At 68.5% G+C, this 55,431-nt stretch carries 50 protein-coding genes (1 of these 50 only partly in view); 35 read left to right on the top strand and 15 right to left on the bottom strand.

Annotated elements, in window-relative coordinates:
* The 3 genes in view from AC07PV_RS23485 to AC07PV_RS23475 are tightly spaced (at most 22 nt apart) and all read left to right on the top strand, a layout consistent with a single transcriptional unit that may run on beyond the window.
* A protein-coding gene (locus tag AC07PV_RS23485) for a nucleotidyltransferase family protein (protein WP_218341806.1) crosses the window boundary here: on the top strand, positions 1–526 show its 3' portion. It extends 221 nt beyond the left edge of the window; 526 of the gene's 747 nt are visible here — the last part of the coding sequence; its start codon lies beyond the left edge, outside the window; it ends in the stop codon at positions 524–526.
* Positions 523–1,920, top strand: coding sequence for an aminopeptidase P N-terminal domain-containing protein (locus AC07PV_RS23480; protein WP_218297888.1), 1,398 nt, complete (start codon positions 523–525; stop codon positions 1,918–1,920). The genes AC07PV_RS23485 and AC07PV_RS23480 overlap by 4 nt, the downstream gene beginning before the upstream one ends.
* 22 nt (positions 1,921–1,942) lie before the next feature.
* Entirely contained in the window at positions 1,943–2,731 is a 789-nt protein-coding gene (locus tag AC07PV_RS23475) for a CPBP family glutamic-type intramembrane protease (RefSeq protein WP_255591901.1), read from the top strand.
* 30 nt (positions 2,732–2,761) lie between these two features.
* Here AC07PV_RS23475 and AC07PV_RS23470 read toward each other — a convergent pair whose 3' ends face one another.
* Positions 2,762–3,658 (bottom strand): LysR family transcriptional regulator, encoded by an 897-nt coding sequence (locus AC07PV_RS23470; protein WP_494631465.1) that lies wholly within the window; start codon positions 3,656–3,658, stop codon positions 2,762–2,764.
* A gap of 168 nt (positions 3,659–3,826) precedes the next feature.
* Between AC07PV_RS23470 and AC07PV_RS23465 the strand changes: the two genes are divergently transcribed.
* Together AC07PV_RS23465 and pyk are read left to right on the top strand one after the other, a co-directional pair.
* Positions 3,827–5,314 carry an MFS transporter gene (locus AC07PV_RS23465; protein ID WP_494631464.1) on the top strand — a complete coding sequence of 496 codons (1,488 nt, stop codon included), beginning with the start codon at positions 3,827–3,829 and terminating at the stop codon, positions 5,312–5,314.
* Positions 5,315–5,393: 79 nt separating this feature from the next.
* Positions 5,394–6,830, top strand: coding sequence for a pyruvate kinase (gene pyk / locus AC07PV_RS23460; protein ID WP_218297886.1), 1,437 nt, complete (start codon positions 5,394–5,396; stop codon positions 6,828–6,830).
* A 45-nt stretch (positions 6,831–6,875) separates the two neighbouring features.
* On the opposite strand, the gene AC07PV_RS23455 is transcribed toward pyk, so the two are convergent.
* Positions 6,876–7,628: a phosphatase PAP2 family protein gene (locus AC07PV_RS23455; RefSeq protein WP_494631463.1), complete on the bottom strand. Its 753-nt coding sequence runs from the start codon at positions 7,626–7,628 to the stop codon at positions 6,876–6,878.
* Positions 7,629–7,716: 88 nt separating this feature from the next.
* Between AC07PV_RS23455 and AC07PV_RS23450 the strand changes: the two genes are divergently transcribed.
* From AC07PV_RS23450 to AC07PV_RS23415, 8 genes are all read left to right on the top strand, one after another.
* Positions 7,717–8,424: a response regulator transcription factor gene (locus tag AC07PV_RS23450; protein ID WP_218297884.1), complete on the top strand. Its 708-nt coding sequence runs from the start codon at positions 7,717–7,719 to the stop codon at positions 8,422–8,424.
* Entirely contained in the window at positions 8,421–9,812 is a 1,392-nt protein-coding gene (locus AC07PV_RS23445) for a histidine kinase dimerization/phospho-acceptor domain-containing protein (RefSeq protein ID WP_494596778.1), read from the top strand. Before AC07PV_RS23450 ends, AC07PV_RS23445 begins: the two co-directional genes overlap by 4 nt.
* Before the next feature lie 80 nt (positions 9,813–9,892).
* Positions 9,893–10,957, top strand: coding sequence for a class II fructose-bisphosphate aldolase (gene fba / locus AC07PV_RS23440; RefSeq protein ID WP_494631461.1), 1,065 nt, complete (start codon positions 9,893–9,895; stop codon positions 10,955–10,957).
* Positions 10,958–11,448: 491 nt separating this feature from the next.
* Positions 11,449–12,000, top strand: coding sequence for a hypothetical protein (locus tag AC07PV_RS23435; protein ID WP_255591903.1), 552 nt, complete (start codon positions 11,449–11,451; stop codon positions 11,998–12,000).
* A 63-nt stretch (positions 12,001–12,063) separates the two neighbouring features.
* A complete protein-coding gene (locus tag AC07PV_RS23430; protein ID WP_494631460.1) occupies positions 12,064–13,665 on the top strand; it encodes a Re/Si-specific NAD(P)(+) transhydrogenase subunit alpha in 1,602 nt (533 codons plus the stop codon).
* 34 nt (positions 13,666–13,699) lie between these two features.
* The gene (gene pntB / locus AC07PV_RS23425) at positions 13,700–15,112 is read left to right on the top strand and encodes a Re/Si-specific NAD(P)(+) transhydrogenase subunit beta (RefSeq protein WP_494631459.1); all 1,413 of its coding nucleotides are present in this window, start codon (positions 13,700–13,702) and stop codon (positions 15,110–15,112) included.
* A 91-nt stretch (positions 15,113–15,203) separates the two neighbouring features.
* Positions 15,204–16,883, top strand: a complete 1,680-nt coding sequence (locus AC07PV_RS23420; protein WP_494631457.1) for a long-chain-fatty-acid--CoA ligase — start codon at positions 15,204–15,206, stop codon at positions 16,881–16,883.
* Positions 16,884–17,013: 130 nt separating this feature from the next.
* Positions 17,014–17,781: a 5'-methylthioadenosine/adenosylhomocysteine nucleosidase gene (locus tag AC07PV_RS23415; protein WP_494631456.1), complete on the top strand. Its 768-nt coding sequence runs from the start codon at positions 17,014–17,016 to the stop codon at positions 17,779–17,781.
* Positions 17,782–17,979: 198 nt separating this feature from the next.
* On the opposite strand, the gene corA is transcribed toward AC07PV_RS23415, so the two are convergent.
* The 5 genes from corA to AC07PV_RS23390 form a co-directional block, all read right to left on the bottom strand.
* Positions 17,980–18,966: a magnesium/cobalt transporter CorA gene (gene corA, locus AC07PV_RS23410; protein ID WP_494631455.1), complete on the bottom strand. Its 987-nt coding sequence runs from the start codon at positions 18,964–18,966 to the stop codon at positions 17,980–17,982.
* A 198-nt stretch (positions 18,967–19,164) separates the two neighbouring features.
* On the bottom strand, positions 19,165–19,971 hold the full coding sequence (locus AC07PV_RS23405; protein ID WP_218297875.1) for a uracil-DNA glycosylase family protein: 807 nt from the start codon (positions 19,969–19,971) through the stop codon (positions 19,165–19,167).
* A gap of 27 nt (positions 19,972–19,998) precedes the next feature.
* A complete protein-coding gene (gene rimI, locus AC07PV_RS23400) occupies positions 19,999–20,478 on the bottom strand; it encodes a ribosomal protein S18-alanine N-acetyltransferase (protein ID WP_218297874.1) in 480 nt (159 codons plus the stop codon).
* A gap of 22 nt (positions 20,479–20,500) precedes the next feature.
* Complete coding sequence (tsaB, locus tag AC07PV_RS23395) at positions 20,501–21,241, bottom strand: tRNA (adenosine(37)-N6)-threonylcarbamoyltransferase complex dimerization subunit type 1 TsaB (RefSeq protein ID WP_218297873.1); 741 nt, start codon at positions 21,239–21,241, stop codon at positions 20,501–20,503.
* Positions 21,242–21,272: 31 nt separating this feature from the next.
* Positions 21,273–22,271 carry a DMT family transporter gene (locus AC07PV_RS23390; protein ID WP_492254119.1) on the bottom strand — a complete coding sequence of 333 codons (999 nt, stop codon included), beginning with the start codon at positions 22,269–22,271 and terminating at the stop codon, positions 21,273–21,275.
* Positions 22,272–22,371: 100 nt separating this feature from the next.
* Here AC07PV_RS23390 and dacB point away from each other — a divergent pair, with 100 nt between their 5' ends.
* The 3 genes from dacB to AC07PV_RS23375 all read left to right on the top strand — a co-directional run bounded on the left by dacB (position 22,372) and on the right by AC07PV_RS23375 (position 25,616).
* A complete protein-coding gene (gene dacB, locus AC07PV_RS23385) occupies positions 22,372–23,844 on the top strand; it encodes a D-alanyl-D-alanine carboxypeptidase/D-alanyl-D-alanine endopeptidase (RefSeq protein ID WP_218297871.1) in 1,473 nt (490 codons plus the stop codon).
* Positions 23,845–23,915: 71 nt separating this feature from the next.
* On the top strand, positions 23,916–24,185 hold the full coding sequence (locus AC07PV_RS23380) for a SemiSWEET transporter (RefSeq protein ID WP_218297870.1): 270 nt from the start codon (positions 23,916–23,918) through the stop codon (positions 24,183–24,185).
* 132 nt (positions 24,186–24,317) lie between these two features.
* Entirely contained in the window at positions 24,318–25,616 is a 1,299-nt protein-coding gene (locus AC07PV_RS23375; protein WP_494631453.1) for a lipase family protein, read from the top strand.
* 120 nt (positions 25,617–25,736) lie between these two features.
* Here AC07PV_RS23375 and AC07PV_RS23370 read toward each other — a convergent pair whose 3' ends face one another.
* From AC07PV_RS23370 to purE, 4 genes are all read right to left on the bottom strand, one after another.
* Complete coding sequence (locus AC07PV_RS23370; RefSeq protein ID WP_494631452.1) at positions 25,737–26,690, bottom strand: SGNH/GDSL hydrolase family protein; 954 nt, start codon at positions 26,688–26,690, stop codon at positions 25,737–25,739.
* A gap of 76 nt (positions 26,691–26,766) precedes the next feature.
* Positions 26,767–27,783: an L-threonylcarbamoyladenylate synthase gene (locus AC07PV_RS23365; RefSeq protein WP_494631451.1), complete on the bottom strand. Its 1,017-nt coding sequence runs from the start codon at positions 27,781–27,783 to the stop codon at positions 26,767–26,769.
* A 2-nt stretch (positions 27,784–27,785) separates the two neighbouring features.
* Positions 27,786–28,955, bottom strand: a complete 1,170-nt coding sequence (locus AC07PV_RS23360) for a 5-(carboxyamino)imidazole ribonucleotide synthase (protein WP_218297866.1) — start codon at positions 28,953–28,955, stop codon at positions 27,786–27,788.
* Positions 28,952–29,446: a 5-(carboxyamino)imidazole ribonucleotide mutase gene (gene purE, locus AC07PV_RS23355; protein WP_057227318.1), complete on the bottom strand. Its 495-nt coding sequence runs from the start codon at positions 29,444–29,446 to the stop codon at positions 28,952–28,954. The genes AC07PV_RS23360 and purE overlap by 4 nt, the downstream gene beginning before the upstream one ends.
* A gap of 159 nt (positions 29,447–29,605) precedes the next feature.
* Here purE and trxA point away from each other — a divergent pair, with 159 nt between their 5' ends.
* Entirely contained in the window at positions 29,606–30,514 is a 909-nt protein-coding gene (trxA, locus tag AC07PV_RS23350; RefSeq protein ID WP_218297865.1) for a thioredoxin, read from the top strand.
* Between the two features lie 195 nt (positions 30,515–30,709).
* Here the strand turns inward: trxA and AC07PV_RS23345 are convergent, their stop codons facing one another.
* Positions 30,710–31,630 carry a phosphoribosylaminoimidazolesuccinocarboxamide synthase gene (locus AC07PV_RS23345; RefSeq protein ID WP_218297864.1) on the bottom strand — a complete coding sequence of 307 codons (921 nt, stop codon included), beginning with the start codon at positions 31,628–31,630 and terminating at the stop codon, positions 30,710–30,712.
* Positions 31,631–31,889: 259 nt separating this feature from the next.
* Between AC07PV_RS23345 and AC07PV_RS23340 the strand changes: the two genes are divergently transcribed.
* The 4 genes from AC07PV_RS23340 (at position 31,890) to hprK (ending at position 35,288) form a co-directional block, all read left to right on the top strand.
* Positions 31,890–33,116 (top strand): MFS transporter, encoded by a 1,227-nt coding sequence (locus AC07PV_RS23340; RefSeq protein WP_218297863.1) that lies wholly within the window; start codon positions 31,890–31,892, stop codon positions 33,114–33,116.
* A 250-nt stretch (positions 33,117–33,366) separates the two neighbouring features.
* Positions 33,367–33,702 carry a ribosome hibernation-promoting factor, HPF/YfiA family gene (hpf, locus tag AC07PV_RS23335; RefSeq protein ID WP_218297862.1) on the top strand — a complete coding sequence of 112 codons (336 nt, stop codon included), beginning with the start codon at positions 33,367–33,369 and terminating at the stop codon, positions 33,700–33,702.
* A gap of 111 nt (positions 33,703–33,813) precedes the next feature.
* Complete coding sequence (locus AC07PV_RS23330) at positions 33,814–34,281, top strand: PTS sugar transporter subunit IIA (RefSeq protein ID WP_218297861.1); 468 nt, start codon at positions 33,814–33,816, stop codon at positions 34,279–34,281.
* Between the two features lie 50 nt (positions 34,282–34,331).
* Entirely contained in the window at positions 34,332–35,288 is a 957-nt protein-coding gene (gene hprK / locus AC07PV_RS23325; protein WP_218297860.1) for an HPr(Ser) kinase/phosphatase, read from the top strand.
* A gap of 119 nt (positions 35,289–35,407) precedes the next feature.
* On the opposite strand, the gene fur is transcribed toward hprK, so the two are convergent.
* Positions 35,408–35,824, bottom strand: coding sequence for a ferric iron uptake transcriptional regulator (gene fur, locus AC07PV_RS23320; RefSeq protein WP_218297859.1), 417 nt, complete (start codon positions 35,822–35,824; stop codon positions 35,408–35,410).
* 87 nt (positions 35,825–35,911) lie between these two features.
* On the opposite strand from fur, the gene AC07PV_RS23315 reads away from it, so the two are divergent.
* The 6 genes from AC07PV_RS23315 (at position 35,912) to AC07PV_RS23290 (ending at position 42,015) form a co-directional block, all read left to right on the top strand.
* Complete coding sequence (locus AC07PV_RS23315; protein WP_218297858.1) at positions 35,912–36,472, top strand: outer membrane protein assembly factor BamE; 561 nt, start codon at positions 35,912–35,914, stop codon at positions 36,470–36,472.
* Positions 36,473–36,538: 66 nt separating this feature from the next.
* On the top strand, positions 36,539–37,399 hold the full coding sequence (gene dapB / locus AC07PV_RS23310) for a 4-hydroxy-tetrahydrodipicolinate reductase (protein WP_492910627.1): 861 nt from the start codon (positions 36,539–36,541) through the stop codon (positions 37,397–37,399).
* Between the two features lie 14 nt (positions 37,400–37,413).
* The gene (locus tag AC07PV_RS23305) at positions 37,414–38,097 is read left to right on the top strand and encodes a MotA/TolQ/ExbB proton channel family protein (RefSeq protein ID WP_218341788.1); all 684 of its coding nucleotides are present in this window, start codon (positions 37,414–37,416) and stop codon (positions 38,095–38,097) included.
* Positions 38,098–38,119: 22 nt separating this feature from the next.
* A complete protein-coding gene (locus AC07PV_RS23300; RefSeq protein WP_218341789.1) occupies positions 38,120–38,569 on the top strand; it encodes an ExbD/TolR family protein in 450 nt (149 codons plus the stop codon).
* A gap of 135 nt (positions 38,570–38,704) precedes the next feature.
* Positions 38,705–41,398: a leucine--tRNA ligase gene (leuS, locus tag AC07PV_RS23295; protein ID WP_494631449.1), complete on the top strand. Its 2,694-nt coding sequence runs from the start codon at positions 38,705–38,707 to the stop codon at positions 41,396–41,398.
* A 119-nt stretch (positions 41,399–41,517) separates the two neighbouring features.
* Entirely contained in the window at positions 41,518–42,015 is a 498-nt protein-coding gene (locus tag AC07PV_RS23290; RefSeq protein WP_218297853.1) for an LPS-assembly lipoprotein LptE, read from the top strand.
* Positions 42,016–42,086: 71 nt separating this feature from the next.
* Here AC07PV_RS23290 and rocF read toward each other — a convergent pair whose 3' ends face one another.
* Positions 42,087–43,076, bottom strand: coding sequence for an arginase (rocF, locus tag AC07PV_RS23285; protein ID WP_494631448.1), 990 nt, complete (start codon positions 43,074–43,076; stop codon positions 42,087–42,089).
* A gap of 234 nt (positions 43,077–43,310) precedes the next feature.
* Between rocF and holA the strand changes: the two genes are divergently transcribed.
* Positions 43,311–44,366, top strand: a complete 1,056-nt coding sequence (holA, locus tag AC07PV_RS23280; protein WP_492806562.1) for a DNA polymerase III subunit delta — start codon at positions 43,311–43,313, stop codon at positions 44,364–44,366.
* An 84-nt stretch (positions 44,367–44,450) separates the two neighbouring features.
* On the opposite strand, the gene AC07PV_RS23275 is transcribed toward holA, so the two are convergent.
* Positions 44,451–44,729 carry a hypothetical protein gene (locus AC07PV_RS23275; RefSeq protein WP_369643630.1) on the bottom strand — a complete coding sequence of 93 codons (279 nt, stop codon included), beginning with the start codon at positions 44,727–44,729 and terminating at the stop codon, positions 44,451–44,453.
* 93 nt (positions 44,730–44,822) lie between these two features.
* Between AC07PV_RS23275 and AC07PV_RS23270 the strand changes: the two genes are divergently transcribed.
* The 7 genes from AC07PV_RS23270 (at position 44,823) to gshB (ending at position 55,310) form a co-directional block, all read left to right on the top strand.
* Positions 44,823–46,103, top strand: a complete 1,281-nt coding sequence (locus tag AC07PV_RS23270; RefSeq protein ID WP_494631447.1) for a glutamate-5-semialdehyde dehydrogenase — start codon at positions 44,823–44,825, stop codon at positions 46,101–46,103.
* A 60-nt stretch (positions 46,104–46,163) separates the two neighbouring features.
* Positions 46,164–47,618, top strand: coding sequence for a Trk system potassium transporter TrkA (trkA, locus tag AC07PV_RS23265; RefSeq protein ID WP_218297848.1), 1,455 nt, complete (start codon positions 46,164–46,166; stop codon positions 47,616–47,618).
* 274 nt (positions 47,619–47,892) lie between these two features.
* Positions 47,893–49,359, top strand: a complete 1,467-nt coding sequence (locus tag AC07PV_RS23260) for a TrkH family potassium uptake protein (protein ID WP_218297847.1) — start codon at positions 47,893–47,895, stop codon at positions 49,357–49,359.
* Positions 49,360–49,457: 98 nt separating this feature from the next.
* Positions 49,458–50,753 (top strand): glutamate--cysteine ligase, encoded by a 1,296-nt coding sequence (gshA, locus tag AC07PV_RS23255; RefSeq protein WP_218297846.1) that lies wholly within the window; start codon positions 49,458–49,460, stop codon positions 50,751–50,753.
* A 272-nt stretch (positions 50,754–51,025) separates the two neighbouring features.
* Positions 51,026–52,894, top strand: a complete 1,869-nt coding sequence (locus tag AC07PV_RS23250; protein WP_369643628.1) for a potassium transporter Kup — start codon at positions 51,026–51,028, stop codon at positions 52,892–52,894.
* Between the two features lie 136 nt (positions 52,895–53,030).
* Positions 53,031–54,218: a benzoate/H(+) symporter BenE family transporter gene (locus AC07PV_RS23245; protein WP_218297844.1), complete on the top strand. Its 1,188-nt coding sequence runs from the start codon at positions 53,031–53,033 to the stop codon at positions 54,216–54,218.
* 135 nt (positions 54,219–54,353) lie between these two features.
* Entirely contained in the window at positions 54,354–55,310 is a 957-nt protein-coding gene (gene gshB, locus AC07PV_RS23240; protein WP_494631446.1) for a glutathione synthase, read from the top strand.
* Positions 55,311–55,431: the final 121 nt, after the last annotated feature.

Raw genomic sequence — 55,431 nt, 5'->3', positions numbered from 1 at the left:
CAAGCAGCTATCCATTTCATACTCGCACGAAGGCGTGGACTTTGGCGGCGCACTGGAAACCGCCGGCGGCATCGCCCGCGCCCTGCCCCGGTTGGGCCCCGTGTTCTGGCTGGCGGCGGGCGATGTGTTTGCGCCCGACTTCGTGTTCGGCAGCGCCGCCGTGTCGGCCTTCGAGGCCAGCGGCCACCTGGCCCACCTGTGGCTGGTGCCCAACCCGGCCCACAACCTGCGCGGCGACTTCGGGCTGTCGGCGGACGGGCTGGCACTGAACCTGCCCGCCGACGACCCCGCGCCGCGCTACACCTACAGCACCATCGCCCTGCTGCGCGCCGGGCTGTTCGCGGCGCCCTGGTGCGACATTCCGGCCGGCAACCCGGATGGCATCAAAGCCCCGCTGGCGCCGCTGCTTCGCCGCGCGATGGACAATGGCCGGGTCAGCGCACAGCTCTACACCGGACGCTGGACCGATGTGGGGACCCCCGAGCGCCTGGCTGAACTCAATTCTCTCTCTGCTGCCCGTCCATGAACACCACCGTGCCTGCCTCCATCTACGCCCAACGCCGCGCGCGGCTTGCTGCCCAGCTGGGCGCGGGGGGCATCGCCATCATTCCCACGGCGCCGGAGCGCCCGCGCAACCGGGACACCGACTTCCTGTTCCGCCACGACAGCTACTTCTACTACCTGACCGGCTTCATCGAGCCGGGGGCATGCCTTGTGGTCGCGCAGGACGGGTGCAGCACCCTGTTCTGCCAGCCCAAGGACCTGGAGCGCGAGATCTGGGACGGCTACCGGCTGGGCCCTGCTGCGGCGCCCGGGGCGCTGGGCGTGCAAGCCGCCCATTCCATCGCCGAGCTGGACGCCAAGCTGCCCCGCCTGCTGGAGAACCGCCACCGCGTGTGGTACCCGTTTGCCATCCACAGCGGCCTGGCGGCGCGGGTGGAAGGGTGGCTGAACGCGGTGCGCGCGCGCGTGCGCTACGGCGCGCTGTGCCCGGCGGAGCAGAACGATGTGTGCACGCTGCTCGACGAGATGCGGCTCATCAAGGACGCGCACGAGCAGGACATCATGCGCCGCGCCAGCGACATCAGCGCCAGGGCGCACATCCGCGCCATGCAGCGCTCGGCCCGCATGCTGCGCGCCGGCCAGGACGTGCGCGAGTACCACCTGGATGCCGAGCTGCTGCACGCGTTTCGCGACGAGGGCTCGCAGTACCCGGCCTACAGCTCCATCGTGGCGGCCGGGGCCAACGCCTGCGTGCTGCACTACCGCGCGGACGCCGCCCCGGTGCGCGACGGCGAGCTGGTGCTCATCGACGCCGGCTGCGAGCTTGACGGCTACGCCAGCGACATCACCCGCACCTTCCCGGCCAACGGCCGCTTCACCGGGCCGCAGCGCGCGCTGTACGACCTGGTGCTGGCCAGCCAGGACGCGGCGGTGGCGGCCACCAAGGCCGGCGCGCGCTTCAACGACCCGCACGACGCCACCGTGGCCGTGCTGGCGCAGGGCATGCTGGACCTGGGCCTGCTCGACAGGAACAAGGTGGGCACCGCGCAGGACGTGATCGACACGCGCGCCTACTTCCAGTTCTACATGCACCGCACGGGCCACTGGCTGGGCATGGACGTGCATGACTGCGGCAGCTACGTGGAACCCGATGAGGTCGGGGCGGTGAGCGAGCGCAAGGACCCGCTGTCGGGCGAGACCATCACCAACCGCCCCAGCCGCGTGCTGCGCCCGGGCATGGTGCTCACCATCGAGCCCGGCATCTACGTGCGGCCGGCCGACGGGGTGCCCGAGCAGTTCCACCACATCGGCATCCGCATCGAGGACGACGCCATCGTCACCGAGACGGGCTGCGAGCTGATCACGCGCGGCGTGCCGGTGAAGGCCGACGAGATCGAAGCGCTGATGCGCGGCTGAGGCCGAGGGATGGCCAGGGTCCATGATGGCTTCTGATACCGCCGTGCCCGCGCACCTTGCCACGCGCTCCCCCCGCGCGCAGAAGTGGCGCCTGGGGGCCGCGCTGTGGCTGCTGGGCCTGCCGGGCGTCGTGGCCGTGGTGTGGGCGCTGGTCCCGCCCCTGGCCGCCCACCAGGCCTTGCTGCCGCTGCCGCTGTGGGCCATGGTGCTGCTCAGCGGCCTGCAGACCGCGGTCCTGCTGGCCCTGTGCGTGGCACTGGGTGTGGCGCTGGCGCCCCGCGTGGGGCTGGCGGCGCCTGCCGTGTCGGCCTGGCTGCAGGGCGAGCCGGTGGCCGGGCCCTTCGGGCGCCAGTGGGCGCCGGGGCTTGTGGGCGGGCTCGCGGGCGCACTGTGGCTGTGGGGCCTCTCGCTGGTGGCGCCACAGGCGCTCAGGCCCTCCGACCCGGCCGGTGCCGCATCCCTGGGGGTCAAGCTGCTCTATGGCGGGATTTCCGAGGAACTGCTGGTGCGCTGGGGCGTGATGAGCCTGCTGCTGTGGCTGGGCTGGCGCTTCGTGCAGCGCGGCCAGGGCACGCCGGGCCGTGGCATCGTGGCGGCCGCCGTGGTGGCCAGCGCCCTGCTGTTTGCGCTGGGGCATCTGCCGGCCGCGCAGGCCATGGCCGGGGTGCTCACCCCCTCCGTGGTGGCGTTCGTGCTGGTGGGCAACACCGCCTTCGGGCTGGTGGCGGGATGGCTCTATGCCCGGCATGGGCTGGAGGCCGCCATCCTGGCCCATGTGCTGGCGCACGCCCTGTCGCATCCCTTCGTCTGACCGCTGCGTGCGGCCGTGCGGGGGCGCGCGTCAGCGAAGCTCGGCGCACACCTCCCGGACCAGCCCGCGCAGCCACTGGTGCGCGGGATCGGCTTGCAGCCGGGGGTGCCACAGCAGCGACACCGTGATCTGCGGCACCGGGACGGGCAGTGCAAAGCTGGACATGCCGGCGCGCAGGTTGCCGGTGTGGTGTTCGGGAACCGTGGCAACCAGGTCGGAGCCGCGCGCCAGCGCCAGCGCGGTGGAAAAGCCCCCCACCACGGTGGCGATCTGCCGCGCCAGGCCCAGGGGCGCGAGGGCATCGTCCACGGGCCCCCGGGCCCGCCCCTTCCGCGACACGAGCACATGCCTGCCGGCCGCATAGCGGGCCGGCGTGATCTCGCCCGCGCACAGCGGGTGCCCCGCGCGCACGACCCCCACGAAGCGGTCGCGGAACAGGGCCTGCGCCCGCACCTCGGGGCCCATGGCGTCGCCCACCACGCCGGTCTCCAGGTCGACGGTTCCATCGCGCAGCGGGGCGCTGTGCCTGTCGGTCTTCTGCACGAAGCGCAGCCGCACCCCGGGGGCGGCCTCGCCCACGCGGGCGAGGAGGCCGGGGCCAAAGTTCTCCGCAAAGCCGTCGCTGCAGCGCAGCGTGAAAGACCGGGCCCATTGGGCGGGGTCGGACGCCGATGCGGGGCGCAGGACGGCCTCGGTGTCCTGCACGAGCTGGCTGACCTTGTCGCGCAGCTCCAGTGCGCGTGGCGTCGGCACCAGTCCGCGCCCGGCCCTGACGAGCAGCGGGTCGCCGGTGGTGTCGCGCAGCCGGGCGAGCGCCCGGCTCATCGCGGAAGTACTCAGGTGCAGGCGCTCGGCGGCCCGCGCCACGTTGCCCTCCGCAAGCAGCACATCCAGGGTGACCAGCAGGTTGAGATCAGGCCGCGGCATGGCGGGACCATAGCACGCCGGTCCGTGGCATGGCGTCTGGTGCATGTATGGAATGCAAATGCTGCGTCTTCCGCCGGGCCACGTGCCTGGCTACGCTGGGGTGGCTGGTTTTCCAGGGGCGCCGACCGGGCACCCGCGAACCATCGCCTCCCGAGGAGACCCTCCGCCATGACACCCCCCACCCGCACCGCCATTCCCCCGCAAGCGACTTTTTCCCTGCCGCCCCAGCCTGCCGCGGGCGGGCCGCAGGCCACCGGCCCTTCGGACAGCCGGTGGGCGCTGGCGAGCCTTGCGCTGTCCATGCTGCTGTCCTCGCTGGGCACCAGCATCGTCAATGTCGGCTTGCCCACGCTGGCGCAGGCGCTGGGCGTGCCCTTTCAGGAAGTGCAATGGGTGGTGCTGGCCTACCTGCTGGCCATCACCACGGCCGTGGTCGGCGTGGGCCGGCTGGGCGACGTGGTGGGCCGCCGGCGGTTGCTGCTGGCGGGGCTGGCCCTGTTCACGGGGGCCTCGGCCCTGTGCGCCGCGGCCCCCACGCTGGGGCTCCTGGTCGCCGCCCGGGCGCTGCAGGGGCTGGGCGCGGCCGCGATGATGGCGCTCACGATGGCCTTCGTGGGCGAGACCGTCTCCAAGGACCGGGCGGGCAGCGCCATGGGCCTGCTGGGCACCATGTCCGCCGTGGGCACGGCCCTGGGGCCGACGCTGGGCGGTGTGCTGATCGCCCAGGCCGGCTGGCCGATGATCTTTCTCATCAACCTGCCGCTGGGCGCCCTGGGCCTGCTGCTGGTGCGCCGCCACCTGCCGGCGGACCGCCTGGCCGCAGGGGAGAGGCCCGGGTTCGACCCCCTGGGCACGGTGCTGCTGGCCCTCGCGCTGGGGGCCTACGCGCTGGCCATGACGATGGGGCGTGGCGGCTGGGGCCTGCTGAACGGGGCGCTGCTGTGCCTTGCGGCGCTGGGGGCATGCCTGTTCGTGTGGGCCCAGGCGCGCGTGGCCGCGCCCCTGGTCCGGTTGTCGGTGTTGCGCCTCCCCGGCTTGGGCGCGGGCCTGGCCACCACCACCCTCGTGGCCACGGTGGTGATGGCGACGCTGGTGGTGGGGCCGTTCTATCTGTCGGGGGCGCTCGGGCTCGGTGCCGCGCAGGTCGGGCTCGCCATGTCGTGTGGCCCGCTGGTGTCCGCGCTGGTGGGCCTTCCCGCGGGCAGGGCCGTGGACAGGCTGGGCGCGCATTCCATGGGGCTGGCCGGGCTCGCCGCCATGCTCGCCGGGTGCGCCGGCCTGGCGCTGGCGCCGCTCGCGTGGGGCGTGCCGGGCTATGTCGTCCCGCTGGCGGTCTTGACGGCGGGCTATGCCCTGTTCCAGGCGGCCAACAACACCGCGGTCATGGCCCACGCAGAACCGGGCGCGCGGGGTGTCGTGGCGGGGTTGCTCAACCTGTCGCGCAACCTGGGACTCATCACGGGAGCTTCCGCCATGGGGGCCGTGTTCGCGATGGGCGCGGCGCTGGCGCATGCCGTGGGGGCTTCAGGGATGCCCATGGTGGCGGGCATGCGGGCCACGTTCACGGCCGCCGCGCTGCTGATGGTGGGGGCCATGGCCCTCATGCTGGGCAGCCGTGCGCGCAGGCGCCAAGGATGCCCTCCGGGCATCGGCTGAGGGCGGCTGGTAATCGGCATGTAACCGCTTCGTGTGAGAATTGAAATTCGATTACATACCCACAGAAAGAGACAAGCCCATGCCTACCCGCCGCGCCACCAAGATTGTTGCCACCCTGGGCCCCGCATCGAGCGACCCGGCACTGCTGGAGGCCATGATCCGCGCGGGGGTGAACGTGGTGCGGCTGAACTTCAGCCACGGCAAGGCGCAGGACCACATCGACCGCGCCGCCACGGTGCGCGCCGCGGCCCAGCGCGCGGGCCGCGAAGTGGCCATCATGGCCGACCTGCAGGGCCCCAAGATCCGCGTGGGCAAGTTCGCCGAGGGCAAGGTGCAACTGGAATCGGGCGCCAAGTTCGTGCTCGACGCCTCGCGCACGGAGCTGGGCGACATCGACGGCGTGGGGCTGGACTACAAGGAGCTGCCGCGCGACGTGAAGGCGGGCGACCTGCTGCTGCTCAACGACGGGCTGATCGTGCTCACCGTGGATGCGGTGCGCGGCGAAGAGGTGCACACCACCGTCAAGGTGGGCGGTGAGCTGTCCAACAACAAGGGCATCAACAAGAAGGGCGGGGGCCTCACGGCACCGGCCCTCACCGCCAAGGACATGGAAGACATCCGCACGGCCATGAGCTTCCAGGCCGACTATGTGGCGGTGAGCTTTCCGAAGAACGCGACCGACATGGAAATGGCGCGCCAGTTGTGCAACGTGGCCGCGTCCGAGTACCGCCACAAGCCGGGCCTGATCGCCAAGATCGAACGCGCCGAGGCCATCCCGCACCTGGAAGCCATCCTGCGCGTGAGCGACGGCATCATGGTGGCGCGCGGCGACCTGGCCGTGGAAGTGGGCAACGCGGCCGTGCCCGCCTTGCAAAAGAAGATGATCCGCATGGCGCGCGAACAGGACAAGGTCGTGATCACCGCCACGCAGATGATGGAAAGCATGATCACCAACCCCGTGCCCACGCGCGCCGAGGTGAGCGACGTGGCCAACGCCGTGCTGGACGGCACCGACGCCGTGATGCTGAGCGCCGAGACAGCCGCCGGCCGCTACCCGCTCGAGACGGTGGAAGAAATGGCCACCATCTGCGCGGCGGCCGAGGCGGCCGAAGACCACCAGCTCGACGCCGACTTCACCGGCCAGACCTTCGGCCGGATCGACCAGTCCATCGCCATGGGCGCGCTGTTCACGGCCCACCACCTGGGCGCCAAGGCCATCGTGGCCATGACCGACAGCGGCGCGACGGCACTGTGGATGAGCCGGCACAGCATCGACATTCCGATCTATGCGCTCACGCCCAAGGTCGCCACGCAGCGCAAGATGGCCATGTACCGCAACGTGCGCCCCTTGCTCATGGACACCAGCGCAGACCGCGACACGGCGCTGGAGCAGGCCGAGCGCCACCTCAAGAGCCGCAACATCGTGCAAAAGGGCGATGTCTACGCCATCACCTGCGGCGAGCCCATGGGCGCCCCCGGCGGCACCAACATGCTGAAGATCTGCGTGGCGAGTTGAGCGCGGCCGCCGGAGCGGCGACGCCGCCTCACCCCGCACCCGGCTTCACTGGGACGGGGCGCCGTGCCCTGGCAGGCCCTGCTCCCCGGTATCGGCCGGGCGGGGCCGCGCCAGTTTCTGAAACCCCAGGTCGCACAGCCAGCCCGACACCCAGCACAGCCAGCCCGTCCAGAGCGTGTGGCTCATGAAGTGCGCGCCGCGCACCTGCTGGGCGCCGCCCAGGACCAGGCCCGCCGCCACGGCCGCGGCCAGCCACCAGCGCGCCGCCGCGGGTTCCTTGCGGCGCAGCGCAAAGTAGCCGCCGATGAAGGCGAACCCGGCCGAGGCATGGCCCGCCGGAAAGCAGCGCCCGCCGCCGCCGTCGGCCACGCCCAGCGCCCAGTGGGACGCATAGCGCGCCACGCCGCCGAACTCCGCGAGGTCCCAGGGGCAGCTCGTGTCGCTCAGGTTCTTGGCGATGCTCACCACCGCGAGCGCCAGCAGCGCGCTCAGGGCCATCTGCAGGCGCTCGCCGGTATCGATGCGCCGCAGCACCCCGCGCGGCGGCCACCACACGCCCACCACGAGCAGCAGCACCAGCAGCCACGCCAGGCGGCGTGCGCCTTCATGGAGCACGTGCACGAAGAACCACTGCTCCCGCAGGGGGAATCCCGTGGCCGAGCCAAATGCGCGGGCCAGCGGAATGTCTTGCCCCCCCGCGTCCCAGGCCACCACGGCGGCCAGCAGGCCGAGTGTCCACAGGAGCAGGAATCGATGGCGGGCCGGGAAGGAATGGGGATGGGAAGGCGAAGATGGCATGCCCGGACCATAGAAGGCCGCACTTAACACCGCCTTAATGGCGGGCCGCGGCTGGTCCGGGGGCGCCGGGCCCGGCGACAATCGCCGCATGCGAATACTCGTTGTCGAAGACGATGCCGGCATCGCCAGCGGGCTGCGTGCCAACCTGCACCAGCGCGGCTACGCGGTGGACGTGTGCGATGGCGTGGCCAGTGCGTGGAGCGCGCTGCGCGCCGAGCGCTTTGATGCCGTGCTGCTGGACCTGGGGCTGGCCGACGGAGACGGCGGCGAATTGCTCCGGCGGCTGCGGCTGAGCCCGGCCCCGGGCGCTGCCGCCGCTGCTCCGGGGCTGCCCGATCCGTCCACCCCCGTGCTCATCGTCACCGCCCGTGACCAGGTGCACCAGCGCATCGCGGGGCTGGACCAGGGCGCCGACGACTACCTGGCCAAGCCCTTCGATATCGATGAGCTGGACGCGCGCCTGCGGGCCCTGCTGCGCCGGGCCGCCGGCCGGGCGTCCCCCACCATCCGCTACGCAGACATCGAAATGGACCCCGCTGCGCGGACCGTCCACCAGGGCGGCAAGGCGGTGGAGATGTCGCCGCGGGAGTTTTCGGTGCTGCTGGTGCTGCTGGAAGCGCGGGGGCGCGTGCTCTCGCGCCAGCAGATCGAGGAGCGCCTGTACAGCTGGGACGCGGCCATCGAGAGCAACGCGGTGGAGGTCCACATCCACCACCTGCGCCGCAAGCTGGGCAGCGCGTGCATCCAGACCATGCGCGGCGTGGGCTATTTCATGCCCCAGGAGCCCGCGGAATGAGTGATTCTCCTGCGGCCTCTGCGGCCCGTGTTCGCCGGCCGTCCCTGACGCGCCAGCTGCTGCTGTGGTGCCTTGGAGCGCTGGCGCTGGTGTGGGGCAGCTTCGTGTTCATCGGCTACCAGACGGGGGTGCACGAGGCGGACGAACTGACCGACGGGCACCTGGCCAGCGTGGCCGCCCTGCTGCTGAACCTGCGTGCGACCGAGGCCGCCGAGGGGCCGCAGGTCACCCAGCGCGCTCCCACGCCCTGGCTCAAGTCGCACGACTACCAGCAGTCCCTCAGCGTCGTGCAGTGGGACGCGCAGGGCCGCATGCTCCATCACAGCGGCACCGCGCCGGCGCCGGCCTTTGGCGAGGTCGAGGGATTCGCCAACATGGCGCTCGGGCCGGACGGGACGGTGTGGCGCAGCTTCTCGCAATGGGATGCCGCGCGGATGCGCAAGATCATGGTGCTGCTGGAGCTGCGCGAGCGCGATGAACTCGCGCAGGACATCGCCGAGCAGATGATCGAGCCCGGCCTCTGGCTGCTTCCCGTGGTGTCGCTCGCGCTGGGCCTGGCCCTGTGGCGGGGTTTGCGGCCGCTGTATGCCCTGTCGGCCGACGTGGCCGCCCTCGACCCCGCCAGCGCGCCGCGCCTGGCCTCGCGCCATGCGTGGAGCGAATTCGAGTCGGTGGTCGCCTCCATCAACACCTTGCTGGACCGCCAGCAGGCGGCGCTGGTGCGCGAGCGGCGGCTGGCCAACGAAGTCGCCCACGAGCTGCGCACGCCGCTGTCCTCCATCGCGCTGCAGGCCAGCGCCCTGGCCGGAGACCTGGAGGCCGCCGCCAGGGCGCAGGCCATCGCGCGCATCGGCCAGGATGCCCTGCGGGCCGGCCATGTGCTCAACCAGCTGCTGGCCCTGGCCCGCGCGAGCCGGGCTGAGCTGCACGAGGCCAAGGCGCCGGTGGACCTGTGCGCCGTGGCCCGCCAGGTCTGCGCCGACTACGCGCAGGCGGCGTGGCAGCGGGGCGACGACATGGCGCTGTCGGCCCCGCCGGAGCTCTGGGTGTCCGGGCATGTGCTGCTGCTGGACATCGCCGCGCGCAATCTGGTGGAAAACGCGCTCAAGCACACGCCGCAAGGCACGCACATCGCGGTGCAGGTGGGGGCGTCTGACGGGGCGGGTGCATGGCTGCAGGTGTGCGACGACGGCGCCCGGCGCCCTGGCGATGCTCCCGCCTCCGGGGGAGCGAGGGGCACCTCCGACAGCCTGCACCTGGGCCACGAGATCCTGCGGCGGGTGGCGGACATCCACGGCGGCCAGTTCGGCGCGGCACCGGCCTCCGCGCCCTTTACCACCTGTTTCCGGTTGGATTTGCCCCTGCCGCCGTCCGCGCCCCCCGGTTAAAATCACGGGTTACCAAGCGGTTACCACCGCACTGCCAGGCTGACAGCGCCTTCCTCCAACCTTCAACGGACCCTACGACCATGCCCCTCGTTTCGATGCGCGAACTGCTCGACCATGCCGCCGCCCACAGCTACGGCATCCCTGCCTTCAACGTCAACAACCTGGAACAGGTCCAGGCCGTGATGGCCGCCGCCGACGAAGTGGGCGCGCCGGTCATCCTGCAGGCCAGCGCTGGCGCGCGCAAGTATGCGGGCGAGCCTTTCATCAAGCACCTGATCCAGGCCGCCGTCGAGGCCTTCCCGCACATCCCCCTGGTGATGCACCAGGACCACGGAACCTCGCCCAGGGTGTGCGCCGGCGCCATCGACCTGGGCTTCGGCTCGGTCATGATGGACGGCTCCCTGATGGAAGACGGCAAGACGCCGGCATCGTTCGAGTACAACGTCGACGTGACGCGCAAGGTCGTGGAGATGGCCCACAAGGTGGGTGTCACGGTCGAAGGCGAGCTGGGCTGCCTGGGCAACCTGGAAACCGGCGAGGCTGGCGAGGAAGACGGCATCGGCGCCGAAGGCAAGCTGGACCACAGCCAGATGCTGACCGACCCCGAGGAAGCCGCCGTGTTCGTCAAGGCCACCCAGCTCGACGCGCTGGCCATCGCCATCGGCACCAGCCATGGCGCGTACAAGTTCAGCCGCAAGCCCACCGGCGACATCCTGGCCATCAGCCGGGTCAAGGAAATCCACAAGCGCATTCCCAACACCCACCTGGTGATGCATGGCTCCTCGTCGGTGCCCGCCGAACTGCTGGCCATCATCAACCAGTACGGCGGCAAGATGAAGGAAACCTACGGGGTGCCGGTCGAGGAGATCCAGGAAGCCATCAAGTTCGGCGTGCGCAAGATCAACATCGACACCGACATCCGCCTGGCCATGACCGGCGCGGTGCGCAAGTTCCTGGCCGAGAACCCCGACAAGTTCGATGCCCGCGAATGGCTCAAGCCCGCCCGCGAGGCCGCCAAGCAGGTGTGCAAGCAGCGTTACCTGGAGTTCGGCTGCGAAGGCCAGGGCAGCAAGATCAAGGGCCTGAGCCTGCAGGCCGTGGCGGCCCAGTACGCCGCGGGTACGCTGGCGCAAGTGGTGAACTGATCGTTGGCACGAGGCCCTGCGGGGCCGCTGCCCAGCCTGGTTGCGTTGTGCTGCCAGGCTTTTTTTTGCCTGTCTGCATGCAGAGACTGGGGAGTTCCCTCTACAGCAGACAAAGGTGACAGCGACAAGATCTTCTTCATGTAAGCTCGCGGTCAGCTTGCCCACCGGCAGCGCCGCAAGAAGTGTCCGATACCAGGGCGCGTTCAACACATTTCTCACCAGCTACACCGAGCTGGTTGTTGCATGGCAGAAGCCGTCGATGGACGGACTCGGGTGCCGTGGGATGATTGAAGGCGAATTCGTATGAACCTTTCTCTATGACTCTGACAATTTCAAAGTTCCGGCGGCTGTTGCCTGTGTTGGCTGTGACGGTGTTCACGGTGGCGTGCGCGCCCCTGACCGTTCCCCCCAAGTCCGAATATCCCGTCGGCCGGGCCCGTCTGGTGTTGCCGCCGGGGGCGTGGCAAGACCTGGGCACTTCCGAAGAAGCCATGTCCGGTCCCGCAGGCCGTACCCCGCTCCAGACCCGTGCGGTGGGGCTGCGGGGTGCGCAAGGTGAATGGCTGGCCGCGCTGCGGGTGCAGACCAACCGCACGGGCGACCTGCGTGGGTCTCCGCAAGGGGTGGGGTACTGCCCGCCGCAACAGGACGTCGTGGTCAAGGATCCCGCGGACGGCAGCCCCGTGCGCGCCGATTGCCTGCGCTTCAAGCTTTGGGCCAGCAGTCCCAGGTGGCTCGAAAAGAACCGGCCCGACCTGGTCCAGTGGATGGCCAGCCGCCAGATCGCGCTGAGCACTCCCTACGCGCATGTGGGCTACCGCTACGTCACCGAAGCGGGTGTCTGGGTGGCGGTGGATGCCCTGGTGGACCAGCGGCTGCTCAGCGTCCGGCCGCGCAGCAACGAAGAATTCCTGACCGCGGGCCTGCCCCTCCAGCAGTGGGCCCATGACCTGGCCCAGGCCGTGCGCCTGAGCGCCGGCATGATGGATGGCCACCTGGCCATTCCGCCGTTCCCGTTTCCCGCGCCCCCTTCCAGACGCTAGCGCGCCGGCCCTCCCCTGCCTGGCGGCCTTGCATAACGATTACGAAACTCGAGGAGACCTCTGATGCAGACAAGCCCAGTCCCGCAGCCGCAGCGCATTGGCGTGCCAAGGGAAACTTTCCCTGGCGAAAAGCGCGTGGCCACCGTGCCCGATGTGGTGGAGAAGCTGATCAAGCTGGGCTTCGCGGTTGCCGTGGAGTCGGGGGCAGGGGAGGCCGCCAACTTCAGCGACGACGCCTACCGTGCCGCCGGGGCCCAGGTCGTTGGCGACGCTGCCGCGCTGTGGGCTGCATCGGACATCGTCTTCAAGGTGCGCCCGCCCAGCAGCGAGGAAGTGGCGCTGATGCGCGAGGGCACGACGCTCATCGATTTCATCTGGCCCGCCCAGAACCCCGAGCTCATGCAGCAGCTGGCGGCCCGCAAGGCCACGGTGCTGGCCATCGACTGCCTGCCGCGCACGCTGTCGCGCGCCCAGAAGATGGATGCGCTGACCTCCACCGCAGGCGTCAGTGGCTACCGCGCTGTCATCGAGGCGGCCAACGCCTTTGGCCGTTTCTTCAATGGCCAGATCACGGCGGCAGGCAAGGTGCCACCGGCCAAGGTGTTCATCGCAGGCGCGGGCGTGGCGGGGCTTGCCGCCATCGGCACGGCGGCCAACCTGGGTGCCATCGTGCGCGCCAACGACACACGTGCCGAAGTGGCTGACCAGGTCAAGTCGCTGGGCGGTGAGTTCGTCAAGGTGGATTACGAGGAAGAAGGCTCGGGCGGCGGCGGCTACGCCAAGGTCATGAGTGAGGGTTTCCAGGCCGCACAGCGCAAGATGTACGCTGAGCAGGCCAAGGATGCGGACATCATCATCACCACCGCGCTGATCCCCGGCAAGCCCGCGCCCAAGCTCATCACGGCCGAGATGGTGCAGAGCATGAAGCCCGGCAGCGTGATCGTGGACATGGCCGCCGAGCAGGGCGGCAACTGCGAGCTGACCGTGCCCGGCCAGGCGGTGGTGTGCCATGGCGTGACCATCGTCGGCTACACCGACCTGGCCTCGCGCCTGGCCAAGCAGTCGTCCACGCTGTACGCCACCAACCTGTTGCGCCTGACGGAAGAGCTGTGCAAGGCCAAGGATGGCGTGGCCGTGGTCAACATGGAGGACGACGCGATCCGCGGCCTCACTGTGGTCAAGGAGGGCGCGATCACCTGGCCCGCACCGCCACTCAAGCAGGCCCCACCGCCCGCTCCCAAGGCGGCAGCGGCACCCGTGGCCGCCAAGAAATCCAGCCATGGCCCCGGTGCCCCCATGTCCGCCAAGACGCTGACCATTGTTTTTGCCGTACTGGCAGTGCTGTTCTGGGCCATCGGCGCCTATGCGCCTGTGGCCTTCCTGGGGCACTTCACGGTGTTCGTGCTGGCTTGCTTCATCGGCTACATGGTGGTGTGGAACGTTACGCCCGCGCTGCACACGCCGCTGATGAGCGTGACCAACGCCATCTCCAGCATCATCGCCATCGGTGCGCTGGTGCAGATTGCACCGCCCGATGCGGGCATCAACGGGCGCCCGGATGGGCTCATCCTCTGGCTGGCCTTTGCCGCGCTGGTGCTCACGGCTGTCAACATGTTCGGTGGCTTCGCCGTCACGCGCCGCATGCTGGCCATGTTCCGCAAGTAACTCCATCACAACAAGAACACAAGGAGCACAGAACATGTCCCAAAGTCTCGCTACCGTGGCCTACCTGGGTGCGGCCATTTTGTTCATCCTGAGCCTGGGCGGGCTCTCCAACCCCGAAACCTCGCGCCGGGGCAACCTGTTCGGCATGGTCGGCATGGCGCTGGCCGTGCTGGCCACGGTGTTCGGCCCGCGCGTCAGCCCCGCAGGGGTGGCCTGGATCGTCGGCGCACTGGTCATTGGCGGCGGCATTGGCCTGTATGCGGCCAAGGTCGTCAAGATGACGCAGATGCCGGAGCTGGTCGCGCTCATGCACAGTCTGGTAGGTCTTGCGGCCTGCTTGGTGGGGTTTGCGAGTTACGTCGATACCTCGATCCAGCTGCAGGGCGCGGAGAAGATCATTCATGAGGTGGAGATCTATGCCGGCATCCTGATCGGCGCGGTCACGTTCAGCGGATCGCTGATCGCCTTTGGCAAGCTCAACGGCAAGATCGGTGGCAAGCCGCTGCTGCTGCCCGGCCGCCACTGGATGAACCTGGCCGCGCTGCTGGTCGTGATCTGGTTTGGCCGTGAGTTCCTGCGCGCCGAGACCATCGAACAGGGCATGGTGCCGCTGATGGTGATGACGGCGATCGCGCTGCTGTTCGGCATTCACATGGTGATGGCCATCGGTGGTGCGGACATGCCGGTGGTGGTGTCCATGCTCAACAGCTACTCGGGCTGGGCGGCGGCGGCCACGGGCTTCATGCTGTCCAACGACCTGCTCATCGTCACGGGCGCGCTGGTGGGTTCTTCGGGTGCCATCCTGTCGTACATCATGTGCAACGCGATGAACCGCAACTTCATCAGCGTGATCGCGGGCGGCTTCGGGTCGGGCGCTGGCACACCGGCCAAAAAGGGCGAGGCTGCCGAGCCGCAAGGCGAGGCCGTGCCCGTCAGCTCCGCCGAGACTGCGGAGCTGCTGCGCGATGCCAAAAGCGTCATCATCGTGCCCGGCTACGGCATGGCCGTGGCCCAGGCCCAGCACACCGTGTACGAGATCACCAAGACCCTGCGCGAAAAAGGCGTGGATGTGCGCTTTGCCATCCACCCGGTGGCGGGCCGCATGCCCGGCCACATGAACGTGCTGCTGGCCGAGGCCAAGGTGCCCTACGACATCGTGATGGAGATGGACGAGATCAACGAGGACTTCCCCAATGCCGACGTGGCCATGGTCATCGGCGCCAACGACATCGTGAATCCCAGCGCTCTGGATGACCCGACCAGCCCCATCGCAGGCATGCCAGTGCTCGAAGTGTGGAAGGCCAAGACCTCGATCGTGATGAAGCGCTCCATGGCGTCGGGCTATGCGGGGGTGGACAACCCCCTGTTCTACAAGGACAACAACCGCATGCTGTTTGGCGACGCCAAGAAAATGCTCGACGAAGTTCTTTCCGCGCTCAAGGGGTGACGGGCATAATTTCACCGCGAAAAAGCACGATCGTGCTGGAAATTCCAGGGCGGTCCTCACGGCATCAATAAAACTTATCAGGAGACAAAAAATGACGAATCGCCCCTGGCTGGCTGCCTATCCGCAAGGCGTCCCCGCAGATATCGACACCACGCAATACCCGTCGCTCGTGGCCCTCATGGACGAGGCGTTCACCAAGTACGCGGGCCGCGTGGCCTACAGCTTCATGGGCAAGGAAGTGACCTATGCCCAGACAGACTCGCTCTCCAGCGCGTTTGCGGCCTATCTCCAGGGCTTGGGCCTGGTCAAGGGCGACCGCGTGGCCATCATGATGCCCAACGTGCCGCAGTACCCCGTCACGGTGGCGGCCATCCTGCGTGCAGGCTTCGTGGTGGTCAACGTGAACCCGCTGTACACCCCGCGCGAGCTGGAGCACCAGCTCAAGGATTCGGGTGCCAAGGCCATCGTCATCATCGAGAACTTCGCCACCACGCTGCAAAGCTGCATTGCAAACACGCCCGTCAAGCACGTGGTGCTGTGCGCCATGGGCGACCAGCTGGGCCTGCTCAAGGGCGCGCTCGTCAACTACGTGGTGCGCAACGTCAAGAAGATGGTGCCCGCCTACAACCTGCCGGGCGCCGTGCGTTTCAATGACGCGGTGGCCCAGGGCACGCGCGGCACCCTCAAGAAGCCCGACATCCGACCTGACGATATCGCGCTGCTGCAATACACCGGCGGCACCACGGGTGTGAGCAAGGGCGCGGTGCTGCTGCACCGCAATGTGATCGCCAACGTGCTGCAGTCCGAGGCATGGAACGACCCGGTGATGAAGAAGGTGCCCGCGGGCGAGCAGCAGACCAGCATCTGCGCGCTGCCGCTGTACCACATCTTCGCGTTCACCGTGAACATGATGCTGAGCATGCGCACGGGCGGCAAGACCATCCTGATCCCCAATCCGCGCGACCTGCCTGCCGTGCTCAAGGAGCTGTCCAAGCACACCTTCCACAGCTTCCCGGCCGTGAACACGCTGTTCAACGGCCTGGCCAACCACCCCGACTTCAACACCGTCAACTGGAAGAACCTCAAGGTCTCGGTGGGCGGCGGCATGGCCGTGCAGGGCGCCGTGGCCAAGCTGTGGCTGGAGAAGACCGGCTGCCCCATCTGCGAGGGCTACGGCCTGTCGGAGACCAGCCCCTCGGTCAGCTGCAACCCCGTGACCGCCAAGGAGTTCACCGGCACCATTGGCGTGCCGCTCCCCGGCACCCTGATGAAGCTGCTCGACGACGACGGCCGCGAGGTGACCACCCTCGGCCAGCCCGGCGAGATCGCGATCAAGGGCCCGCAGGTGATGGCCGGCTACTGGCAGCGCCCCGATGAAACCGCCAAGGTCATGACCGACGACGGCTTCTTCAAGTCCGGCGACATCGGCGTCATGGACGAGCGCGGCTTCTTCAAGATCGTGGACCGCAAGAAGGACATGGTGCTGGTCAGCGGCTTCAACGTCTACCCCAACGAGGTCGAAGAAGTCGTGGCCAACTGCCCCGGCGTGCTCGAATGCGCCGTGGTGGGCGTGCCCGACGAGAAGACCGGCGAGGCCGTCAAGCTCGTGATCGTCAAGAAGGACCCCGCGCTCACCGAAGCGCAGGTCAAGGAGTTCTGCCGCGCCGAACTCACCGGCTACAAGCAGCCCAAGGTCATCGAGTTCCGCACCGAGCTGCCCAAGACCCCCGTGGGCAAGATCCTGCGCCGCGAGCTGCGCGACAAGAAATGACCATCCCCCTGAGCCGCTTCGCGGCTTCCCCCTTCTCTCGGCTCGCGCCGGGAAGGGGGACGACGCCAGCGGCCTGGCGAAGCCAGTTCCACGGCGTCCGCTGGTATGGGACGTGTCGGCTTCGTAGGCCATGACCACCGCCATCCTCAGCGCCTTGCCCGAAGAGCAAAGCTCGCTGGTCCCGCACCTGTTGCACCCCCAGCGCCTGGTGCATGCCGGCCGTTTCTTCTGGCGCGGCGACCTGTGCGGCCGGCCGGTGGTGCTGGCGCTCTCGGGCATCGGCAAGGTGGCGGCGGCCACCACGGCCACGGCGCTCATCGAGCGCTTCGGCGTGGCGCGCATCGTCTTCACCGGCGTGGCGGGCGGTGTGGGCGATGGCGTGAACGTGGGCGACGTGGTGGTGGCGCAGGACTACCTCCAGCACGACATGGATGCCTCGCCCCTGTTCCCCCGCTGGGAGATCCCGGGTTACACGCGCAGCCGCCTGGCATGCGACACCGTATTGTCTGCTCTGCTTCTGGAAGCGGCCAGCGCTTGTGTATCAAGCACCAGCGGCCAATTTGGCTTGAAAACTGACGCAACAGATGCGTTGGAAGGTGTCTTGCACCGCGCACACCACGGCCTGGTGGCCAGCGGGGACCGCTTTGTTTCCGCAGCCGATGAAGCCCACCGCCTGCGCACCACGTTGCGCGACGCCGGCCACGACGTGCTGGCCGTGGAAATGGAAGGCGCCGCCGTCGCCCAGGTGTGCCACGACTACGGCATCCCTTTCGCCGCCGTGCGCACCATCTCCGACCGTGCCGACGACACCGCCCACGTGGACTTTCCCCTCTTCGTGCAGACCGTGGCCAGCCGCTACGCCGAGCACATCATGCTGGCGTTTCTTCAAAAACTATAAAATTAATAGCTACTCGCGCTTATTGGATAAGCGCTAGGAGCTATTTTGATTGGATATTTTCATGCGTGGCCGTAGATCATCGGTCGCCGCGCCGTGAAACTGGCGCTCCCCCGTGCCAGCGCCACCGTGGATCCGGCTTCGCCGGTCCACCGGAGGCGTCCCCCCTCGGGGGGGAAGGCGCGCAGCGCCACAGGGGGGCTACTTCAACCAGCCCCGCTTGCGAAAGTACCACATCGGCCCTACCGCGCTGGCGATCATCAGCAGGATGCCGTAGGCATACCCGTAGCTCCATTCCAGCTCGGGCATGAACTTGAAGTTCATGCCGTACACGCTGGCGATCAGCGTGGGGGGCAGCAGCGCCACGCTGGCCACCGAGAAGATCTTGATGATCTTGTTCTGGTTGATGTTGATGAAACCGACCGTGGCGTCCATCAGGAAGTTGATCTTGTCGAACAAAAACGCCGTGTGGTTGTCCAGCGACTCGATGTCGCGCAGGATCTGGCGGGCTTCCTCGAACTGCTCGGAGTTGAGCATCTTGCTGCGCATCATGAAGCTCACGGCGCGGCGGGTGTCCATCACGTTGCGGCGGATGCGTCCGTTCAAGTCTTCCTGGCGCGCGATGGCGGCCAGCACCTCGCCCGCGCGGGCGTCGGTCACGTCGCCGGCCAGCACCTGGGTGCTCACCTTTTCCAGCTCGTCGTAGATGTTCTCGAGCGTGTCGGCCGAGTATTCGGCGTCGGCGTCGAACAGCTTGAGCAGCACTTCCTTGGCGTCCTCGATGAGGCCAGGGGCCCGGCGCGCGCGCATGCGCAGCAGGCGGAACACCGGCACGTCCTCGTCGTGGATGGAGAACAGCACGCCCCGGCTCTTGAGGTTGGCGTTGTGCTGGTTCAGGATGAAGGCCACCCGCACCGAGCGCGGGTCTTCGTCGTCGTCGATCAGAAAGTCGCTGCGGATGTGCAGCTCGCCGTTGTCTTCTTCGTAGAAGCGGGCGGATTCCTCGATGTCCTCGTCCATCGCATCCTCGGGGATGGACAGGCCGTAATGCTGCTTGATCCAGCGCTTTTCTTCGAGGGTGGGGGCTTCCAGGTCCACCCAGATCGGCTGGAAGCGGGTCAGCTCTTCCAGGGACTCGATTTCTTCCTGGAACAGCCGGCCATTGGCGAGCGTGAAGATGTTGAGCATGGGCTCACTCCCTTGTTGTGTGGCATCTGCGGTGTGGGGGATCGGGTGCTTTCAACCCCACAGCAGGCAGGCCGGGGAGCTGAAAGCTACCAACTCGGGTAGGTTTCCAAGGAGCTTTCTCCGTAAAAAATGGACAGGCGGCGGATTATGGCACTGCCGCCGCGGCGGGCCCGTGGCAAAAGCCCGCGCCCGCCGTGGTCAGGTGGATGAAGCCTGGCGCACGATGGCCAGTGCCCGGCACAGGTCGGCCCAGGCGGCGGCCTTGGTCTCCTGCGAGCGCAGCAGGAAGGCGGGGTCGTAGGTCACCACGGCGGGGCACCCGCCCAGCGCGTGTGGCCCCGCGCGCAGGCGGCCCAGCGGTTCGGTGCGGCCCAGCGCCACGCGCGCCGCGACATGGCCCAGCACCAGCACCAGGGCGGGCTGCAGCGATGCCACGGTCTCGGCCAGCGTGGCCTGGATGTCCGCGCTCGCCTGCGTGCCGGGGGCGGGGCGCTCCAGCGCGGCCAGGAACACGCGGGGATGCCGGTGCAGTTGCATGGCGCGCAGCATGTTGTCGAGCAGGCGGCCTGCGTCGCCGCCCAGCGGGTCGTCGGGGGTGAGGCATTCGGCCACGATCAGCCAGCCCGGGCCCAGCCCGGCGGGCGCCTGCGCCGGATCGGCCAGGGGGTACAGCGGCTGGGGCGCGTGCAGCCTCAGGGCCGGGGCGACGGGGGCCGTCGCGGTGGAGAGGGTGGAGGGCGGCGTGTCCTGCGCTGGCGCCGGTGCAGCGCGCGCGGGCACCCGGGGCGGGGTGGGGGGCGCCGCGCGGTCGGGGGCGGCGGCCAGGGCTGTCGTGGCGGCCACCAGGGCGGGCCGCGCCGGTGGGCGATCGGTGCCGGGGGCTGCTGTGGCGCCCGCTGCTTGCGCGGCTGGCGCCGCCACCGCCACGGCCTGTGGCGGGCCCCACACGGTGACGCCCATTTCTTGCAGCATGGCGCGCTGTCGCGCATCGAGGTGGAGGCTCATACGGGCGGGGTGGGTGGTTCTTGCGGGTTACAGGGGCAGGCTCATGACCACGGCGTCTTCGCGCTGGCCCTCGGCCGCGGGGTAGTAGCGCTTGCGTTCGCCCACGCGGCGAAATCCGTGCGCCTGGTAGATGTGCTGCGCGCGCAGGTTGCTCACGCGCACCTCCAGCCACAGCCACTGCGCGCCCCGTCCGCGTGCCCACAGGGCCAGCGCATCGAGCAGCACCCGCGCCCAGCCCTGGCGCTGGAATTCGGGCGTGACGGTGATGTTGAGCAGGTGCACTTCGTCCACGCCCAGCATCGCCACGAAGTAGCCCAGCAGATGGTCGCCGGCCATGAGCAGCTGGGCCTGGTAGCCCGAGGCCAGCGCATCGGTGAAGTTGCCGCGCGTCCAGGGGTGCGAATAGGCGCGTTGCTCCACCGCCAGCACGGCGTCGAGCCGCGCGAGCGTGAGGGTTTCAAAGCGCGCTTCCAGGGCGCGGGCGGGCGGGGTGGGCAGGGCGCTCATGCGGTGGTGGCCAGGACAAGGTTCACTGGGACGCGCCAACCCCGGGTTCCTGCGGGTTGGCTGCCGCCTGGGCGGCGCGCAGGGCGGCACGTTCGGCGGTGGTTTGCGCCACTTTATCGCGGATATAGCGCGGCAGCGCATCGCGGGCTGGCACGCCGTGGCCGGCGGCCAGCAGCGCAGGGGCCAGGCGCAGCAGCGCACCGGCCGTGGGCAGCGCGGCCACATGGGGGGCATCGGGCGCGAGCCGGTCGCCGTAGGGGGCCTGCGCATTGCCCGCCACCGTCCAGCCCGGGGGCGGCAGCACGGATTCCGGCGCGCCCAGTCCAAAGTCGGCGTCGGCCTGCCAGCGTGCCTCGGGGGCCCGCCATTCGCAGCGCGCGTGGTAGACCTCGTCCATGCGCGCGTCCAGCACCGCCACCACGCGCGTGCAGCCCTGCGCGTGGCGCGCCTCCTCGGCCACCGCGAGCAGGGTGTCCACGGGCAGCACCGGCACGCCGTGGCCCCCGCGTGCGCCAAACGCCAGCCCCTGGGCCACGGCGCAGGCGGTGCGCAGGCCGGTGAAGGAACCCGGCCCCCGGCCAAACACGATGGCCTCGAGCGTGTCGAACGACACGCCGGCCTGCGCCATCAGGCTGCGCACCGCCGGGATCAGGGTGGCCGATGCCTGCGCGCCCCCGGGGCCCGTGTGATGCCACACGGCATCGCCCTGCTGTACCGCGATGGAGAGGGTGTCGGTGCTGGTGTCGAAGGCAAGCAGATTCATGGGGCCTGGGGGTTTGCGCGGCAAAAGGAGGTCAGGAGGCGGTGTGGCCAGGGGCGGGCGTGGCGGTGGCGGCCGGGCCCGCCGGGCTCCTGCGCAGCACGCCCAGCAGGATACCGGCAGTCACCAGCAGCAGGCCGGCGACGAGGTTCCAGTACATCGGCTCGTCCAGGAACACCACGGCACCGATGGCCGAGAGGCCAGGCACCAGCGCCGTGATCATGGTGGAGCGCACGGGCCCATAGTGCTGGATCATGCGCGTGAAGCCGATGCCCGAGATCACCACCGAGCCGCCGCCCTGGAACACCATGTGAAAGACGATCTCGCTCCAGGGCGCCAGCGCCAGGTGGCTGGTGACGGCGCCCAGCGTGGTCAGCAGGGCATAGCCGGGCACATAGACCAGGCAGGCAAACGCCGTGATCGCGATGGTGGCCTGCACGGCGTCCACCGCGTGGCGCCGGGCCAGCACGCTGTAGGTGGCCCAACTCGCGGCCGCCATCATGAAGAGCAGGTCGCCCTTCCACACGTCGCCCCCCGAGAAGGCCGCCAGCAGGCTGCGGCCGCCCACCAGCAGGTCGCCCGCCACGATGAAGGCCAGGCCCGCGGCACGCAGCGGGGTGATGTGGTCGCGCAGCAGCGCGGCGGCCAGCAGCGCCGTCCACAGCGGCAGGCTGCCCGGCATCAGCACGGCCGCGTGGGTGGCGGGCGCATGGAAGAACCCCGCGTAGGCCAGCATGGCGTACAGCAGCCCGCCGAAGATGCCCAGCAGGGCCGTGGTGCGCAGCGGCAGGGGCGAGATGCCCCCCAGGCTGGAGGGCGGGGCGGACGCGCCCTGCGCCGCCGTGCGCCGCCGCACCATCCACCAGCCCCAGGGCAGCAGCACCAGGCTGGCGCCGGTGATGCGCAGCAGCGCGATGTCGAACGGGGTGAGCGTGCGCTGGGCCGAGGCGCGGGCAATGACGATGAAGCCTGTCCAGATGGTGACGGTCACGACCGCCGCCAGCAGGCCCATGGCACGAGGAGAAAAGCGCATCGGGGGATTATCGGTGCCTGCCGCCGCCAGCGCTGGCGCCTGGCTTGCCGGCGGGGCCGGGGCAGAGGCCGCCCCTGGCGCCGGGCGATAGACTTCCGCCATGTTTTCTCTTCCTGTTGCCTGGCGCTGGAATGCGCTGCGGGATGCCGTGCGCTGCTGCGCGGCATCGCTTGTCCTGGCGGGGGGCGCCGGCGCCGCCGGGGCGCAGTCCACCACCCCCGCACCCGTTTCGTTGCCCCCGGAAGTCGAGGCGGCCCTGCAGCGCGCCAGGCTGCCGCGCGAGGCGCTGTCGGTGGTGGTCGTGGATGCCCAGGGCGGGCGCGCTGCGGCGCGCCTTTCGCACCGCGCGCAGGCCCAGGTCAACCCGGCGTCGGTGATGAAGCTGGTGACCACTTACGCGGCGCTGGAGCAGCTGGGCCCCGCCTATGTGTGGAACACCCCGGTCTATGTGCAGGGCACGGTGCAGGAGGGCAGCCTGCGCGGCAATGTCTACATCCAGGGCCAGGGCGACCCCAAGCTCGTCATGGAGCGCCTGTGGCTGCTGATGCGGCGCCTGCAGGGCCAAGGCATCCAGGTCATCGTGGGCGACATCGTGCTCGACCGCACCGCCTTCGATGTGCCCGATCACGACCCGGCGCGCTTTGACGGCGAGCCCCTGCGCCCGTACAACGCCGCGCCCGACGCGCTGCTGCTCAACTACAAGTCCTCGGTGATGACCTTCGTGCCCGACGCCGCCGGCGGGCTGGCCCGCATCCAGTACGACCCGCCCCTGGCGGGCGTGTCGCGCCAGCCCACCGTGGCGCTGGCGGCGCCGGGCACCGAGTGCGGAGACTGGCGTGGCGCCCTGCGCGCGGAGCTGGCCGACCCCGCCAAGGTGGTCTTCCAGGGGGTGTACCCGGCCGCCTGCGGCGAACGCGTGTGGCCCGTGGCGGCGGCCGACCCGCGCGGCTTTGCGGCGCGCGCGGTGGAAGGCATGTGGCGCGAACTGGGCGGCAAGCTCACGGGCAGCGTGCGCGAGGGCAAGGTGCCGGCCGGCCTGAAGCCCGCCTTCGTGGCCACCTCGCCCCCCCTGGCCGAGGTGGTGCGCGATGTGAACAAATACAGCAACAACGTGATGGCGCAGCATGTCTTCCTCACGCTGGCATTGCAAAGGAACGGTGTGGCCACCTTCGACGGTGCCCGCGAGGCCCTGCGCCAGTGGTGGCTCGCGCGCATGGGCGATGCGGAACTGCCCCTGGCCGACAACGGCGCGGGCCTGAGCCGGGACGCCCGCCTGACCGCGCAGGCGCTGGCGCGCATGCTGCAGGTGGCCTGGGCCTCGCCCGTGATGCCGGAGCTCGTGGCCTCGCTGCCCATCTCCGGCGTGGACGGCACGCTGCGCCGCAGCCAGAGCCGCGCGGGCGTGGCCCACCTCAAGACGGGCAGCCTGCGCGACGTGATGGCCGTGGCGGGCTACGTGCACGCGGCCAGCGGCCGGCGCTATGTGCTGGTGGCGGTCGTCAACCATGCCAATGCCGGCGCAGCGCGGCCCGTGCTGGACAGCCTGGTCGACTGGGCGGCGCGTGACCAGTGAATAATCCGGCGTTGCCCCGGCCCCGCGCGCCCGGGCCTTCGCTTCGAACAGGTTTCCGGAACCACCACCCCATGCCCACGACCGAGCTCATCGGCTACCTTGCCGCCGCCATGACCACCTGCAGCTTCGTGCCGCAGGCGCTGCACACCTTCCGCACGCGGGATGTCCGCGGCATTTCGCTGGGCATGTACAGCGTGTTCACGGCGGGCGTGGCGCTGTGGCTGGTCTATGGGCTGACCCTGGCGGCCTGGCCCATCGTGGTGGCCAATGCCATCACGCTCGCGCTGGCGGGGACGATCCTGGGAATGAAGGTGGCCTACGGGGCAGGCGGCGGGCACTGACCGCCGGCCCGTGGCGGCACGCTGTCGCCTAGGCGTCTGCGCGCCCGGTGCGGTCCGCGTTATCCCCTATGGATGGTGCAGTGCAGGTGCGCGCACGATGCGTCGTTCCTTCCAGACCTGAGGTATCCATTCATGACGTATTTCCGCCTTACCTGTGTCGCCGCCGCCGCGGTCCTGCTTGTTGCCTGCGGTGGCTCCGACGATCCCGCCCGCGGCGCGCTGATCGATCCCCCGGCGGTGCTCACCACGCTGACGGCCGCGCAGATCGACGCAGGCACTTCCAGCAGCGGCCTGCAGGCCATCACCGGCAAGGCGAAATGCGACGTGAAGGTGGTTGCGCTCAATTACGCCACCGCGGGCGCCAAGGGGGGCGAGAGCACCAACGCCTCCGGCGTGATGCTCGTGCCCGCGGGCAGCTGCAGCACCGCCGCGCCGCTGGTCGCCTATGCCAAGGGCACCGACGTGCAAAAGCCCCGCACCCTGGCCAATCCGCAGGACAGCGAAACCTTCCTGCTCGCTGCCATGTACGCCGCCCAGGGCTATGCCGTGGTGGCCACCGACTACCTGGGGTTTGCCAAGTCGGGCTACAGCTACCACCCCTACCTGCACGCCGACTCGGAAGCCACCTCGGTCATCGACTCGGTGCGCGCCGCCCGCAACGCGGCGGGCACCGTGGGCGCCAATCTGTCGGGCAAGGTCATGTTCACGGGCTACTCGCAGGGCGGGCACTCGTCGATGGCGGCGCACCGCTCCGCGGAGCGCGACTACGGCAATGAATTCAACGTGGTGGCCGGCGCCCACCTGGCGGGCCCCTACAACCTGTCGGGTTCGCTGCGCATCCCGGACGCCATCGCGGGCGTGCAGTTCTTCGTTCCGTACCTGGTGACGGCCTGGCAGAAGGTCTATGGCGATGTCTACACGGACGTCAAGCAGGTCTTCAAGGCGCCGTACTCGGGCTACATCGAGACCCTGCTGCCCCACCCCACGCTGACCTACACCACGCTGGTCACCTCGGGCACCCTGCCCGCGGGCACGCCCAACCAGGCGCGTGATGCGCTGTTCCAGCCCGCCTTCATCACGGGCTCGCAGACCAGCACCACCCACCCCCTGTACCTGGCGGCCAAGAAGAACGACCTGCTGGGCTGGAACCCCAAGGCCCGCGTGCTGCTGTGCGGCGGGGCGGGCGACCCCACGGTGCCGCCCGCCATCCACCAACGTGTGATGAAGGCCGACTTCGACAGCCGGGGCCTGACCAACGTGGCGTCGGTGGACGTCGATGCCGCGATCCAGGCCACCTTCGGCCCGGGCGGCCAGGCCCCCACCGATCCGGCATCGGCCGCATTCGCGACCTACTACGCCGCCTACCACGGCACGTATGAGCCACCCTTCTGCCATGCACAGGCCCGTGCAGTGTTTGACACCGTCAAGTAGGCAAAGGCATCCGCCCTGCCCGCCCGGGGCAGGGCGCACAAGCAAAAAGCCGACCCTGGGGTCGGCTTTTTTGTGCCTCCCGGTGGCGCGCTCCACGAGCGCCGCCACCCCGCAGGCGGGTTACCAGCGCGCCTTCAGCCGGTCATGGGCGTAGGTGCCGAACTGGCGTTGTGCCGAAGGGGTGAGGTACACAGGGTCGGCGAACACGTAGGAGGCCTGGTTGGCGCCCGCCAGCAGCGTCGAAGGGGTGCACAGGGCCGAGTTGACCTGGCCCGCGCCGATGCCGATGCCGTTGGTGGCGTCCACGGAGGTGCACACGGGCGTCGTGGCGTTGTTGAAACCGTAGTTGGCGGGCACGCTCGTGTACAGGTTCACGTAGTAGGCGGAATCGACGTACAGCACGTTGGCGCCGAGGTCCACGATGCCCACGAGCAGGCCGTCGTTGAAGCGGCTGCTGGCGTCGGTCAGCAGCGCCTCGCGGCGGATGGCCTTGGCCCACGGGGTCTTGCTCAGGTCATAGGTGCCGGTCACCACCACGTACTTGGCGCCCGCGGCGACGAGGCGGCGCACCTGCGCGGCCATGTCCTCACCGGCCTGGCGGGCTGCGGCCACCATGGCGGCTTCCGTCTGGGTGCCTGCCTGCACGGCGGCCATGCCCGCGATCACGTCGCTGATGCCGCCGCTCAGGATCACCACGTCGTTGGCCGCGAAGCTGCCGCTGGCCAGGAAAGTATCGATCTGCTCGGTGATGGTGGGGGTGCTGGCGTTGCCCGCGGCGTCGGGCTTGGCCTTGACGCGGGCGTTGCCCACCGCGTAGCTCTTGCCGCCCGCCGAGGCGGCCGTGAGGGGCTTGCCGTAGCTGGCGGCCACCTGCAGGGTCCAGTTGTTCACGCTGCCGTCATTGACGGTGTAGCGCGTTCCCTTTTGCCCCACGTCGCTGTTGGCATCGCCGAACGCGATGAAGCGCTCGGGCGTGATGGCCGATTCGGTGGTGCTTGAACCGCAGGCCGCAAGCAACGCGGCCGACGCACATGCGGCGACCAGAACGGTGCGGCGCATCCAATTTGCTGCCATGTATTTCTCCAGAAAAGTGGGGGGTAGTTTAGCGGTGCAACGTCAACCCATGTAAAGCCGCCTTGTGCGGCTGGAATCATGCGGCAGATGCCCGTTGCAGGCGGTCACGAACGCCTTCCCACTCGGGCTCGGCGGGCGGGGTCTCGATCCAGATCAGTTTCACGCCGTCGTCGTCGAAGCCGCGCAGCACGGCGAACAGCTGCTGGGCCGTGGCGGCCGCGTCGTCGGGCATGCGGCGCATGACGAGCCTGGAGGACTGGGTGCGCAGCGCGGCACGGGCATAGACCGCGATGTGGGCGGCGTCGGCGCCCAGCAGGTCCAGGCCGGTCTGCAGGGCCTTGGCGTCCATCAGGCGCACCTTGGCGGCGGGGGCGTAGTGGGCTTCGAGCGTGCCGGAGGCGCGCGGCGTGAGCGCGGGCAGGTCGTCCCTGGACAGCGGCGCGGTGCCGCAGGCGGCCTCAATCTGCTCGCGCGTGACGGCGCCCGGGCGCAGCAGCACTGGCACGCCGCGCGTGCAGTCCACGATGGTGCTTTCGATGCCCACTTCGCACGGGCCACCGTCGAGCACCAGCAGACCGGCGCCCAGCTCGTCCTGCACGTGCCGGGCGGTGGTGGGGCTCACGCGGCCAAAGCGGTTGGCGCTGGGGGCCGCCACACCCCACACGGGCGGGCCGCCCAGGGCATCGCCATCGCCGGGCGCGGCGCAGGCCAGCAGCAGCGCGTGCGCCACGGGGTGGGCGGGGCAGCGCAGCCCCACGCTGTCCTGGCCGCCCGTGGCGGCCGTGGCCACGCCGGGCAGGCGCGGCAGGATGAGCGTGAGCGGGCCGGGCCAGAAGGCATCGACGAGCTTCTGCGCGAAGCCCGGCACCGCGCTGGCGAAGTGGCGAATGCCTTCGGCATTGGCCACGTGCACGATCAGCGGGTGATCGCTGGGGCGCCCCTTGGCGGCGAAGATCTGCGCCACGGCGGTATCGCTGCTGGCGTCGGCGGCCAGGCCATACACGGTTTCGGTGGGCAGGCCCAGCAGCGCGCCGCTGCGCACGGCCCGCGCTGCGGCGGCGATGGATGCAGGCTGGGTGCCGTCAAGAATCATGGTCAGAACGGCGCGATGCCCAGGAGGGCCGCAGCCCGCAGGGCGGTGGCCCGCGCAGCGTCGGGGGTGGCGGCGGTGATGTTGAGGTGGCCCATCTTGCGGCCGCGCTTGGCGTCGCGCTTGCCATACAGGTGCAGGTGCGTGCCGGGCAGGGCCAGCACCTCGGCCCAGGGGGGCGTCTGCTCCGTGCCGCCCTGCGCAAACCACAGATCGCCCAGCAGGTTGAGCATCACGGCGGGGCTGTGCTGGCGCGGCTGCGTGAGCGGCAGGCGGGCCATGGTGCGCACCTGCAGCTCGAACTGCGACACGTCGCAGGCGTTCTGGCTGTAGTGGCCGCTGTTGTGCGGGCGCGGGGCGATCTCGTTGACCACCAGGCCGCCGTCCTGCAGCACGAAGAACTCCACGCAGAGCACGCCGACGTACTGCAGGCCGTTTGCTATCGAAATTGCAGCTGCTACCGCTTGCTGAATAAGCGCTGGAGGCAGATTTTGTTCAAAAACCTCCGTCACGGCCAGGATGCCGTCGCGGTGCAGGTTGCGCTGCACGGGCAGGTGCACGGTGGCCCCGTCGGCGCCGCGCGCCACGATCACCGAGCATTCCAGTGCCAGCGGCAGCATCTTCTCCAGCACGCAGGGCACCTTGCCGACCGCGTCCCACGCAGCGGCGAGTTCGGCAGCGGTCTTCACTCGCACCTGGCCTTTGCCGTCGTAGCCCATGCGAGCCGTTTTCAGGATGCCTGGCAACAGATCAGAAGAAACCGCAGCCAGTTGCTCAGCCGTTTCGATCACCGCATACGGCGCGCAGGGCACGCCGCAGGCCACGAAATGGGCTTTTTCCCGTGCACGGTCCTGCGCCACCGACACGGCGCTGGCGGCGGGCGACACGGGGCGCTGCGCTGCCAGGGCGGCCAGCGCGGCCGCGGGCACGTTTTCGAACTCGGTGGTCACCGCATCGGCCAGGCGGGCCAGCTCGGCCAGGCCCTGCGGATCTTCATAGCCCGTCTGGATGTGGTGGTGGCTCACCAGCCCGGCGGGGCTGGTGGGGTCGGCGTCGAGCACGGCCGTGAAATAGCCCATGGCCTGGGCCTGGTGCACAAACATGCGGCCCAGCTGGCCGCCGCCGAGCACGCCCAGCGTCGATCCCGGCAGGAGGGGTTTGTTGCTGGCGCTCATGCGGCGGGCGGCAAGGTCATGTTGCGGGCCACCTCGGTCTGCTCGGCGCGGAAGGCTTCGAGCCGCTGGCGCAGTTCGGGGCTTTCGTTGGCCAGCAGGGCGACGGCAAACAGGGCGGCATTGGCAGCGCCCGCCGTGCCGATGGCGAACGTGGCCACGGGGATGCCCTTGGGCATCTGCACGATGCTGTGCAGCGAATCCACACCCTGCAGGTGGCGACTGGCCACGGGCACGCCCAGCACGGGCACGGTGGTCTTGGCGGCAATCATGCCGGGCAGATGGGCGGCGCCACCGGCACCCGCAATGATGGCCTTCAGGCCCCGGCCGGCGGCCGCCTCGGCGTAGGCGAACATGTCGTCGGGCATGCGGTGGGCCGAAACCACGCGGGCCTCGTGCGGGATGCCGAATTGCTCAAGAATCTGCACTGCATGCTGCATGGTGTCCCAGTCGCTGCTGGAACCCATGACCACGCCGATCTGGATGGGTTTCATGGTGTGGAAGGTGCCTTGGCCGCGGGCTGCGCCCGCGGCACGGCTGTAGGTGGAACCCGCGATTTTACTTTTTGCGCTTCCCTTCGCCGCACCCGGGCATGTCGATGGGCCAAAATAGCGCGAACCAACCAGCTTGACCGGCCCCGCCCGTACACCACCATGATTGACGTCACCGTAGAGAACTTTGAAGCCGAGGTCGTTGCCGCCTCGATGACCGTGCCCGTGCTGGTGGACTTCTGGGCGCCCTGGTGCGGCCCCTGCAAGTCGCTGGGGCCGGTGCTGGAAAAGCTCGAGACCGAATACGCCGGCCGCTTCAAGCTCGTCAAGATCGACTCGGACCAGGAGCAGCAGCTGGCGGGCATGTTCGGCATCCGCAGCATCCCCACCTGTGTGCTGCTCATGAACGGCCAGCCCGTGGACGGCTTCATGGGGGCCCTGCCCGAGGGCCAGGTGCGCGCCTTCCTCGACAAGCACGTGCCCACCGCCGAGGAAATGGTGGCCGAAATGGAGGAGGAAGAAGCCCAGGACGCCCTGGCCGAGGGTGACACCAGCACCGCACTGGAGAAGCTGCAGCATGCGGTGGTGACCGATCCCTCCAACGACGATGCGCGCTTCGACTACGTCAAGCTCCTGCTGCAGCTGCACCGCGAGGACGATGCCAAGGTCGCGTTCGCCCCCGTGATCGCCAAGGCCGCGGGCTCGCGCAAGCTCGGCGCGCTGAAAGTCTGGATGGATGCTATTGATTTCGTAGCTTCTGGCGCATATGGAGAAAGCGCTGAGGCCGATTTCGATGCCAAGATTGCCGCCAACAAGCGCGATTTCGATACCCGCTACGCCCGCGCCCGCTGGCTCTTGGCCGGCCAGCGCTGGACGGACGCGATGGACGAACTGCTCGAAATCCTCATGCGCGACAAGGCCTGGGGCGAAGAGATCGCCCGCAAGACCTACGTGGCCATCCTCGAGATCATCGAACCCCCCAAGGCGAAAGTGGCCGACGGCCAGATCCCGCCCGACGACCCGGTGGTGGCGACCTACCGGCGCCGGCTGTCGAGCGTGGTGCTGAGCTAGAACAGGCTACCCCCTGAGGCGCCTTGCGCCTTCCCCCTGGAAGGGGGACGCCGCCAGTGCGGCGGGGCGGCCCTTGCACGGCGGCCGCTGGCCTGTACCGTGCCCGTTGCGACGGCATCGTGCGATGGGCAGAAAAGAAAAGAAAAAAAAGGCTCCCGGTTGGGAGCCTTTTGTGTTTTTTAGGCAGGTCGCCGTTTAACCGACCAAACGCTCCAGCGCCTCGCGGTACTTGGCGGCGGTTTTTTCGATCACTTCGCGCGGCAGGCGGGGGGCGGGCGCGGTCTTGTCCCAGGGCTTGCCGTTCACCTGGGCCTGCTCCAGCCAGTCGCGCACGAACTGCTTGTCGTAGCTTGGCGGGTTCTGGCCGGCGGCCAGGGCGGCTTCGTAGCCTTCCACGGGCCAGTAGCGCGAGCTGTCGGGCGTGAGCACCTCGTCCATCAGCACCAGCGTGCCATCGGGCGCCAGGCCAAACTCGAACTTGGTGTCGGCGATGATCATGCCCTTGGTCAGCGCGATCTCGGCGGCGGCCTGGTAGATCGCAATGCTGAGGTCGCGGATGCGGGTGGCCAGGTCCAGGCCGATCATCTCCACCGTGCGCTCGAAGGTGATGTTCTCGTCGTGCTCGCCCATGGCGGCCTTGGCGGCGGGGGTGTAGATGGGCGCAGGCAGCTTGGCGGCATTGGTCAGCCCTTCGGGCAGCGGCACGCCGCAGACCGACCGCGATTCCTGGTACTCCTTCCAGCCGCTGCCGGCCAGGTAGCCGCGCACCACGGCTTCGACGGGGATGGGCTGCAGCCGCTGCACGAGCATGGACCGTCCGCGGATCTGCGCGGCCTCCTGCGCGGACACCACGCTTTCCGGCGCGTCGCCCGTCAGGTGGTTGGGGCAGATGTATCCGAGCTTGTCGAACCAGAACAGCGCCATCTGCGTGAGCAGCTCGCCCTTGCCGGGGATGGGTTCGCCCATGATCACGTCGAAGGCCGACAGGCGGTCGCTGGCCACCATCAGGATGCGGTCGTCGCCCACGGCGTAGTTGTCGCGCACCTTGCCACGGGCCAGCAGGGGCAGCGAGGTCAAGGCGGAAGTGTGCAGGGCGTTGGAGCTGGGCTGGGTCATGGTGTCGGGGTGGGCGGTCAATGTCCGCTGCAGGCAGGCCGAAGAACGTGGGGAATGGAGCGCGGGGGCATGGGAAATGCCTGCTGGCGCGCAACCGGTGGATTTTACGCGCGGGGCCCGAAGCGTGCGCGTGGCATGGGTTCGCGAGGGCGCGCGGGAGCGCACCGGAACGCGCCTTCGGCGAACGGGCCAGCGCGCTTCGTGCCGTTGCGGCACACTGGCGGCCCTGAGTCCGACCTGGCCGCCCTGGCCGCTTCCTGTGCCCTCCCATTCCACCCTGACCCCCCGCCGAGAACTGTGGCTGCTGCTCACGCTGGCCGGCATCCAGTTCACCCACATCCTCGACTTCATGATCATGATGCCGCTGGGGCCCCAGTTCACGCGGCTGTTTGCCATCAGCGATGCGCAGTTCGGCCTGCTGGTCTCGGCCTACACGCTCTCGGCGGGCGCATCCGGGCTGCTGGCCTCGACCTACATCGACCGTTTCGGCCGCAAGCGGCTGCTGCTGACGCTGTACGTCTTGTTCGGGCTGGCCACGCTGGCCTGCGGCGTGGCACCCACCTACGGCACGCTCATGGCCGCGCGCATCCTGGCGGGGGCCTTCGGGGGCGTGCTGTCGGCGCTGTCGCAAACCATCGTGGCCGACGTGATCCCCTTCGAGCGGCGCGGGCGCGCGATGGGCATCGTGATGACGTCGTTTTCCCTGTCCACCGTGGCCGGTGTGCCCCTGGGGCTGATCCTGGCCGAATACGGGGGCTGGAACCTGCCATTCCTGGCCATTGCGCTGATGGTGGGCGTGCTGGCCGTTCTGGCGGCACGCACCATGCCCGTGATGACGGGGCATCTGCGGGCCGCGGATGGCCGCACCGCGCTGGGCGGCATCGCCCAGGTGCTGGCCGACGCCAACCACCGCTGGGCCTTCCTGTTCTCGGCGCTCATCATGTTCGCCGGCTTCACGGTGATTCCCTACATCACCATCTACATGCAGGCCAACGCCGGGGTGCGGCCCGACCAGATCCCCCTGGTGTACCTGTGCGGCGGCGTGGTGACGCTGTTCACCGCGCGCCTGTTCGGCGTGCTCACGGACCGCTGGGGCAAGGTGGTGATGTTCCGCTGCCTGGCGCTGGCCGGCGCGTTGCCCCTGCTGGGCATCACGCTGGTGCGCGGGGTGCCGCTGGTGGCCGTGCTGGTGGTGTCGACGCTGATGTTCGCGCTGATGAGCGGCCGCATGATTCCGGGCATGGCCATCATTTCCTCGGCGGCCCGGGCGCCGTTGCGCGGCACCTTCATGACGCTGAATGCGTCGGTGCAGTCCGCGGCGATGGGCGTGGCGTCCTTTGTGGGCGGGGTGCTGATCAGCCGCGACGCGCAGGGGCTGGTGCAGAACTACTGGATGGCCGCCGTGGTGGGCATTGCGGCGAGCCTGCTGTCAATGGTGGTGGTGGGGCGGCTCACGCTGCACGGCGCGGCGCCCGCGGCACGGTGAGGAGCCGCATCTGCGGGACGGCGGTGTACGGGACAGCCCACCACCCGGCAACCTGCCCATTGTGCGCGCTTTTCGGAGGCTTGGCACCTTGGTCGGCATAACCCAGCGGACAGGGTCGGTATGGGATTGCTTTTCAGGGAGGGCGGGGGCATAGTGACTTCACGTCAACGGGATGCATCCAGGTTCGCCGAGCCGCTCCTCTGATCCAGGGCGGCGTTCTTCCACCGAGAGTGTTACAGGAGACTTATTTATGAACTTGACGATCAGCGGTCACCACCTCGAAGTTACCCCAGCCTTGCGCAACTACGTCACCACCAAGCTGGACCGGATCACCCGCCATTTTGACCAGGTTGTCGATGTCAAGGTACTGCTGACGGTAGAGAAGCAAAAGGAGAAGGAAAAGAGGCAGCGAGCGGAATGCAACATCCACGTGAAGGGCAACGACCTGTTTGCCGAAAGCTCCCACGCCGACCTGTATGCCGCCGTGGATGAACTGGTCGACAAGATGGACCGCCAGGTCGTGCGCCACAAGGATCGCCTGCAGGACCATCACCACGATGCCGCCAAGCGCGAACTGCACGCCTGATGCGGCAGCCCTGAGCCTGGCACAGCAGCCGCCCACTGGGCGGTTTTTTTGTTGCCCGATGCGTTGTGCTCAGGGTTTTCGCCAACGTGTGCATAATTGTTACCCTTGACCATGAACCGACTCGCCTCCATCCTGCCTTCCGCTCAAGTGCTCGTGTGCGTGGACGCCACCAGCAAGAAGCGTGCTTTTGAAGAAGCGGGTCTCCTTTTCGAGAGCCAGCACGGCCTGTCGCGCGCGCTGATCACCGACAGCCTGTTCGCGCGCGAGCGCCTGGGCTCCACCGGCCTGGGCCATGGCGTGGCCATTCCCCACGGTCGCATCAAGGGCCTGAAAGCGCCCATGGCCGCCGTGTTCCAGCTGCTCAATCCGATCGGGTTCGATGCGCCGGACGAATTGCCCGTCGGGCTGCTCATTTTCCTGCTGGTGCCCGAAGCGGCCACGCAAAAGCACCTGGAGATCCTGTCCGAGATCGCCGAGCTGCTGAGCGATTCGGCGCTGCGTGAACGGCTCAAGGGCTGCACCGACGCCACCGAGCTGCACGGCATGATCGCGGGCTGGCAGTCCACGCAGACGGCCTGAGCCGCCTGGCGCCGCGCACGAACGCACGCTCGCACCGTCGCCGATCCACCGTGAAGCCCAATGTCGTCAGCGCCGATGTCCTTTTCGAGGAATTCCGGGGCCTCCTGAAATGGGAGTGGGTGGCGGGGCTGGGCGCCTCCGAACGCCGCTTTGACGAAGTGGCGGTGCGCTCGGCACGTTCCGGGGCCGATCTGGTCGGCTATCTCAACTACATCCATCCGTACCGCGTCCAGATCCTGGGCGAGCGGGAGATCGCGTATCTCGGCAGCGCTTCACCCGATGATTGCAAGCGCCGCATCGCGCGCATCGTGACGCTGGAGCCGCCCGTGCTGGTGCTGGCCGACAACCAGACCGCCCCCGACGCCCTGGTGTCGATGTGCGAACGGGCGCAGATCCCGATGTTCTCCACGCACGAGTCGTCGGCGTTTGTCATCGACGTGCTGCGCGCCTACCTGTCCAAGCACTTCGCCGACCGCACCACCATGCACGGCGTGTTCATGGACATCCTGGGCCTGGGGGTGATGATCACCGGCGAATCGGGCCTGGGCAAGAGCGAGCTCGGCCTGGAGCTGATCTCGCGCGGCAACGGCCTGGTGGCCGACGATGCGGTGGACCTGTTCCGCATCAACCAGACCACCATCGAGGGCAAGTGCCCCGAACTGCTGCAGAACCTGCTGGAAGTGCGCGGCATCGGCCTGCTCGATATCCGCGCCATCTTTGGCGAGACCGCCGTGCGCCGCAAGATGCGGCTGAAGCTCATCGTGCACCTGGTGCGCAAGGAAACCCTGGAGCGCGACTACGAACGCCTTCCCTACGAGCCTCTCACCCAGGACGTGCTGGGCGTGCCCGTGCTCAAGGTCGTGATCCAGGTGGTCGCCGGCCGCAACATCGCCGTGCTGGTCGAGGCCGCCGTGCGCAACACCATCCTGCAACTGCGCGGCATCGACACTTACCAAGAGTTTGTCGAACGCCATCGCCGCGCCATGGAGCGCGATACGGGCGGCTAGCGGCGCTCAGGCCACCGAAACTGGCGCGGCCCATACCAGGGCTCCCGCGCAAGGGCCGCCCCGCCGCGCCGGGAGCGTCCCCCTTAGGGGGAAGACGCCGAAGGTGGCTCAGGGGGGAGTCATTTCTTAGCGCAGTCGGCGCACTGCCCGTACAGCGCCATGGTGTGGTCCTGCACCAGCCAGCCCTTGGCCTTGGCCACGGCCTGCTGGCGTTTTTCGATCTCGGGGTCGTAGAACTCCTCCACCTTGCCGCACGAGGTGCACACGAAGTGGTCGTGGTGCTGGCCTTCGTTGAGCTCGTACACCGCCTTGCCGCTCTCGAAATTGCTGCGGATCAGGATGCTGGCCTGCTCGAACTGCGTGAGCACGCGGTAGACCGTGGCCAGGCCGATGTCCGAGCGCTCCTCCAGCAGCACGCGAAACACGTCCTCGGCCGTCATGTGGCGCTGCGCGCCCTTCTGGAAGATTTCCAGAATCTTCAGGCGGGGCAGCGTGGCCTTGAGTCCCGTGCTTTTGAGTTCGTCGATGTTGGTCATGGCATGGTCTTTCGGGATGCGGCCCCGCCTGGGGGTCGGAGGGCCTGCCGCTACAATGGGGCGATCATATCCTCAGCCCTTTTACCCATGCCCGTCAAAGCCCGTTGCAGCGCCCGCCTGGGCCTGGTCCTGTTGATCGGTGCCAGCGTGGCCGCCCTGGCCGGCTGCAGCAGCCTGGATGGCGCCAGTACCCGCATTGCCAACATTGTCACCCCCTACAAGATAGATGTGGTGCAGGGCAATTTTGTCTCGCGCGAGCAGGTCGAGGCGCTCCAGCCTGGCATGAGCCGCCAGCAGGTGCGAGAGATTCTGGGAACCCCGCTGGTCACCAGCCTGTTCCATGCCGACCGCTGGGAATACGTGTTCACGCTCAAGCGCCCCGGCGAAGATGCCCAGACCCGCAAGCTGACCGTGTACTTCAAGGGGGACGCGCTCGAGCGCTCCGAGGGCGACGAGATGCCGACCGAGACGGAGTTCGTGGCGGCCCTGGGGTCGCGCGGCTCCAAGGGCAAGGTGCCCGTGCTCGAGGCCACGCCGGAGCAGCTGGCCCGGTATCCCGCTTCCCAGCGGCCCCCCGCGTCGCCCACCGCGGCGCCGCTGGAGCCCGCTTCCATCAGCTATCCACCGCTTGAAGCGCCCGCACGGTAACGCCGGCGGGCTGGCGGTGGGCCGTGCCTGGCCCGCCGTGCTTCAACCACAACGTACAGGACACCCATGACAGGGACTTCTTCGCCTGCCGCCCCTTCCACCGCTTCCACGGGCTCCGGCCCCTGCCGTGTCGCCATCGCCGGCGCATCGGGCCGCATGGGCCGCATGCTCATCGAGGCCCTTCGCGCCAGTGACGACTGCGTGCTGGCCGGTGCGCTGGACGTGCCGTCCAGCCCGGGCATCGGCTCGGATGCCACCGCGTTCCTCGGCCATGCCAGCGGCGTCGCCATCACGGCCGACATTGCCACGGGCCTGAAAAACGCCGACGTCCTGATCGATTTCACGCGCCCCGAAGGCACCCTGACCCACCTGGCCGTGTGCAGCCAGCTCGGGGTGAAGGCCGTCGTCGGCACCACCGGCTTCACCGATGCGCAGAAGGCCGAGATCGCGGCGTTGGCCCAGCGCACGGCCATCGTCATGGCGCCCAACATGAGCGTGGGCGTCAACGTCACGCTCAAGCTGCTGGAGATGGCCGCCAAGGCCATGGCCACCGGCTACGACATCGAGATCATCGAGGCCCACCACCGCCACAAGGTGGATGCGCCCTCGGGCACCGCGCTCAAGATGGGCGAGGTGATCGCCGGCGCCATGGGCCGCGACCTCAAGGAGTGCGGCGTGTTTGCGCGCGAGGGCGTCACGGGCGAGCGCGACCCGTCGAGCATCGGCTTTGCCACCATCCGGGGCGGCGACATCGTGGGCGACCACACCGTGCTGTTCGCGGGCATCGGCGAGCGCATCGAGATCACGCACAAGTCCTCCAGCCGCGCCACCTACGCGCAGGGCAGCCTGCGCGCGGTGCGCTTCCTCGCCGGGCACAAGACGGGCATGTTCGACATGTTCGATGTGCTGGGCCTTAACAACAACTAGCCATCGGGCCAGCCATGGACGCTCTCCACTGGTGGCGCCAGGGCGACGCCGTCACGCAGGGTGCCGCGCTGGTGCTCCTGGCCATGTCCGTGGCAAGCTGGGTGGTCATCGTCTGGAAGCTGCGGCTCATGCGCCAGGCCAGCGCCGACGTGGCCCGCTGCACGGCGGCGTTCTGGCAGGCGCCATCCATGGACGTTGCTGCACAGCGCCTGCAGTCTTTTGACCGCGCTGCGCTTGTCTTGCCTTTGGTTGTTGCTGCGAATTCAATAGCAAATCATGCCGGTCCCACCGGCCAGCCCACGCTGGCGGCGGCAGGCAGCCTGTCGCAGCGGCTCACCCGCGTGCTGCGCGACGCCTTGCACGGCGTGCTCGGGCGCCTGCAGTTTGGCCAGGTGCTGCTGGCCACGGTGGGCTCCACGGCACCGTTCGTGGGGCTGCTGGGCACCGTCTGGGGCATCTACCATGCGCTCACGGCCATGGCGGGCGCGGGGCAGATCACCATCGACCGCGTCTCCGGCCCCGTGGGCGAGGCGCTGGTCATGACGGCGGCCGGGCTGGCGGTGGCGATCCCGGCCGTGCTGGCCTACAACGTGTTCGGCCGCCTGATCGGCCGCATCGAGGCCGACCTGGAAGGCTTCGCGCGCGACCTGCGCGAACTGCTGATCGACACGGCGCCGCCCGCCGGTGCGCGGCCCTGAATCCCGGAGGTCCGTTTTCACCATGGCCTTCGGACGACTTGAACGCACCGCCGGGCCCCAGCCCATGAGCGACATCAACATGACGCCGCTGGTGGATGTGATGCTGGTGCTCGTGGTCATCTTCATCCTCACGGCGCCGCTCATGGCCAGCGCGATCCGGCTGGACCTGCCGCGCACCGAAGGCGCCACGCCCGGCACGGTGCCGCAGTTCGTCACCCTGGTGGTCGATGCCTCGGGCCAGGCCTTTCTTCAGGACGAGCCTCTGTCGCAGCCCGCGCTGGCCGAGCGCCTGCGCCGCATCGGCGCCGAACGGCCCGACACCGAAATCCAGCTGCGCGCCGATGCGGCCGTGCCCTATGGGCGGGTGGTCGAAGTCATGGGCGCGGCGCACCTGGCCGGGCTGCAGCGCATCGGCTTCGTGGCCGAGCCGCCGGCCGCTGGCGCGCCAACGGCCCCTGCCAGGGCACCTTGAAGCCGCCATGCGCCGGAGTCCCTGGGGGGCCGCGCAGGCCGCTGGCGGCGGCGGGCGCGGAACGCAGGGCCTGACAGCCTAAAATCTGCGCAGCGCGGCCTCGCAGCCGCACACCTCTCTCATCCCCGAGCCCTCATGCAAGACAAATACTCTCCCCAAGACGTCGAGCGCGCCGCGCACGACCACTGGACCGCCACCGACGCCTACCGCGTGACGGAGGACACCAGCAAGAAGAAGTTCTACGCCTGCTCGATGCTGCCCTACCCCAGCGGCAAGCTGCACATGGGCCATGTGCGCAACTACACCATCAACGACATGCTCACGCGCCAGCTGCGCATGAACGGCCACAACGTGCTCATGCCCATGGGCTGGGACGCCTTCGGCCTGCCGGCCGAGAACGCCGCGCTCAAGAACGGCGTGCCCCCCGCCAAGTGGACGCACGAGAACATCGCGTACATGAAGAAGCAGATGCAGGCCATGGGCCTGGCCATCGACTGGAGCCGCGAAGTGGCCACCTGCGACCCCACGTACTACAAGTGGAACCAGTGGCTGTTCCTCAAGATGCTGGAAAAGGGCATTGCCTACCGCAAGACCCAGGTCGTGAACTGGGACCCGGTGGACCAGACCGTGCTGGCCAACGAGCAGGTCATCGACGGCAAGGGCTGGCGCACCGGCGCCACGGTGGAAAAGCGCGAGATCCCGGGCTACTACCTGAAGATCACCGACTACGCCGAAGAGCTGCTGGACTTCGTGACCGGCGACAAGCTGCCCGGCTGGCCCGAACGCGTGAAGCTCATGCAGGAGAACTGGATCGGCAAGAGCGAAGGCGTGCGCTTCGCCTTCCCGCACGATATCCGGGCCGATGACGGCACGCTGATCGGCGACGGCCGCATGTACGTCTTCACCACGCGCGCCGACACCATCATGGGCGTGACCTTCTGCGCCGTGGCGCCCGAGCACCCGCTGGCCGCCCACGCCGCCAGGACGAACCCGGAGCTCGCCGCCTTCATCGAGGAATGCAAGAGCGGCGGCACCACCGAGGCCGAGCTGGCCACGCAGGAAAAGAAGGGCCAACCCACGGGCCTGTTCGTCACGCACCCGCTGACCGAGGAAAAGGTCGAGGTCTGGGTCGGCAACTACGTGCTCATGGGCTATGGCGACGGCGCCGTGATGGGCGTGCCCGCGCACGACGAGCGCGACTTCGCGTTCGCCCTCAAGTACAACCTGGAGATCAAGCAGGTGGTGCTGGTCGATGGCGAGCACTTCGACTACCACCAGTGGCACGACTGGTACGGCGACAAGCAGCGCGGCGTCACCATCAACTCCGACAGCTTCAGCGGCCTGGGCTACAAGGAAGCCGTCACCGCCGTGGCCCACGCGCTGCAGGCCAAGGGCCTGGGCGAGACCAAGACCACCTGGCGCCTGCGCGACTGGGGCGTGAGCCGCCAGCGCTACTGGGGCACGCCCATTCCCATCATCCATTGCGATGAACACGGCGCCGTGCCCGTGCCCGAGAAGGACCTGCCGGTGGTGCTGCCCACCGACTGCGTGCCCGATGGTTCGGGCAACCCGCTGCACAAGCACGAAGGTTTCCATGCTGGCGTGGTCTGCCCCGTGTGCGGCAAGGCCGCGCGGCGCGAGACGGACACCATGGACACGTTCGTGGACTCGTCCTGGTATTTCATGCGGTATTGCGACCCTAAGAATGCCGACGCCATGGTCGCTGGCGGCGCCGACTACTGGATGCCGATGGACCAGTACATCGGTGGTATCGAACACGCCATCCTGCACCTCTTGTACGCGCGCTTCTGGACCAAGGTCATGCGCGACCTGGGGCTGGTCAAGGTGGACGAGCCCTTCACCAAGCTGCTCACGCAAGGCATGGTGCTCAACCACATCTACAGCCGCCGCACCGCCAAGGGCGGAAAGGACTACTTCTGGCCACACGATGTGGAGCATGTGCTGGACGAAGGCGGCAAGATCGTTGGCGCCAGGCTCAAGAACGAAGCCACCAGCGGTGACGGCCTGTTGCCGGCGGGCACGCCCATCGACTACGAGGGCGTGGGCACCATGTCCAAGTCCAAGAACAACGGCGTGGACCCGCAGGACCTCATCGAGAAGTACGGCGCCGACACCGCGCGCCTGTACACCATGTTCACCGCCCCGCCCGAGGCCACGCTGGAGTGGAACGACGCGGCCGTGGAAGGCAGCTACCGTTTCCTGCGCCGCGTGTGGAATTTCGGCTTCAAGCTCTCCGCCATGGACATGCAAGCCGCCAGCGCCAGCGTGGCAAGCGCCAGCAGCCTGAAGGAGGTGGAATTCGGCAAGGAGGCCAAGGCCCTGCGGCTGGAGATCCACACCGTGCTCAAGCAGGTGGACTACGACTACCAGCGCATGCAGTACAACACCGTGGTGTCGGGCGCGATGAAGATGATCAACGCGCTCGAGGACTTCAAGGCCACGGAGTCGGCCGGCGCCCAGGTGGCGCTGATCGAAGGCTTTGGCATCCTGCTGCGCGTGCTGTACCCGGCCACGCCCCACATCGCGCACAGCCTGTGGAGCAGCCTGGGCTACGCGGGCGACCTGGGCGATCTGCTGGATGCGCCCTGGCCCCAGGTGGATGCGAACGCGCTGGTGCAGGACGAGATCGAGCTCATGCTGCAGGTCAATGGCAAGCTGCGCGGCTCCATCCACGTGCCGGCGCAGGCCGACAAGGCAGCGATCGAGCGCATCGCCCTGGCCAGCGAGGCCTTCACGGCACATGCCGCGGGCGCGGCGCCCAAGCGGGTGATCGTGGTGCCTGGCCGCCTCGTGAACGTGGTGGTGTGAAATGAAGCGACACCCCCCTGAGGCGCTGCGCGCCGGGGCGGCCCTGGTGCGGCGTCTGCTGGCCTGGGCCGCGCCAGTGCCACGGGTTGTGGGTGGCGCGAACGCAATGGAAAACTGAAATGCAAAGACGCACACTGCTCTTCATCGCGCCCGCGGCCCTGCTGTCGGCCTGCGGTTTTCGCTTGCGGGGCGTGCCGGAGTTCGGGTTCGACTCGCTCTACATCGCGGCCCCCGCGGGCTCGCCGCTGGCGCGGGAGCTGCAGCGCACGCTGGACGGGTCGGGCAGCAAGCTGCAGGTGCTGCGCGACCCGGCGGCCCTGCCCACCGCCGAGGCCATCCTGGACCTGCTGCAGGAGCAGCAGGAGCGCGTGGTGGTGGGGCTCAACGCCTCGGGCCAGGTGCGCGAGCTGCAGTTGCGGCTGCGCATCCGCTTCAGGCTCCGGACCCCGGCGGGCACCGAGCTGATCCCTGACACCGAACTGCTGCAGCAGCGCGACATCAGCTACAACGAAACCATCGCCCTGGCCAAGGAGGCCGAAGAGGCGCTGCTGTACCGCAACATGCGGACCGACCTGGTGCAGCAGTTGATGCGCCGGCTGGCCGCCGTGAAGCGGTAGCCGGGGGGCGGCGACGCCAGCGGCCGGGCCAGGCCCGCTCCACGGCGTCCCGCGCGGGGGGCGCGCCCGTTTCAGGAAGCGCTATGGAGCGCCGCCTGCGGGGCGCGCAGGCCCGATGGCACGCGCATCAGCGTGCTCTTGCCGAACAGCGACTCCACCAGGTCCACGGCCAGCACGGCGGTGCGGTTGCGCACGTCCAGCGCGGGGTTGAGCTCCACGATGTCCAGCGACGCCAGGCGGCCGCTGTCGGCGATCATCTCCATGCACAGCTGGGCCTCGCGGTAGGTGGGGCCGCCGGGCACCGTGGTGCCCACGCCGGGCGCGATGTCCGGGTCCAGGAAATCCACGTCGAAGCTCACGTGCAGGTGGGTGTCGGCATCCAGCCCGGCCAGCGCCTGCTGCATGGTCTGGCGCATGCCCACCTCGTCGATGTAGCGCATGTCGAAGACTTCCAGGCCCTGCTCGTGCACGAAGCGTTTTTCGCCTTCGTCCACGCTGCGGATGCCGATCTGGCGGATCTGGCCGGGGTGCAGCGCGGGGCCTCCGCCGGGCATCCGGGCTAGCTGCGTCAGCTCCTTCGGCCCAAAGCCGCACAGGCAGGCCACGGGCATGCCGTGCACATTGCCGCTGGGCGTGAGGGCGCTGGTGTTGAAGTCGGCATGCGCATCAAGCCACAGCACGCGCAGCTTCCTGCCGGTCTCCGCGCAATGCCGCGCCACGGCGCTGATGCTGCCCAGGCCCAGGCAGTGGTCGCCGCCCATCAGGATGGGCAGGTGGCCGCGCCGCAATTCGGCATACACCGCATCGAACACGCGCTGGTTCCACTCCACGACTTCGGGCAGGTGGCGGTAGCCTTGCTGCGGGGGCTGCCAGGGATTGGCCGGCCCGCTCAGGTTGCCCCGGTCGAACACCCGCAGGCCGTGGCTTTCCAGCGCCGGCTGCAGCCCGGCCACGCGCAGGGCCTCGGGGCCCATGGAGGCGCCGCGCGCGCCCGCTCCCACGTCGGTGGGGGCGCCCAGGAGGCTGATGGATGGCGCGGGGAGGGGCGGGGTGGAGGTCATGGTGCGAGGCCTTTGTGGGGAACGGACGGTGCCGGGCGCCCGGGGTGCTGGGTGCCCGTGTGGGTGGCGGGGTGATTGTCGGGGCGGGGAGCGCCAATGAAAAGCAGGACAGCTGCGCAATCGGGTGCGTGTACCGTGCAATCTGCAGGCCTGTGCTGGCGATCTGCGGGGTTTTCTGTGCCCCTGGCCTCCTGGTGCGCCAGGGTGCCAGGGCAAGGGGATAAACTTTGCCGCATGCAAGTCGCCCTGGCCCAACTCTCCACGCATCTCCAACGGGGCCTGTCGCCGCTCTACGTGCTGCATGGCGACGAGCCCCTGCTGCAGCAGGAGGCGGCCGACGCCATCCGCGCCACGGCCCGTGCGCAGGGCTATACCGAGCGCAGTTCCTACACGGTGGCGGGCGCGCACTTCGACTGGAGCGCGGTGCTGGCGGCGGGCGGCTCGCTCAGCCTGTTCGCCGACAAGCAGATCGTGGAGATCCGCATTCCCTCGGGCAAGCCCGGCAAGGACGGCAGCGTGGCGCTGCAGCAGGTGGCCGAGTCCGCCCGGGGCAACGACAGCACGCTCACGCTCGTGATGCTCCCGCGCCTGGACAAGGCCACACGCACCGGCGCGTGGTTCGCGGCGCTCGAATCGAGCGGCACCTCGCTCCAGATCGACCCCATCGAGCGCGGCATGCTGCCGCAGTGGATCGCACAGCGCCTGGCCGCCCAGGGGCAGCGCGTGGTGGCGGGCGAGGAGGGGCAGCGCACGCTGCAGTTCTTTGCCGACCGCGTGGAAGGCAACCTGCTGGCCGCGCACCAGGAGATCCAGAAACTGGCCCTGCTCCACCCGGCGGGCGAGCTGACGCAGGCCCAGGTCGAGGCCGCCGTGCTCAACGTGGCGCGCTACGACGTGTTCAAGCTGTCCGAATCCGTGCTGGCGGGGCAGGTGGGGCGGGTGCAGCGCATGCTCGACGGCCTGCAGGCCGAGGGCGAGGCCGAGGTGCTGGTGCACTGGGCGCTGTCCGAGGACATCCGCGCCCTCAAGCGCGTGAAGGATGCGATGAACGCCGGGCGCCCGCTGCCCATGGCCCTGCGCGAGAACCGCATCTGGGGCCCCAAGGAGCGCCTGTTCGAGCGCATCCTGCCCAAGGCCAGCGACGCGGCACTGGCGCGGCTGCTGCAGTCCGCGCACACGGTGGACGGCATCGTCAAGGGCCTGAAGGCGCCCGACTGGCCGACCGACGGCTGGCAGGCGCTGCAGCGCCTGGCGTTCCAGCTGTGCCGGCTGACGCAGGCGGCGCGGTGAGCCGCGCTGCGCCTGGTTCCAGATAAAAATAGCCGCTACCGCTTGTCCATCAAGCGCTGGAAGCTATCAAAATGGTAGTAATGATCAGGCGGCGTCCAGCACGCCGCGTGCCTTGTCCACCCACATCTCCAGGTTGGCGACAAGATCCTTCTGGCTGAACGAGCAGCTTTCTTCCGAGAACAGCGCGCTGGATTCGAGCCGGTCCAGCAGGCCGTGCAGCACCTCGGCGTAGCGCGGGGGCAGGGCGGCCAGCAGGTCGGTCTGGGCGCGGGCGGTGGTGCTCAGGGCGGACGCCGACAGCGTGCCGTGGCTGAAGGCCTGCAGGGCGTCGTGGACAGGTTGGAGCAGGTGGGCGCGGGTCATGGGCGGCTCTGGAAGCGGGGGATGGCGGCGGGGTGGCAAGGGTAACAGGCGCTCGGTGGGCCGCACAGAGGGTATCTGCGGCAAAATCGCCGGATGAACGCCCTCAACGTCGCTGAATACACGCACACCCTCGGCCAGCAGGCCAAAACGGCCTCTGCGCTGATGGCCAAAGCGCCAGCAGCTATCAAAAACAAAGCACTCAAGGCCCTGGCCCGCCTGCTGCGCGAGAACGTGGAGGCGCTGCAGATCGACAACGCCCGCGACCTCGAACGCGCCCGCGCCGCCGGCCTGGCCGAGCCGATGGTGGACCGCCTGAAGCTCGGCCCCAAGGTGCTGGAGACCTGCGCCGAAGGCTGCGAGCAGCTGGCGGCCATGCCCGACATCATCGGCGAGATCCTGGGCATGAAGCAGCAGGGGAGCGGCATCCGCGTGGGCCAGATGCGTGTGCCGATCGGCGTGTTCGGCATGATCTACGAGAGCCGGCCCAACGTGACCATCGAGGCCGCGTCTCTGTCCATCAAGAGCGGCAACGCCTGCATCCTGCGCGGCGGCTCCGAAGCCATCGATTCCAACAAGGCGCTGGCCAAGCTGGTGCAGCAGGCGCTGGCCGAGTCCGGCCTGCCGCAGGACGCGGTGCAGCTGGTGCAGACCACCGACCGCGAGGCCGTGGGCCAGCTCATCGCCATGCCGCAGTTCGTGGACGTGATCATTCCGCGCGGCGGCAAGGGCCTGATCGAGCGCATCAGCCGCGATGCCAAGGTGCCCGTCATCAAGCACCTGGACGGCAACTGCCACACCTATGTGGACGACCCCTGCGACATCGCCATGGCGGTGAAGGTGGCCGACAACGCCAAGACGAACAAGTACAGCCCCTGCAACGCGAGCGAAGGCCTGCTGGTGGCGCGGGGCGTGGCGGCCGACTTCTTGCCGAAGATCGGCGCCGTGTACGCCGCCAAGGGCGTGGAGATGCGGGGCTGCCCGCAGGCGCTGGCCATCCTGCAATCGGTACAAGGCGCCCAGCTGGTGCCCGCCACCGAGCAGGACTGGAGCGAGGAGTACCTGGCCCCGATCATCAGCGTGAAGGTGGTGGATGGCGTGGACGAGGCCATCGCCCACATCAACCGGTATTCGAGCCACCACACGGATGCCATCCTCACCACCAACCATATGCACGCCCAGCGGTTCCTGCGCGAGGTGGATTCGGCCAGCGTGATGGTGAACACCAGCACGCGGTTCGCCGATGGCTTTGAGTACGGGCTGGGCGCCGAGATCGGCATCAGCACCGACAAATTCCATGCGCGCGGGCCCGTGGGGCTCGAAGGCCTGACCTCGCTCAAGTACGTGGTGCTGGGCGAGGGCGAGGTGCGGACCTGATTTGCTCCATTTTTCATAGCTGGTAGCGCTTGCCAGTAGTGCGCTGACGGCCCATACCACATGAAAATCATCATCCTCGGGGCGGGCCGCGTGGGCCAGAGCGTGGCCGACAGCCTGGTGTCGGAGCGCAACGACATCACCGTGATCGACACGGACGCCGCGCGCCTGCGCGACCTGGAGTCGCGCTTCGACCTGCGCGGCGTGGTGGGCAACGGCATCGAGCCCGCCGTGCTGGCCGAGGCGGGCGCGCAGGACACCGACCTGCTGATCGCCTGCGCTGCGCAGGACGAGACCAACCTGGTGTGCTGCAAGATCGCGCAGCTGGTGTTCAACATCCCCAAGCGCATCGCGCGGGTGCGCTCCACCGGCTTTGACCTGGACACGCGGCTGACCGGCCCCGAGGGCTTTGCGGTGGACCGCATCATCTGCCCCGAAGAATCCCTCACGCGCTACATCGGCAAGCTCATCGAGTACCCCGAGGCCATGCAGGTGCGCGAGTTCGCGGGGGGGCGTGCCTGTCTGGTGTCGGTGCGCGCGCGTGCGGGTGCCCCCATGGCGGGCCACACCATCGGCCAGCTGCGCGAGAGCGACCCCGAGATGGCCATGCGCATGGTGGCCATCTACCGGCGGTTTCCGGACGAGCCGGACCGCTTCGTCGCGTGCGACGGGCGCACCCGCATCGAGCCGGGCGACGAGGTCTTCGTGCTGGCTGCGCAGGAGCACATCGCGAAGGTGCTGGCGGCCCTGCACCGGCCGCAGTCGCAGCCTTCCCAGCCCGTGCGCCGCATCATGATCGCCGGCGGCGGCCGGGTGGGGCTGCGCCTGGCCCGCCAGCTGGCGCAGGCGCCGGGGCGCTTCAACATCAAGATCATCGAGGACCACGCCGACCGCTGCGTCGAGCTGGCCTCGGCCCTGCCTTCCGAGGTGCTGGTGCTGCAGGGCGACACCACCGACGAGGACCTGCTGGGCGACGAGGGCATCGAGGAGGTGGACCTGTTCCTGGCGCTCACCGACGACGACGAGGACAACATCATGTCCTGCCTGCTGGCCAAGCGCATGGGCGCCAGGCGGGTGCTCGCCCTCATCAACCGCCGCAGCTACGCCGACCTGATGCACGGCACGCAGATCGACATCGCGCTGTCGCCCGCGCAGGCCATGCTGGGCGAGCTGCTCGCCTACGTGCGCCAGGGGGATGTGCAGGCCGTGCACAGCCTGCGCCGGGGCGTGGCGGAGGCGCTGGAGATCGTGGCGCGCGGCGACCGGAAAAGCTCGCGCGTGGTGGGCCGCAAGGTCAGCGAACTGGCGCTGCCGCGCGATGTGCACATGGGCCTGATCGTGCGCGGCCTGCCGGATTCGCCCGATGCGCCGCCCGGGGATCTGCGCGAGCCGCAGGTCATCATCCCGCGCAGTTCCACGGTGATCGAGGGCAACGACCACGTGGTGTTCTTCCTGCCGAACAAGCGGCTCGTGCGCGACGTGGAAAAGCTCTTCCGCGTGAGCGCGACGTTTTTTTGATGTCCCCCCCTGAGTTGATTCGCGCCTCCGTGCAGTTGCCAGAGGCACCAGCTCTTCGGGGCCGTCCCAGCCTGCGCAGGCACGCTGGGAGCCCCGGCCCCCAGCCCCCGCTCTCGCAGCGCTTCGCGCTGCGGGCAGGGGGACGCCGCCAGCGCACGCCAGCGAAGCGCCGCCTCTGCGGCGCGGCGGCCCTTGCGCGGCGGCCCTCGCCTGGGCTGCGCCAGTATCGGCAGCTGCATGCGATGCCGGCTGCCATGGACCAAGGACGCCCGTCATGACAGACATGTTTCCCGTCCTGCGCGTGCTGGGCATCCTGGTCATGATCTTTTCGCTGGCCATGGGGCTGCCGCTGGTGGTGTCGCTGTGGACGCGCGATGGCGTGTGGCACGTGTACCCGATCGCCATGGGCGCCACGATGGCGGTGGGGGCGTGGCTCTGGTGGCGCCTGCGCCTTTTCCGCCAGGAATTGCAGCCGCGCCACGGCGTGATGCTGGTGTCGCTGGTGTGGATGCTGCTGCCGCTGTCCGCCGCGGTGCCCCTGATGCTGGCGGGCCACCACATCGGGCGGCCGATGTCTTTCACGCATGCGTACTTCGAGGCGGTGTCGGGCCTGACCACGACCGGCTCCACGGTGCTCAGCGGCCTGGACGCGCTGCCCGTGTCGGTCAATGTATGGCGCACCTTTCTGCAGTGGATGGGCGGGATGGGCATCCTCATCCTGGCGGTGGCCGTCCTGCCGCTGCTGGGGGTCGGGGGCAGCCAGCTGTTCAAGGCCGAAGCGGCCGGGCCGCTCAAGGACGCCAAGCTCACGCCGCGCATGACGGGCACCGCCAAGGGCCTGTGGGGCGTGTATGCACTGTTTTCCGTCACCTGCGGCCTGGCCTACTGGGCGGCCGGCATGGGGCCGCTGGATGCGCTGATGCACATGTTCACCACGGTGAGCCTGGGCGGGCTGTCTTCCCATGACACCAGCTTCGGGTATTTCCAGTCGCCGCTGCTGGAGGCGATCTGCGTCTTCTTCATGCTGGTGGCCAGCTGCAATTTCGCGCTGTACTTCGTGGCCTTCCGCAAGGGCCACTGGGGTGGCTTCTGGCGCGACCCGGAGTTGCGCGCGACGCTTTTCTCGCTGGTGGGCGGGGGACTGGTGGTGGCGCTGCTGCTGTGGGCCAAGGGGGTCTATGCCCCGCTGGATGCGCTGCGCCACGCGATGTTCAATGTGATCTCGCTCGCCACCACCACGGGCTATGCCACCGTGGACTACCTGGCCTGGCCCGTGTTTGCGCCCGTGTTCATGCTGCTGCTGTCGGGCGTGGCCACCAGCGCGGGGTCGACCGGCGGGGGGATCAAGATGGTGCGCATGCTTATCCTGGCCAAGCAGGCGCGCCGGGAGATGAACCGCCTGGTGCACCCGCGCGCCGTGCAGCCCGTGTGCCTGGGAGGGGCCGTGGTGGACAACCGCGTGATCTTCTCGGTGCTCGCGTTCATGCTGGTGTATGGCGGCACGGTCTTCGGGCTCAGCATGGTCATGCTGCTGACCGACCTGGACCCGGTCACGGCGTTCTCGGTGGTGCTGGCCAGCGTGAACTGCGCGGGCCCGGGGCTGGGCAGCGTGGGCCCCGCGTCCACCTATGCCGTGCTGACCGATTTCCAGATCTGGGTGTGTTCGCTGGCGATGCTGCTGGGGCGGCTGGAGATCCTGAGCTTCATGGCCTTGCTCACCCCCGCCTTCTGGCGCCGGTAGCCAGCGCCCGCCACGGCTCGTGCCGCAGGCGGCTTGCGAATTTCCGGCCCGACCCCAACTCCCTACAATTCATCGCAATCGCTTCCCGAGGGCTTTCCATGGTTCCGCATCTCATCACGGCCCTCACCGGGCCGATCAACGAACTCGAACAGCGCATTCTCGACTCGATGCCCGCCATCGAGCGCTGGTTCCGGCTGGAGTGGATGGAGCACACGCCGCCGTTCTATACCTCGGTGGACATCCGCAATGCGGGCTTCAAGCTCGCGCCCGTGGACACCAACCTGTTTCCCGGGGGCTGGAACAACCTCACCAAGGAGATGCTGCCCCTGGCCGTGCAGGCCGCCATGGCCGCCATCGAGAAGATCTGCCCCGAGGCGCGCAACCTGCTGATCATTCCGGAAAACCACACGCGCAACACCTTCTACCTGGCCAATGTGGTGCAGCTGCAGCGCATCTTCAACATGGCGGGCCTGAACGTGCGCGTGGGCTCCATCAGTCCCGAGATCAAGAAGCCCACGCTCATCGAGCTGCCCAATGGCGACACGGTGACGCTGGAGCCCGTGGTGCGCACCAAGCGCCGCCTGGGCCTCAAGGACTTCGACCCCTGCACCATTCTGCTGAACAATGATCTCTCCGCCGGGCCGCCCGGCATCCTGGAAGACATCCACGAGCAGTACCTGCTGCCCCCGCTGCATGCGGGCTGGAGCGTGCGCCGCAAGAGCACCCACTTCAAGAACTACGAAGAGGTGGCCAAGCGCTTCGGCAAGATGCTGGGCATCGACCCCTGGCTCGTCAACCCCATGTACAGCCAGTGCGATGGCGTGGACTTTGCCGAGGACAAAGGCATGGACAAGCTGCAGACCACGGTGGATGCGCTGCTGACCAAGGTGCGCCGCAAGTACAAGGAATACGGCATCAACGAGAAGCCGTTCGTCATCGTCAAGGCCAACAACGGCACCTACGGCATGGGCATCATGACCGTGCGCGACGCCAAGGAGCTGGACGCGGTCAACCGCAAGACCAAGAACAAGATGGCCATCATCAAGGACGGCCAGCCGGTCAGCGACCTCATCATCCAGGAAGGCGTGCTCACGCAGGAGCGCGTGCACGAGGCCGTGGCCGAACCCGTGGTCTACATGATGGACCGCTACGTGGTGGGCGGCTTCTACCGCATGCATGCCGAGCGCGGCGTGGACGAGAACCTCAACGCCCCGGGCGCGAGCTTCGTGCCGCTCGCGTTCGAGCACAGCACGCACATGCCCCAGCCCGGCGTGCGCCCCGGCGTGAGCGCCCCCAACCGCTTTTACATGTACGGCGTGGTCGCGCGCCTGGCCATGCTGGCGGCCAGCTACGAGCTGGAAGCCACCAACCCGGACGCCGAGGTGTACGACTGAAACGGCGCCCCCGGGAAGCGGGGTGTCTTCTCCGTGTTCTCCCGGAGGGGGCAGGGCCGCGTCCCTTGGGGCGGGGCCGCCCCTGCGATCAGGCAGCGCCAGTTTCGCCGGGGGATTCCGCGCGGCCTGCCATGTCTGCGCCGGGCTGCCAAGGGCAAGTTGTTGCGTCGCAACATGGGGAGCTCCCCCCAGGCACTTGATCTGCCTCAGGCGCACAATAGCGTTCCCAAAAGTAACGGAACCCGGCAGCCCCTGTGTGCCGGGTGCGGTCAGTGCAAAGCTCCAAATCATCGCTCGCAGCGCTTACGCTGGGCGCCATCGGTGTTGTGTATGGCGATATCGGCACCAGCGTGCTGTATGCCGTCAAGGAGGTCTTCGGGTCCGGCCATGTGCCGTTCTCCCCAGCCAATATCTACGGCATCCTCTCGATCTTCTTCTGGACGCTCACCGTCATTGTTTCGCTGAAGTACGTGGTGCTGGTGCTGCGCGCCGACAACCACGGCGAGGGCGGGCTCATCGCCATGCTGGCGCTGGCCTCCCAGGCCGTCAAGGACAAGCCCCGGCTGCGTGGCGTGCTGCTGGCCGTGGGCATCTTCGGCACCTCGCTCTTCTATGGCGACGGCGTCATCACGCCCGCCATCTCGGTCCTGTCGGCCGTCGAAGGGCTGGAAGTCGTCTCGCCGCATTTCAAGCAGTACGTGATTCCGATCACCCTGGTCGTGCTCTTTTGCCTGTTTGCCGTGCAAAAGCGCGGCACCAGCGGCATCGGCAAGTTTTTCGGGCCCATCACCCTGGTGTGGTTCATCACCATTGCGCTGCTGGGCGTCTCGCACATCGTGGGGCATCCCGAGATCCTCTGGGCGCTGAGCCCGCACCACGCGCTGGGCTTCATGTGGGCCCATCCCGGCACCAGCTTCATCATCCTGGGGGCCGTGGTGCTGTGCGTGACGGGGGCCGAGGCCCTGTACGCCGACCTGGGCCACTTTGGCAAGCGCCCCATCCGCATGGCCTGGTTCGGCGTGGCCATGCCCGCGCTCACGCTCAACTACTTCGGCCAGGGCGCGCTGCTGCTGGCCGAGCCCGAGGCCGTGAAGAACCCGTTCTACATGATGGCGCCCGACTGGGCGCTGGTCCCGCTGGTGATACTGGCCACCATGGCCACCGTGATCGCATCGCAGGCGCTCATCACCGGCGCCTTCAGCGTGACCAAGCAGGTCATCCAGCTCGGGTACCTGCCGCGCCTGAACATCCAGCACACCAGCGTGCGGGACACCGGGCAGATCTACATGCCGCTGGTCAACTGGGGGCTGTTCGCCGCCATCGTGCTGGCCGTGGTGATGTTCCGCTCCTCCAGCAACCTGGCGGCCGCCTACGGCATTGCCGTGACGCTGGACATGCTGATCACCACCACGCTGACCTTCTTCGTGATCCGGTACGGCTGGGGCTACCCGCTGGCGCTGTGCATCGCGGCCACGGGCTGCTTCTTCGTGGTGGACCTGGCGTTCTTTGCCTCCAACCTGCTCAAGCTGTTCCAGGGCGGCTGGTTCCCGCTGATGATCGGCGGCGTCGTGTTCTCCCTCATGATGACGTGGAAGGAGGGGCGACGGCTGCTCAACGACAAGCTGCGTGCGGACGCCATCGACCTCAAGGACTTCCTGGAGTCGGTGTTCATCAGCCCGCCCACGCGGGTCGAGGGCACCGCCGTGTTTCTCACGGCCGAGACCGGTGCGGTGCCCAATGCGCTGTTGCACAACCTCAAGCACAACAAGGTGCTGCACCAGCAGAACCTGTTCGTGACCGTGCACAACCACGAGACGCCCTGGATCGGGCTGGACAAGCGCCTGCAGGTGGAGCCCCTGGGCCACGACTGCTGGCAGGTGGTGATCCACTACGGCTTCAAGAACGACCCGGACGTGCCGCGTGCGCTGGAACTGCTGCGCGGGCGGGGCTGCGAGCTGGAGTCGATGACCACCAGCTACTTCCTCTCGCGCGATACCGTCATCCCCACCATTGGCAGCGGCATGGCGCCCTGGCGCGAGAAGCTGTTCGCGCAGATGCACCACAACGCCAGTGGTGCGGCGGACTTCCTGCACCTGCCCAACAACGCGGTCGTCGAACTCGGATCCAAGATCGAGATTTGAGCGGGTTGGGGTCTTTTGGGCTTCAAGCGCTTGCTCATCAAGCGCCAATAGCTATAAAAATAATAGCAATCGTGTCCCCCGCCTTTCTGTGGTGGCGCGGCCGCCGGCGGGGATGCGTGGTGCCAGAATCCAGCCCATGCAATTTTTCAAAGACCTGAGCCTGTCGGCATTCACTGCCGGGTTCGTGGCCGTGCTGGTGGGCTTCACCAGTTCGGTGGCCATCGTGTTCCAGGCCGCGCAGGCGTTTGGCGCCACGCCGGCCCAGGTCACGTCCTGGATGTGGGCGCTGGGCCTGGGCATGGGCCTGTGTTCCCTGGTGCCCTCGCTCATCCTGCGCAAGCCCGTGATGGTGGCCTGGTCCACCCCTGGCGCGGCCGTGCTGGCCACGGCCGGCCTGGCCGGGGGCTTCACCATGGGCGAGGCGGTGGGCGCCTTCATGGTCAGCGCCGTCCTCATCACGCTGGCCGGCGTGACGCGCTGGTTCGAGCGGGCCATGGGGCGGATCCCCATGGAGATCGCCGCCGCCCTGCTGGCGGGCGTGCTGGCGCGTTTCGGCCTGCAGGCGTTTGCCGCCGCCCAGACGGCATTGCCGCTGGTGCTGACCATGCTGGTCGTGTACCTGTTTTCCCGCAAGTTCGCGGCGCGGTACGCCGTGGTCGTCACCCTGGCGGTGGCCGTGGTCTTCGTGGCCCTGCAGGGGAAGATGGCATGGTCGGGGGTGCGGCTGGAACTGGCAATGCCCGTCTTCACGGCGCCGCAGTTCAGCCTTGCCGCGACCATCAGCCTGGCGATCCCCTTGTTCGTCGTCACCATGGCGTCGCAAAACCTTCCCGGCGTTGCGGTGATCCGGGCCTCGGGCTATGACCTGCCCATCTCCCGCCTCATCACGCTGACGGGGCTCGCCACGCTCGCGCTCGCGCCCTTTGGCGCCTTCGCGCTGAACTTCAGCGCCATCACGGCCGCGATGTGCATGGGCCCCGAGGCCCATGAGGACCGCCATCGGCGCTACACGGCAGCGGTGTGCTGCGGCGCACTGTATGTGGCGATCGGTCTCTTTGGTGCGGTCATCACCGGCCTGCTGACCGCATTTCCCTCCGAACTGGTGGTGGCGATCGCAGGCCTGGCCCTGCTGGGCACCATCGGCAACGGCCTGGCGGTCGCCTTGCGCGAGGAGTCGCACCGCGAAGCGGCGCTCGTCACGTTCCTCGTCACCCTGAGCGGCGTGGTCATTGCCGGGGTGGGGTCGGCCTTCTGGGGCGTGGTCGCCGGCAGCTTTGCGCTATTTGTGCAACAGTACAGGCGTTCGCCGGCCCGGGGTGCGTGAGGCGAGCCCGGGTGAACCGCTGGCGCGGCGGCCGGGCCAACCGGGCGTTGCGGCCATCGTCTTTGCCCATATCTATATAGAGGAGCTAGCTGGCCAACCTGGCAGCGCCTCTCCTGCTACTTTCGATCCGACACCATGAAACTGCTCTTCATCGCCGATCCCCTGGAAAGCTTCAAGATCTACAAGGACACCACCTTCGCCATGATGCGCGAAGCCCATCGGCGCGGGCATACGCTGGCGGTGTGCGAGCCACGGCACATCACATGGCAGCGCGCAAGCAAGGTGAGTGCTCGGGTGCGCGACATCCGACTGACGGGGAATGCCAGCCCGTGGTTCGAGGCGCAGCCCGAACGCGTCGCCGCGTTGGTGGACTTCGACGCCGTGCTGATGCGCAAGGACCCGCCCTTCGACAGCGAGTATTTCTACGCCACCCATCTGCTGGAGCAGGCCGAGCGAGATGGCGCCCGCGTGTTCAACAAGCCCCGGGCACTGCGCGACCATCCGGAAAAGCTGGCGATCATGGAGTTTCCCCAGTTCATCGGGCCAACCCTGGTCACGCGCAGCGCATCGGACATCCAACGTTTTCACGCAGAGCACCGGGACATCATCCTCAAGCCGCTGGACGGCATGGGGGGCATGGGCATCTTCCGCGTGGGACCGGATGGCCTGAACCTGGGCAGCATCACCGAAACGCTCAATCGCGACGGCGCGCAGAGCGTGATGGTGCAGAAGTTTCTGCCCGAGATCGTGGACGGCGACAAGCGCGTGCTGGTGATTGGCGGCAAGCCCGTTCCTTATTGCCTGGCGCGCATTCCGCAAGGCACGGAGGTGCGTGGCAACCTTGCGGCGGGAGGCAAGGGCGTGGCACGGCCCCTGACGGCACGCGACCTGGAGATCGGCGAAACCCTGGGGCCCCTACTGCAAGAGCGCGGCCTGTTGCTGGCGGGCGTGGATGTCATCGGGGACTGCGTCACGGAAATCAATGTGACCAGCCCGACGTGCTTCCAGGAAATCTTCGATCAGACAGGGTGTGATGTCGCAGCCCTGTTCCTCGACGCACTGGAGACCGCCATGGCGGTCTCCCCCCGGTAGAGGGCAATTTTTTGGCTGGAGTCTTTTCTCGCCCTCCGAACTCATGCTATAGTCGAGGGCTTCGCTACTGAGGCGGTGCTGCAGAGATGCGGGGCGCTGGAGGTTTGGGTGATGATGGGGT

The organism is Acidovorax sp. GW821-FHT09A11 (genome assembly GCF_059418365.1).
This window is presented reverse-complemented; position numbering and strand designations above follow the sequence as displayed.

Excerpts from the sequence above, each read along its gene's own strand:
- tsaB (WP_218297873.1), bottom strand. The coding sequence starts at position 21,241 with ATGAATCTGCTTGCCTTCGACACCAGCACCGACACCCTCTCCATCGCG.
- AC07PV_RS23345 (WP_218297864.1), bottom strand. The coding sequence starts at position 31,630 with ATGACCCAGCCCAGCTCCAACGCCCTGCACACTTCCGCCTTGACCTCG.
- pyk (WP_218297886.1), top strand. The coding sequence starts at position 5,394 with ATGCCTACCCGCCGCGCCACCAAGATTGTTGCCACCCTGGGCCCCGCA.
- AC07PV_RS23305 (WP_218341788.1), top strand. The coding sequence starts at position 37,414 with ATGGACGCTCTCCACTGGTGGCGCCAGGGCGACGCCGTCACGCAGGGT.
- trkA (WP_218297848.1), top strand. The coding sequence starts at position 46,164 with ATGAAAATCATCATCCTCGGGGCGGGCCGCGTGGGCCAGAGCGTGGCC.
- holA (WP_492806562.1), top strand. The coding sequence starts at position 43,311 with ATGCAAGTCGCCCTGGCCCAACTCTCCACGCATCTCCAACGGGGCCTG.
- AC07PV_RS23370 (WP_494631452.1), bottom strand. The coding sequence starts at position 26,690 with ATGGCAGCAAATTGGATGCGCCGCACCGTTCTGGTCGCCGCATGTGCG.
- rimI (WP_218297874.1), bottom strand. The coding sequence starts at position 20,478 with ATGAGCGCCCTGCCCACCCCGCCCGCCCGCGCCCTGGAAGCGCGCTTT.
- AC07PV_RS23445 (WP_494596778.1), top strand. The coding sequence starts at position 8,421 with ATGAGTGATTCTCCTGCGGCCTCTGCGGCCCGTGTTCGCCGGCCGTCC.
- gshA (WP_218297846.1), top strand. The coding sequence starts at position 49,458 with ATGGTTCCGCATCTCATCACGGCCCTCACCGGGCCGATCAACGAACTC.
- AC07PV_RS23455 (WP_494631463.1), bottom strand. The coding sequence starts at position 7,628 with ATGCCATCTTCGCCTTCCCATCCCCATTCCTTCCCGGCCCGCCATCGA.
- AC07PV_RS23465 (WP_494631464.1), top strand. The coding sequence starts at position 3,827 with ATGACACCCCCCACCCGCACCGCCATTCCCCCGCAAGCGACTTTTTCC.
- AC07PV_RS23430 (WP_494631460.1), top strand. The coding sequence starts at position 12,064 with ATGCAGACAAGCCCAGTCCCGCAGCCGCAGCGCATTGGCGTGCCAAGG.
- AC07PV_RS23245 (WP_218297844.1), top strand. The coding sequence starts at position 53,031 with ATGCAATTTTTCAAAGACCTGAGCCTGTCGGCATTCACTGCCGGGTTC.
- pntB (WP_494631459.1), top strand. The coding sequence starts at position 13,700 with ATGTCCCAAAGTCTCGCTACCGTGGCCTACCTGGGTGCGGCCATTTTG.
- AC07PV_RS23470 (WP_494631465.1), bottom strand. The coding sequence starts at position 3,658 with ATGCCGCGGCCTGATCTCAACCTGCTGGTCACCCTGGATGTGCTGCTT.
- AC07PV_RS23260 (WP_218297847.1), top strand. The coding sequence starts at position 47,893 with ATGACAGACATGTTTCCCGTCCTGCGCGTGCTGGGCATCCTGGTCATG.
- AC07PV_RS23360 (WP_218297866.1), bottom strand. The coding sequence starts at position 28,955 with ATGAGCGCCAGCAACAAACCCCTCCTGCCGGGATCGACGCTGGGCGTG.
- AC07PV_RS23315 (WP_218297858.1), top strand. The coding sequence starts at position 35,912 with ATGCCCGTCAAAGCCCGTTGCAGCGCCCGCCTGGGCCTGGTCCTGTTG.
- AC07PV_RS23405 (WP_218297875.1), bottom strand. The coding sequence starts at position 19,971 with ATGAGCCTCCACCTCGATGCGCGACAGCGCGCCATGCTGCAAGAAATG.
- AC07PV_RS23375 (WP_494631453.1), top strand. The coding sequence starts at position 24,318 with ATGACGTATTTCCGCCTTACCTGTGTCGCCGCCGCCGCGGTCCTGCTT.
- AC07PV_RS23275 (WP_369643630.1), bottom strand. The coding sequence starts at position 44,729 with ATGACCCGCGCCCACCTGCTCCAACCTGTCCACGACGCCCTGCAGGCC.
- purE (WP_057227318.1), bottom strand. The coding sequence starts at position 29,446 with ATGAAACCCATCCAGATCGGCGTGGTCATGGGTTCCAGCAGCGACTGG.
- AC07PV_RS23480 (WP_218297888.1), top strand. The coding sequence starts at position 523 with ATGAACACCACCGTGCCTGCCTCCATCTACGCCCAACGCCGCGCGCGG.
- AC07PV_RS23450 (WP_218297884.1), top strand. The coding sequence starts at position 7,717 with ATGCGAATACTCGTTGTCGAAGACGATGCCGGCATCGCCAGCGGGCTG.
- hpf (WP_218297862.1), top strand. The coding sequence starts at position 33,367 with ATGAACTTGACGATCAGCGGTCACCACCTCGAAGTTACCCCAGCCTTG.
- dapB (WP_492910627.1), top strand. The coding sequence starts at position 36,539 with ATGACAGGGACTTCTTCGCCTGCCGCCCCTTCCACCGCTTCCACGGGC.
- gshB (WP_494631446.1), top strand. The coding sequence starts at position 54,354 with ATGAAACTGCTCTTCATCGCCGATCCCCTGGAAAGCTTCAAGATCTAC.
- trxA (WP_218297865.1), top strand. The coding sequence starts at position 29,606 with ATGATTGACGTCACCGTAGAGAACTTTGAAGCCGAGGTCGTTGCCGCC.
- AC07PV_RS23380 (WP_218297870.1), top strand. The coding sequence starts at position 23,916 with ATGCCCACGACCGAGCTCATCGGCTACCTTGCCGCCGCCATGACCACC.
- AC07PV_RS23290 (WP_218297853.1), top strand. The coding sequence starts at position 41,518 with ATGCAAAGACGCACACTGCTCTTCATCGCGCCCGCGGCCCTGCTGTCG.
- fur (WP_218297859.1), bottom strand. The coding sequence starts at position 35,824 with ATGACCAACATCGACGAACTCAAAAGCACGGGACTCAAGGCCACGCTG.
- leuS (WP_494631449.1), top strand. The coding sequence starts at position 38,705 with ATGCAAGACAAATACTCTCCCCAAGACGTCGAGCGCGCCGCGCACGAC.
- fba (WP_494631461.1), top strand. The coding sequence starts at position 9,893 with ATGCCCCTCGTTTCGATGCGCGAACTGCTCGACCATGCCGCCGCCCAC.
- AC07PV_RS23330 (WP_218297861.1), top strand. The coding sequence starts at position 33,814 with ATGAACCGACTCGCCTCCATCCTGCCTTCCGCTCAAGTGCTCGTGTGC.
- AC07PV_RS23300 (WP_218341789.1), top strand. The coding sequence starts at position 38,120 with ATGGCCTTCGGACGACTTGAACGCACCGCCGGGCCCCAGCCCATGAGC.
- AC07PV_RS23475 (WP_255591901.1), top strand. The coding sequence starts at position 1,943 with ATGATGGCTTCTGATACCGCCGTGCCCGCGCACCTTGCCACGCGCTCC.
- AC07PV_RS23270 (WP_494631447.1), top strand. The coding sequence starts at position 44,823 with ATGAACGCCCTCAACGTCGCTGAATACACGCACACCCTCGGCCAGCAG.
- dacB (WP_218297871.1), top strand. The coding sequence starts at position 22,372 with ATGTTTTCTCTTCCTGTTGCCTGGCGCTGGAATGCGCTGCGGGATGCC.
- corA (WP_494631455.1), bottom strand. The coding sequence starts at position 18,966 with ATGCTCAACATCTTCACGCTCGCCAATGGCCGGCTGTTCCAGGAAGAA.
- AC07PV_RS23390 (WP_492254119.1), bottom strand. The coding sequence starts at position 22,271 with ATGCGCTTTTCTCCTCGTGCCATGGGCCTGCTGGCGGCGGTCGTGACC.
- AC07PV_RS23420 (WP_494631457.1), top strand. The coding sequence starts at position 15,204 with ATGACGAATCGCCCCTGGCTGGCTGCCTATCCGCAAGGCGTCCCCGCA.
- AC07PV_RS23435 (WP_255591903.1), top strand. The coding sequence starts at position 11,449 with ATGTCCGGTCCCGCAGGCCGTACCCCGCTCCAGACCCGTGCGGTGGGG.
- rocF (WP_494631448.1), bottom strand. The coding sequence starts at position 43,076 with ATGACCTCCACCCCGCCCCTCCCCGCGCCATCCATCAGCCTCCTGGGC.
- AC07PV_RS23415 (WP_494631456.1), top strand. The coding sequence starts at position 17,014 with ATGACCACCGCCATCCTCAGCGCCTTGCCCGAAGAGCAAAGCTCGCTG.
- AC07PV_RS23365 (WP_494631451.1), bottom strand. The coding sequence starts at position 27,783 with ATGATTCTTGACGGCACCCAGCCTGCATCCATCGCCGCCGCAGCGCGG.